The organism is Polaribacter sp. Hel1_33_96 (assembly GCF_002846595.1).
Classification (GTDB): domain Bacteria; phylum Bacteroidota; class Bacteroidia; order Flavobacteriales; family Flavobacteriaceae; genus Polaribacter.
Map to the genome: position 1 here is coordinate 1,895,587 of NZ_PJMV01000001.1, position 57,671 is coordinate 1,953,257.

45 protein-coding genes, 6 tRNA genes and 1 pseudogene (2 of these 52 only partly in view) are annotated in these 57,671 nt (G+C 30.7%); 19 read left to right on the forward strand and 33 right to left on the reverse strand.

Going from position 1 to position 57,671, the window contains the following annotated elements:
- The 5 genes and pseudogenes from ATE90_RS08280 to ATE90_RS08300 all read right to left on the reverse strand — a co-directional run.
- On the reverse strand, positions 1–9 hold the start of the coding sequence (locus tag ATE90_RS08280) for a glycoside hydrolase family 71/99-like protein (protein WP_052107519.1). 1,290 nt of this gene lie to the left of the window's left edge; only the first 9 of its 1,299 coding nucleotides appear in the window; the start codon lies at positions 7–9; its stop codon lies beyond the left edge, outside the window.
- 116 nt (positions 10–125) lie between these two features.
- Positions 126–2,717 carry a hypothetical protein gene (locus tag ATE90_RS08285; protein WP_180335190.1) on the reverse strand — a complete coding sequence of 864 codons (2,592 nt, stop codon included), beginning with the start codon at positions 2,715–2,717 and terminating at the stop codon, positions 126–128.
- Between the two features lie 209 nt (positions 2,718–2,926).
- A pseudogene (locus ATE90_RS13680) lies at positions 2,927–3,034 on the reverse strand (ATPase); the annotation flags it as partial.
- Positions 2,995–3,243 carry a hypothetical protein gene (locus tag ATE90_RS13870; protein WP_036785208.1) on the reverse strand — a complete coding sequence of 83 codons (249 nt, stop codon included), beginning with the start codon at positions 3,241–3,243 and terminating at the stop codon, positions 2,995–2,997. The pseudogene ATE90_RS13680 and the gene ATE90_RS13870, both read right to left, overlap by 40 nt.
- 264 nt (positions 3,244–3,507) lie before the next feature.
- Positions 3,508–3,592 (reverse strand) — tRNA-Ser (locus tag ATE90_RS08300).
- A 242-nt stretch (positions 3,593–3,834) separates the two neighbouring features.
- Here ATE90_RS08300 and aroC point away from each other — a divergent pair.
- The 3 genes from aroC to ATE90_RS08315 all read left to right on the forward strand — a co-directional run bounded on the left by aroC (position 3,835) and on the right by ATE90_RS08315 (position 7,120).
- On the forward strand, positions 3,835–4,899 hold the full coding sequence (aroC, locus tag ATE90_RS08305) for a chorismate synthase (RefSeq protein ID WP_036785206.1): 1,065 nt from the start codon (positions 3,835–3,837) through the stop codon (positions 4,897–4,899).
- Between the two features lie 217 nt (positions 4,900–5,116).
- Positions 5,117–6,205, forward strand: coding sequence for a heparan-alpha-glucosaminide N-acetyltransferase domain-containing protein (locus ATE90_RS08310; RefSeq protein WP_081958146.1), 1,089 nt, complete (start codon positions 5,117–5,119; stop codon positions 6,203–6,205).
- A gap of 27 nt (positions 6,206–6,232) precedes the next feature.
- A complete protein-coding gene (locus ATE90_RS08315; protein WP_036785202.1) occupies positions 6,233–7,120 on the forward strand; it encodes an alpha/beta hydrolase in 888 nt (295 codons plus the stop codon).
- Positions 7,121–7,194: 74 nt separating this feature from the next.
- On the opposite strand, the gene ATE90_RS08320 is transcribed toward ATE90_RS08315, so the two are convergent.
- The 23 genes from ATE90_RS08320 to ATE90_RS08430 all read right to left on the reverse strand — a co-directional run bounded on the left by ATE90_RS08320 (position 7,195) and on the right by ATE90_RS08430 (position 28,055).
- On the reverse strand, positions 7,195–7,506 hold the full coding sequence (locus ATE90_RS08320) for a DUF3467 domain-containing protein (protein WP_036785199.1): 312 nt from the start codon (positions 7,504–7,506) through the stop codon (positions 7,195–7,197).
- A 130-nt stretch (positions 7,507–7,636) separates the two neighbouring features.
- A complete protein-coding gene (rpoC, locus tag ATE90_RS08325) occupies positions 7,637–11,911 on the reverse strand; it encodes a DNA-directed RNA polymerase subunit beta' (protein WP_036785197.1) in 4,275 nt (1,424 codons plus the stop codon).
- Positions 11,912–12,014: 103 nt separating this feature from the next.
- Positions 12,015–15,824 (reverse strand): DNA-directed RNA polymerase subunit beta, encoded by a 3,810-nt coding sequence (rpoB, locus tag ATE90_RS08330; protein WP_091953434.1) that lies wholly within the window; start codon positions 15,822–15,824, stop codon positions 12,015–12,017.
- A gap of 147 nt (positions 15,825–15,971) precedes the next feature.
- On the reverse strand, positions 15,972–16,343 hold the full coding sequence (gene rplL, locus ATE90_RS08335) for a 50S ribosomal protein L7/L12 (protein ID WP_101451237.1): 372 nt from the start codon (positions 16,341–16,343) through the stop codon (positions 15,972–15,974).
- Between the two features lie 49 nt (positions 16,344–16,392).
- The gene (rplJ, locus tag ATE90_RS08340; RefSeq protein WP_036785190.1) at positions 16,393–16,911 is read right to left on the reverse strand and encodes a 50S ribosomal protein L10; all 519 of its coding nucleotides are present in this window, start codon (positions 16,909–16,911) and stop codon (positions 16,393–16,395) included.
- A 19-nt stretch (positions 16,912–16,930) separates the two neighbouring features.
- Positions 16,931–17,620 (reverse strand): 50S ribosomal protein L1, encoded by a 690-nt coding sequence (gene rplA, locus ATE90_RS08345; RefSeq protein ID WP_036785187.1) that lies wholly within the window; start codon positions 17,618–17,620, stop codon positions 16,931–16,933.
- Positions 17,621–17,640: 20 nt separating this feature from the next.
- Positions 17,641–18,078, reverse strand: a complete 438-nt coding sequence (gene rplK / locus ATE90_RS08350; RefSeq protein WP_036785185.1) for a 50S ribosomal protein L11 — start codon at positions 18,076–18,078, stop codon at positions 17,641–17,643.
- A 77-nt stretch (positions 18,079–18,155) separates the two neighbouring features.
- Positions 18,156–18,707, reverse strand: a complete 552-nt coding sequence (nusG, locus tag ATE90_RS08355; protein ID WP_036785183.1) for a transcription termination/antitermination protein NusG — start codon at positions 18,705–18,707, stop codon at positions 18,156–18,158.
- A gap of 2 nt (positions 18,708–18,709) precedes the next feature.
- On the reverse strand, positions 18,710–18,907 hold the full coding sequence (gene secE, locus ATE90_RS08360) for a preprotein translocase subunit SecE (RefSeq protein WP_036788111.1): 198 nt from the start codon (positions 18,905–18,907) through the stop codon (positions 18,710–18,712).
- Between the two features lie 20 nt (positions 18,908–18,927).
- Positions 18,928–18,999, reverse strand: a tRNA-Trp gene (locus ATE90_RS08365).
- Between the two features lie 78 nt (positions 19,000–19,077).
- Positions 19,078–20,265, reverse strand: coding sequence for an elongation factor Tu (tuf, locus tag ATE90_RS08370; RefSeq protein ID WP_036785181.1), 1,188 nt, complete (start codon positions 20,263–20,265; stop codon positions 19,078–19,080).
- A gap of 60 nt (positions 20,266–20,325) precedes the next feature.
- Positions 20,326–20,398 (reverse strand) — tRNA-Thr (locus ATE90_RS08375).
- Between the two features lie 18 nt (positions 20,399–20,416).
- Positions 20,417–20,489: transfer RNA gene (locus ATE90_RS08380), tRNA-Gly, on the reverse strand.
- Positions 20,490–20,503: 14 nt separating this feature from the next.
- Positions 20,504–20,585: transfer RNA gene (locus tag ATE90_RS08385), tRNA-Tyr, on the reverse strand.
- Positions 20,586–20,627: 42 nt separating this feature from the next.
- A tRNA-Thr gene (locus tag ATE90_RS08390) sits at positions 20,628–20,701 on the reverse strand.
- Positions 20,702–20,807: 106 nt separating this feature from the next.
- Positions 20,808–21,116: a ribosome hibernation-promoting factor, HPF/YfiA family gene (hpf, locus tag ATE90_RS08395; protein ID WP_036785180.1), complete on the reverse strand. Its 309-nt coding sequence runs from the start codon at positions 21,114–21,116 to the stop codon at positions 20,808–20,810.
- A gap of 3 nt (positions 21,117–21,119) precedes the next feature.
- Positions 21,120–22,007 carry a tyrosine-type recombinase/integrase gene (locus ATE90_RS08400; protein WP_036785176.1) on the reverse strand — a complete coding sequence of 296 codons (888 nt, stop codon included), beginning with the start codon at positions 22,005–22,007 and terminating at the stop codon, positions 21,120–21,122.
- Positions 22,008–22,110: 103 nt separating this feature from the next.
- Positions 22,111–22,308, reverse strand: coding sequence for a 30S ribosomal protein S21 (gene rpsU, locus ATE90_RS08405; protein WP_036785174.1), 198 nt, complete (start codon positions 22,306–22,308; stop codon positions 22,111–22,113).
- Positions 22,309–22,643: 335 nt separating this feature from the next.
- Positions 22,644–23,810: an acyl-CoA dehydrogenase family protein gene (locus ATE90_RS08410; protein ID WP_101451239.1), complete on the reverse strand. Its 1,167-nt coding sequence runs from the start codon at positions 23,808–23,810 to the stop codon at positions 22,644–22,646.
- Between the two features lie 20 nt (positions 23,811–23,830).
- Positions 23,831–24,724, reverse strand: a complete 894-nt coding sequence (locus ATE90_RS08415) for a helix-hairpin-helix domain-containing protein (RefSeq protein WP_036785172.1) — start codon at positions 24,722–24,724, stop codon at positions 23,831–23,833.
- Positions 24,725–24,731: 7 nt separating this feature from the next.
- The gene (locus tag ATE90_RS08420) at positions 24,732–26,324 is read right to left on the reverse strand and encodes an alanine/glycine:cation symporter family protein (RefSeq protein ID WP_101451241.1); all 1,593 of its coding nucleotides are present in this window, start codon (positions 26,322–26,324) and stop codon (positions 24,732–24,734) included.
- Positions 26,325–26,825: 501 nt separating this feature from the next.
- Entirely contained in the window at positions 26,826–27,824 is a 999-nt protein-coding gene (locus ATE90_RS08425; RefSeq protein WP_036785166.1) for a potassium channel family protein, read from the reverse strand.
- Positions 27,825–27,827: 3 nt separating this feature from the next.
- Entirely contained in the window at positions 27,828–28,055 is a 228-nt protein-coding gene (locus ATE90_RS08430; protein WP_036785163.1) for a PspC family transcriptional regulator, read from the reverse strand.
- 111 nt (positions 28,056–28,166) lie between these two features.
- Between ATE90_RS08430 and uvrA the strand changes: the two genes are divergently transcribed.
- From uvrA to ATE90_RS08455, 5 genes are all read left to right on the forward strand, one after another.
- On the forward strand, positions 28,167–30,989 hold the full coding sequence (uvrA, locus tag ATE90_RS08435; RefSeq protein WP_101451529.1) for an excinuclease ABC subunit UvrA: 2,823 nt from the start codon (positions 28,167–28,169) through the stop codon (positions 30,987–30,989).
- Positions 30,990–31,039: 50 nt separating this feature from the next.
- A complete protein-coding gene (locus ATE90_RS08440) occupies positions 31,040–31,747 on the forward strand; it encodes a TIGR00730 family Rossman fold protein (protein ID WP_036785162.1) in 708 nt (235 codons plus the stop codon).
- Positions 31,748–31,986: 239 nt separating this feature from the next.
- Complete coding sequence (locus ATE90_RS08445) at positions 31,987–34,752, forward strand: aminopeptidase (protein WP_235317713.1); 2,766 nt, start codon at positions 31,987–31,989, stop codon at positions 34,750–34,752.
- A 384-nt stretch (positions 34,753–35,136) separates the two neighbouring features.
- Positions 35,137–37,590: an alpha-ketoacid dehydrogenase subunit alpha/beta gene (locus ATE90_RS08450; protein WP_036788109.1), complete on the forward strand. Its 2,454-nt coding sequence runs from the start codon at positions 35,137–35,139 to the stop codon at positions 37,588–37,590.
- Between the two features lie 126 nt (positions 37,591–37,716).
- The gene (locus ATE90_RS08455) at positions 37,717–40,143 is read left to right on the forward strand and encodes a zinc-dependent metalloprotease (protein WP_101451243.1); all 2,427 of its coding nucleotides are present in this window, start codon (positions 37,717–37,719) and stop codon (positions 40,141–40,143) included.
- 67 nt (positions 40,144–40,210) lie between these two features.
- Here the strand turns inward: ATE90_RS08455 and ATE90_RS08460 are convergent, their stop codons facing one another.
- Complete coding sequence (locus ATE90_RS08460; protein WP_036785155.1) at positions 40,211–41,485, reverse strand: DUF2851 family protein; 1,275 nt, start codon at positions 41,483–41,485, stop codon at positions 40,211–40,213.
- Positions 41,486–41,595: 110 nt separating this feature from the next.
- On the opposite strand from ATE90_RS08460, the gene ATE90_RS08465 reads away from it, so the two are divergent.
- From ATE90_RS08465 to ATE90_RS13685, 10 genes are all read left to right on the forward strand, one after another.
- Positions 41,596–42,228: an NAD(P)H-dependent oxidoreductase gene (locus tag ATE90_RS08465; protein ID WP_036785153.1), complete on the forward strand. Its 633-nt coding sequence runs from the start codon at positions 41,596–41,598 to the stop codon at positions 42,226–42,228.
- Between the two features lie 98 nt (positions 42,229–42,326).
- Positions 42,327–43,793 carry an aminoacyl-histidine dipeptidase gene (locus tag ATE90_RS08470; RefSeq protein WP_101451245.1) on the forward strand — a complete coding sequence of 489 codons (1,467 nt, stop codon included), beginning with the start codon at positions 42,327–42,329 and terminating at the stop codon, positions 43,791–43,793.
- A gap of 186 nt (positions 43,794–43,979) precedes the next feature.
- Complete coding sequence (locus ATE90_RS08475; RefSeq protein ID WP_101451247.1) at positions 43,980–44,744, forward strand: ParA family protein; 765 nt, start codon at positions 43,980–43,982, stop codon at positions 44,742–44,744.
- Positions 44,745–45,629, forward strand: a complete 885-nt coding sequence (locus ATE90_RS08480) for a ParB/RepB/Spo0J family partition protein (protein WP_036785145.1) — start codon at positions 44,745–44,747, stop codon at positions 45,627–45,629.
- On the forward strand, positions 45,630–46,211 hold the full coding sequence (locus ATE90_RS08485; RefSeq protein WP_036785143.1) for a DUF5683 domain-containing protein: 582 nt from the start codon (positions 45,630–45,632) through the stop codon (positions 46,209–46,211). It abuts the gene before it with no gap.
- Between the two features lies 1 nt (position 46,212).
- Complete coding sequence (gene dapB, locus ATE90_RS08490; RefSeq protein WP_036785140.1) at positions 46,213–46,914, forward strand: 4-hydroxy-tetrahydrodipicolinate reductase; 702 nt, start codon at positions 46,213–46,215, stop codon at positions 46,912–46,914.
- An 80-nt stretch (positions 46,915–46,994) separates the two neighbouring features.
- Positions 46,995–48,698 carry a signal peptidase I gene (lepB, locus tag ATE90_RS08495; RefSeq protein WP_036785137.1) on the forward strand — a complete coding sequence of 568 codons (1,704 nt, stop codon included), beginning with the start codon at positions 46,995–46,997 and terminating at the stop codon, positions 48,696–48,698.
- Between the two features lie 5 nt (positions 48,699–48,703).
- Entirely contained in the window at positions 48,704–49,300 is a 597-nt protein-coding gene (locus ATE90_RS08500; RefSeq protein WP_101451249.1) for a WbqC family protein, read from the forward strand.
- 34 nt (positions 49,301–49,334) lie between these two features.
- On the forward strand, positions 49,335–49,916 hold the full coding sequence (locus ATE90_RS08505; protein ID WP_101451251.1) for a Crp/Fnr family transcriptional regulator: 582 nt from the start codon (positions 49,335–49,337) through the stop codon (positions 49,914–49,916).
- Positions 49,917–50,039: 123 nt separating this feature from the next.
- Positions 50,040–50,345 carry a DUF6122 family protein gene (locus tag ATE90_RS13685; protein ID WP_036785134.1) on the forward strand — a complete coding sequence of 102 codons (306 nt, stop codon included), beginning with the start codon at positions 50,040–50,042 and terminating at the stop codon, positions 50,343–50,345.
- On the opposite strand, the gene ATE90_RS08515 is transcribed toward ATE90_RS13685, so the two are convergent.
- Genes ATE90_RS08515 through ATE90_RS08525 form a run of 3 tightly spaced genes read right to left on the reverse strand, consistent with a single transcriptional unit; the run spans position 50,340 to position 54,287 of the window.
- Positions 50,340–51,833: a lipopolysaccharide biosynthesis protein gene (locus ATE90_RS08515; protein ID WP_036785133.1), complete on the reverse strand. Its 1,494-nt coding sequence runs from the start codon at positions 51,831–51,833 to the stop codon at positions 50,340–50,342. The genes ATE90_RS13685 and ATE90_RS08515 overlap by 6 nt on opposite strands.
- Positions 51,834–51,840: 7 nt before the next feature.
- Positions 51,841–53,100 (reverse strand): glycosyltransferase family 4 protein, encoded by a 1,260-nt coding sequence (locus tag ATE90_RS08520; RefSeq protein WP_036785132.1) that lies wholly within the window; start codon positions 53,098–53,100, stop codon positions 51,841–51,843.
- Positions 53,097–54,287, reverse strand: a complete 1,191-nt coding sequence (locus ATE90_RS08525) for a glycosyltransferase family 4 protein (RefSeq protein WP_036785130.1) — start codon at positions 54,285–54,287, stop codon at positions 53,097–53,099. The genes ATE90_RS08520 and ATE90_RS08525 overlap by 4 nt, the downstream gene beginning before the upstream one ends.
- A 610-nt stretch (positions 54,288–54,897) precedes the next feature.
- Between ATE90_RS08525 and ATE90_RS08530 the strand changes: the two genes are divergently transcribed.
- Complete coding sequence (locus tag ATE90_RS08530; protein WP_180335191.1) at positions 54,898–56,388, forward strand: helix-turn-helix domain-containing protein; 1,491 nt, start codon at positions 54,898–54,900, stop codon at positions 56,386–56,388.
- Here ATE90_RS08530 and ATE90_RS08535 read toward each other — a convergent pair.
- Positions 56,380–57,671 carry the 3' portion of a YfhO family protein gene (locus ATE90_RS08535; protein ID WP_036785127.1) on the reverse strand. 1,147 nt of this gene lie beyond the right edge of the window, so the window shows 1,292 of its 2,439 coding nt (coding positions 1,148–2,439); its start codon lies off the right edge, out of view; it ends in the stop codon at positions 56,380–56,382. The genes ATE90_RS08530 and ATE90_RS08535 overlap by 9 nt on opposite strands.

Consider the following 57,671-nt stretch of genomic DNA (forward strand, 5'->3'; position numbering starts at 1 on the left):
GGTCTTCATAAGAAATGTTTATGTAGACAATATATATTACGCTGTTTAATTTTGGATTAATAAAAGCTTAATCGCAAAAACAAGATTGTAGTAATTATGTATTCTTAAAACCTAAAGAATTGAAGTTACTGATTTTTATTCTCTAAGATTTCTTGAAAAGAATATTCATAATCTTGTGCATATAATAATTTATATTCTTTTTGAAACTTCTTAAAGGTGCTTTCTGCTAAACTATGATTGCCTTTGTAGTTATACGCTTTACATTTAAAAACAACAGCTTCTTCGTTAATAGAATCAAAATTAAAAATACAATCACATAAATGAAGTATAAAATCTGGATCGGTTTTAAAGTCAAAACTTTCAGCAAAATTAATTAAGGTTTCGATTATAGCATCGGCAACATCTTGTTTAAATGAGTCTAGCCATTCGTAATTTAAATTCGATAAAAATGGTCCTTTTTGAGTAATTTTAATCAAATGGTCTATTCGATCTCTATTTATAGTCTTTTTGTTTTTGGTTATCTGAATAACCTCGTAATAATCTGTTTTTAACGCTTTGTAATTATGATTTATTTTCCAATACCCAGTTTCTTTATCTATTGTACAATCTCCAAGTTCTTTTATTAAGTTTTTTAGCTTAGTAATGTTCACAGACCTATTGTTTTGCGCACTTCTTGTAGGCTTATCATACCATAAAATTTCTATTAACTTTGATGATGATATACCTTTGTTATTCTTAAAAGTATACATCCATATTAATAAAAATAATTCTTTTAATAAGGGCGAAAATTTACCTGTAATGTCCTCTCGGTTTTTGTTAATTACCTGAAAACCCCCGAAAAATATGATTTGATATTTATATTCTCTTTCTATTGGTTTAAAATCGAGATCTTTTTCCTCAATATCAATATTTTCTATCTCTTTTCTCCCGGCATCAAGAACAACAACTTTTTTCTCTTTAATTACTCCTACTGACTGTTTTCTCTTTTTACGCTTTACAACATATAAAACAATTAGTCCTATAATGGTTACTCCCCCAAATATCCAGTACCAATAATTAGTACTTTTAGCGGTTTTAATTGGCATTTTAATTGCTGGAAAATCTATTGAATTTATGCTAAACTCGTTTTTATTCTCTTTATTTAAAAAGGAATTATACGCTACTAATTTTTTCTGATTAGGCATATAATACAAATTAGCCACAGATTTAATATCTAAAAATTTAAAAGGGATAGAATCGCCCACTATTGTAGTGCTATTATTGTCTAAATTTCCTTTTAAAAGTTTTAAATATCCTTCATATTTAATTTTATCTGAAACAAGTGCAAAATAATCTCTATTGTCAGGATTAATCCACATCTTGTTGGCAACAATCATATCATTACTAAAAGGATTAATAATATTAAATTTATGTTTAAACCTTTTGCTTTTAATGGAAAACGCAATTAAACTTGAATAGCTACGAGGATTTGTTACCTGACTTCCTGATGCACTTCCATAACCTCCTAAAATATAAATAGAGTCCTTAAAGATGGCGCTTCCTGCTAAATATCTTGGTTTAAAAATACTATCATTGGTAGGTAAATTAGTCCAAGTGCTGTCTGTTAAGTTTAGTTTTCTTACAATATTATTGTATTTGTATTGTCCGTAACCTCCCAACATATAAATTGAATTATCTGACGGGTTAAACACATTATTGTGTTTTTGAAAAATTAATTTACCTGTTTTTTTTGAAAAAGTTTCTAGATTATTCCACTTTCCTGTTTCTAAATTTAAATAGGAATAAAGCTCTTTATCTGCAGCGTAAATGTAAATTTGATTATCGTTTGTATTATAAATTGCTCTATGGGCTAATGTTAAATCTATTTTACCGTTTTTGTACGGCGTTCTTTTAATAGTATTGTCTTGGGTACTATAAGTTAAGACAGAGGTTTCGTTTAAGAGATAAATGATTCCTTTTTCTTCATTTGAAGCTACCAATTGCACTCCTTCTGTTATAGAAGAAAAATTCAAATTCCAATTTTGATGTCTGCATAAAATCCAATTTGGATTTTTTAAAATGGCTTGTGTGTGTTTTAAAACATCAGAAGTGGTATTACCTCCACATTGATTTAATGGAAAATGAGAAAATAAACTGCCGTTTTTAGTTAATTTAAGATCTCTAATATTCATTTCTGGAACATCTGAACTCGAAAATTCTTTGTAGTTATTTGCTCCAAAAAAGAGTTTAAAGGATTCTTGCTTATTCAACGCCACCGTTTTAAAAACAGGCTTACTATTAGATGCTGAAAATTGAATTTCGTTTTTATTTAAAAAGAATTTGATTTTAATGTCAAACCAATCGTTTTTATTAATAACAGATAAATCAATAGGTAAAGTGGTTTGGGTATCTCCGACCACTAAAATTAAACTTTTAGTTTGGAAACCTGAAAGGAGTAAGTCTATATTCTTATTTTCTTTACTTATAATTCTAAAAACATATCCAAACCCATTTCCTTTTTGTTTAAAATCTAATTTTAAACCAAAGGAAACTTCAAATTCATTTTTAACTTTTATATACTCATTTGGAGAAATTTCTAAACCTGTTCTTTCATCTAAAAGGTAACTTTGACCTTTAAAATTAAGACCATATTCTTGCGATGAAACTTCAAGAGAGGAGATTAAACAACCTAAAAGAAGTATCTGAAAAATAAGTGAAAATTCAATTTTTTTTAACAACATACTTTTTTTGAAATCATTAATTAAGCGACTGTTTTTTTAAGAAAGCTAAACTATCTTTAAGCTTTAGTTAAAATCAATTTGTAAAACATATCTACGCTAATAAACTATTACCAATAATTTAATCATTATAACAAAAATAAATGAAAAGTTGCTTACTAAAAAATATATAAGAGGTTATCTTATTTGTGAGGGCAATAAATTGTTTGTCATACTCTTTTATCTCTAAAATTTTTATCCAACATAATTAAATTAAATAGTTCTCTCATTCTTGATCTTACTCGATTTCCATACCTTTCTTCCAATTTATCAGCGTTGAATTTTTAGTGCTATTTGTTACTATTGGCTTTCCAATTTTTGCCGCTGGTTTTTTTCTATAAGATCCTGCAACGTTTTCTTTTCCTATTAATTCCTCAATTCTTTTATGATGATTTTCGAATATTGGAAGTAACATTCTACGGTTTATATCTTCCCGCAACACTTTGCTTTTAAAAATTTTTGCTGAGATGGGAACTTTTGCGTGCATAAATTCCTTTTGAAAGTCAATGATCTTGGTTTTTAGGATGTCTATTTATTGAACTAATTTTAGTTTGTTTTTGCTTCCTTGTATCCTCTGATAACGGAAGGCTAGCGAAAAATTTGGTGTCACTTATTTTAGCAAATTGCAAGTGACACCAAATAGGACACCTTTTTTATACAATTTAATGAATTTTATGAGTTTTGTAGAAAAGCAAAAACCCTTTAAAACATAAGTTTTAAAGGGTTTTGTTGTTGATTAAAAATCAATTTGCGGAGAAAGAGGGATTCGAACCCCCGGACCTGTTACAGTCAATAGTTTTCAAGACTACCGCATTCGACCGCTCTGCCATTTCTCCAGAAGTCTCATCAGATATTCTCTGAATGCGGATGCAAATATAGAAAGCTTTTTCATTTTCTGAAACAAAAAACAGATTATTTTTCAACTTTTTTGAATATCGTTCATTACAATTCATAGACAACTAATAATCAAGCATTCTAATTAAAATATAGTTTTTAGGAATCATTACAAAACAGTATAAATCTAAATTACTTCTCTCTTAGTTTGCTATATTTGCTATCATAATTTTAATTTTTAACGATGTCGTTTAATTCTTTTGGAAATTTATTAAAAGTAACTACGTATGGAGAATCTCATGGAACTGCTATTGGTGGTATCATAGATGGTTTCCCTGCTGGACTAAAACTTGACTTTGATGCAATTCAAAACGAGTTAAATAGACGTAAGCCAGGCCAATCTAAAATCGTTACGCAACGTAAAGAACCTGATTCCGTTGAATTTCTTTCTGGAATCTTTGAAGGTAAAACAACCGGAACCTCTATTGGTTTTATAATAAAAAATACAAATCAAAAATCAAAAGATTACAATCACAATACCAATATTTATAGACCTTCTCATGCAGATTACACATACGACAAAAAGTTTGGTAACAGAGATTATAGAGGCGGTGGAAGAAGCTCTGCTCGTGAAACTGCCAATTGGGTGGTTGCTGGTGCTTTAGCGAAACAATTAATTGCTAGCATGCATATTAATGCCTTTACCTCTTCTGTAGGTGATATTTTTCTAGACAAACCTTATCAGGATTTAGATTTTTCGAAAACTGAAAGCAATATAGTACGCTGTCCTGATGAAGCTTCTGCTGAGAAAATGATTAACAGAATTAAAGAAATTAGAAAGGCAGGAGACACCATTGGAGGCACAATTACCTGTGTTGCTCAAAATGTACCTGTCGGTTTAGGAGAGCCTATTTTTCAGAAACTACATGCGCAATTAGGTAGCGCTATGTTATCTATAAATGCTGTAAAAGGGTTTGAATTTGGTAGCGGATTTTGTGGTGCAAAAATGAAAGGTTCTGAACATAATGATATATTTAATGCTGATGGTTCAACGCAATCTAATTTATCCGGTGGAATACAAGGTGGAATTAGCAATGGAATGGATATTTACTTTAGGGTAGCCTTTAAACCTGTTGCTACTATTATGAGTTCTCAGCAAACGATTAACTCGGAAAATGAAATTGCAGAGATTACCGGCAAAGGAAGACATGATCCTTGTGTAGTACCAAGAGCTGTTCCCATTATAGAAGCTATGACAGCTTTGGTTTTAGCTGATTTTTGGTTGCTAAATAAAACAAGGAAGATTTAAATTTTAATTTTAAAATTTCTATTTTTTTCTAATACTGCTGCAACAAATCTTTAGGATAACGACGATTAACATCATAAAAACAAGTACGATTTTCTATATCCACTGTTAGGCGAAATCATCGAACAAGAATTGAATAGGAAGCAAATAAATTTATATTAAAAAAATATTTAAATTAAGATTTGTATATTTTAATATTTCCTCTTAAAATAAAGTTGTTATGACCACTAATCGGCTATATTTTATTGATATTATTCGTGCTTTTGCAATTTTAATGATGTTGCAAGGTCACTTTATAGATACCCTTTTATCTGAATCTTATAGAAACTTAAACTCAAATACTTTTTCTATCTGGTTGTATTTTAGAGGGATCACAGCTCCTACTTTTTTTACTATTTCAGGCTTAATTTTTACCTACTTATTATTAAAGGCCAAAGAAAAAGGAATAGAAAAGTTAAGGATTAAAAAAGGTATTATCAGAGGTTTTTTTCTAATTGGTATTGGTTATTTATTAAGAATTCCTTTTCTATCTTGGATGCACGGTCATTTTAACACCTACTTTTTGGTTGTAGATGTTTTACAATGTATTGGTTTAAGTCTAATTTTAATTATCCTTATCTACCTTTTATGCGCTAGAAAAATAATCGTATTTTCGATAGTATCGTTCATTTTAGGTTTCCTTATTTTTCTTTCGGAACCCTTATATCGTGGCTTAAGTTTTGATCATATCCCTATTCTTTTTAATAATTACGTTTCAAAAAGTAACGGCTCTGTATTTACGATTATACCTTGGCTTGGTTATGTGCTATTTGGTGCTTTTTTAGCCACTTTATTTCATAAGAATTTAAACAAACCTCATTTTAAAAAAATAATAATTGCTTCTTTTTTTACTGTTGGTGCTGTACTAATTTTATATTCATCTTATTTATTAAGTATACTATATAAAATAACAAACATTCAATTATTCCTTGACTCAGCAAGCTATAATTACTTATTTACAAGATTTGGAAATGTGCTGATTTACTTTTCTTTTTTCTATGGATTTGAAAAATTCTTGAAATTTCCATTAATTTTAAAAATCGGACAAAAAACATTATCTATTTACATTATCCATTTTATTATTATTTACGGAAGTTTTACGGGTATTGGGTTAAATACATTAATTGGTAAAACACTAACACCTTGGCAAGCTATTTTTGGTGCACTTCTATTCCTAATTACTGTTTGTTTTATTTCTTTCTATTATGTGAGGTCAAATAAATTTTTGTACGCCCATCTAAGACGTTTATTTTATAAAATGAAAGGTTAATAGTAACTTTTATGACATGTTTAGTATATGAAATTTTTTATTTCTTTTTTGTTTTTAGCCATTACAACCCTAAGTTTTTCACAAACGCTATATTTAGATAAAGTGTCTGCTGTTTCTAAAAGAACGTATACCTACCAGAAAAATAAAGGTGAAAAAAAATTGAAACTAGATTTTTACAAACCAAAAAAAGTAAAAGGAGCACTTCCTTTGCTACTTTATGTTCATGGAGGAGGTTTTTCTGGAGGAAAAAGAAATGATAAAAATACTGTGAATTTTGCAAATAATATGGCTGCACGTGGTTATGCTGTTGCCTCTATATCTTATCGCTTAACCCGGAAAAACCTTGGTTTTAATTGCGATACAAAGTCTGAAGATAAAATAAAAGCTTTTAATGCTACCTCTGAAGACATAAGCTATGCTATAAAATACATACTCAGCAAAAAGAGAAGATTTAAGATTGATATAAATAAAATAATTCTGATTGGAACAAGCGCCGGTGCAGAAGCTGTGTTAAACCTAGCATATGTTTATGGAACAAAAATACTTCCAGAAGACTTTAAGTTTGCAGGATTAATAAGTATGGCGGGTGCAATTATCTCTCTAGATACTATCACTAAAGAAAAGGCCATACCCACACAACTATTTCATGGAACTGATGATCAATTAGTTCCTTATGACATTGATTCTCATCATTATTGTAAAAATAATAATGCCGGATATCTCATTCTTTATGGGTCCAAAGCCATCGCACATAAATTAAAAATATTAGGACAATCTTTTTACTTATACACCATTCAGAAAGGCGATCATAGTTGGTCTGGTAAACCAATGTATGAATGTACTCCTGAAATTTTAGATTTTTTATATTACGATGTTTTAAAAAATAAGAAAAGACAAATACAGAGATCAATATAGTTCATAAAAAAAGTAGTTAGGATAAAATTTTTACCCTAACTACTCTCTAAATTGTAGATTAATTTTAATTTTATTTAAGCCTGCCCTGATGGTCCAAAATTCATTGGAATTGGAGGTTTCTCATAATCTTTAATTTCTCCGTGAGCTTGTTCAAACTTTCTAACGTTGTCTGCAAGCGCCTTCGTTAACCTTTTTGCATGCTGAGGAGTTAGTATGATCCTCGATTTAACTTTTGCCTTTGGAACACCTGGCATTATATTGATGAAATCAACAATAAATTCTGACATCGAATGATTTATGATTGCAAGGTTAGAATAGGTTCCTTCCGCAATTTCTTGATCTAATTCAATATTAATTTGTCCGTCTTTGTTTTTATTTTCTTCCATACTTTATATTGTTTAATTATTGAAATGTGTGCTTTGCTTGTCCAAAAAAAAAAGTTGAATTGAATATTGCAATTTTAATTACAGTAAACAATTCAACTTTATAACTCTTAAACGCCTACACGTTGTTTATCTAGAAACTTTGTTCTATTTCGTCTTTAGGACCCACAAGAACTTTGTCATAAGCTCTCATACCTGTACCTGCTGGAATTTTCTTACCAACAATTACATTTTCCTTCAAGCCTTCTAAAGTATCGATCTTACCACTTACAGCAGCCTCGTTTAATACTTTTGTAGTTTCCTGGAAGGAAGCTGCAGAAATAAACGATTTAGTTTGAAGTGATGCTCTTGTTATACCTTGTAAAACTTGTTCTGCCGTTGCCGGTTTAGCATCTCTTGCAGATACTAAGTTGTGATCATTTCTTCTTAATAAAGAATTTTCATCTCTTAATTGACGAGCAGAAATAATTTGCCCTGCAGTTAAGTTTGTAGAATCTCCAGCATCTTCAACAACTTTCATTCCGTAAATTGCGTCATTATCTTTGATAAAGTCAATTTTATGAATTAATTGATTCTCTAAGAATAAAGTATCTCCAGAATCAATAATTTTAACTTTACGCATCATTTGACGTACAACAACTTCGAAATGTTTGTCGTTAATTTTTACACCTTGTAAACGATATACTTCTTGTATTTCATTTACTAAGTATTCTTGCACTGCCGATGGTCCTTTAATTCTTAAAATATCTGAAGGAGTCGTTGCCCCATCTGATAAAGGCATACCTGCTTTAATAAAGTCATTCTCTTGAACTAAAATTTGATTAGAAAGTTTTACTAAATACTTACTAATATCTCCCGTTTTAGATTCAACAATAATTTCTCTATTTCCACGCTTAATTTTCCCGAAAGAAACAACACCATCAATCTCTGAAACCACAGAAGGATTAGAAGGGTTACGTGCTTCAAATAATTCTGTTACACGTGGTAAACCTCCTGTAATATCACCTGCTTTTCCTGATTTTCTAGGAATTTTCACTAATGTATGACCAGATTCAACTTTATCTCCATCATTTACCATTAAATGAGCTCCTACAGGTAAACTATAAGATCTTAAAGCGTTTCCATCTTCATCTTCTATAATTAAAGAAGCAATGATTTTTTTATTCTTAGAATCTGTAATTACTTTTTCTTGGAAACCTGTTTGTTCATCAACTTCTACAGAGAAATTAATTCCTTGCTCTAAATTGTCAAACTTCACTTTTCCTCCAAATTCAGAAACAATCACACCATTAAATGGATCCCATTGAACAATAACATCTCCTTTTTTAATAGACTTACGCTCTTTATCATAAATGATCGAACCGTAAGGAAGAATATTTGTGCTTTGCGTAATTCCTGATTTCTTATCAATAATTTTAATCTCAGCAGTTCTTGATATTACTATATCAACTTCTTTACCCTCATTGTCTTTACCAACAACTGTGCGTAAATCATCAATAGAAACTTTACCTTCAAACTTAGCAATTAATTTATTTTCTTCAGAAATATTCCCTGCAACTCCACCAACGTGGAATGTACGTAATGTTAACTGTGTACCTGGTTCACCAATTGATTGTGCTGCAATTACACCAACTGCCTCACCAATTTGTACTTTATTACGAGTCGATAAACTCTGACCATAACATTTTGCACAAATACCTTTCGTAGATTCACAGGTTAAAGCAGATCTTACTAGCACCTTATCAATACCTGTTGCTTGGATTTTATCAGCAATTGCAATAGAAATAGATTCTCCTGCTCCTATTAATAATTCTTCAGAACCTGGCACGAATACATCTTGTAATGATATACGTCCTTCAATCCTATCTGATAAAGATTCTACAATTTCATCATTTTTCTTTAATGGACTAACTTCTAAGCCTCTTAATGTTCCACAATCCTCTTCATTAATGATAACATCTTGAGAAACATCCACCAATCTACGTGTTAAGTAACCAGCATCTGCCGTCTTTAAAGCTGTATCTGCTAAACCTTTACGCGCACCGTGTGTAGAAATAAAGTATTCAAGAATTGATAACCCTTCCTTAAAGTTAGAAAGAATTGGATTCTCAATAATTTCTCCACCACCAGCTGTAGATTTTTTAGGTTTTGCCATTAAACCACGCATACCTGTTAACTGACGAATTTGTTCTTTAGAACCCCTTGCACCAGAATCAAGCATCATGTATACTGAGTTGAAACCTTGTTGATCTTCACGTAAATTTTTCATGGATAATTCAGTTAATCTATTGTTGGTAGAACCCCAAACATCAATTACCTGATTATAACGCTCTTTCTGCGTTAGCATACCCATATTATAATTACCTACAATCATCTCTACTTCTTTATTAGCAGTGTCAATCATAGATTGTTTTTCTTTCGGAATAATAATATCCCCTAATGAGAATGATAAACCACCTTGAAAAGCGAATTTATATCCCATGTTCTTTATTTCATCTAAGAACTCACCTGTGGTAGGAATATCTGTAGCTTTTAAAATACCACCAATAATACCACGCAAATTTTTCTTAGTTAAAACCTCATTAATATAACCAGCTGCCGCAGGAACTTTTTCATTAAATAAAACTCTACCAACTGTAGTTTTTATAATTTTTCTAACTTGTTCACCATTTTCGTCAACATCATAAGTTCTTACTTTAATACCAGCATTTAAGTCTACCATTTCTTCGTTAAAAGCAATCATAACTTCTTCTGGTGAATAGAAAGTTAAACCTTCTCCTTTAATTTTAACTTCTGGAGTAGAAATTCTTTCTTTGGTCATATAATACAAACCAAGTACCATATCCTGAGAAGGTACAGTAACTGGTGCACCATTTGCAGGGTTTAAGATATTATGAGAGGCTAACATTAATATTTGTGCCTCTAAAATAGCCTCTGGTCCTAGTGGTAAGTGAACAGCCATTTGATCCCCATCAAAATCCGCATTAAATGCAGAACATGCAAGCGGATGCAGCTGTATAGCTTTTCCTTCAATTAATTTTGGTTGAAAAGCTTGTATACCTAGTCTGTGTAATGTCGGAGCCCTATTTAATAAAACTGGATGTCCTTTAATTACATTTTCTAAGATATCCCAAACAACTGGTTCCTTTCTATCTATTATTTTCTTTGCAGATTTTACTGTTTTTACAATTCCTCTTTCAATTAATTTTCTAATTACAAAAGGCTTGTAAAGTTCAGCTGCCATATCTTTTGGGATACCACATTCAGAAAGTCTTAATTCTGGTCCTACAACAATTACAGAACGAGCAGAATAATCAACACGTTTTCCTAATAAATTCTGACGGAAACGTCCTTGTTTACCTTTTAATGAATCTGAAAGTGATTTTAAAGGTCTATTAGATTCTGTTTTTACTGCTGATGATTTTCGTGTGTTATCAAATAATGAATCCACAGATTCTTGTAACATACGTTTTTCATTACGTAAAATAACTTCTGGAGCTTTTATTTCAACTAATCTTTTTAAACGATTGTTTCTAATAATAACTCTTCTATATAAATCATTTAAATCTGAAGTTGCAAAACGACCTCCATCTAATGGAACTAAAGGACGTAATTCTGGTGGAATTACAGGAACAGCCTTCATAATCATCCATTCTGGCTTATTCTCTCTATTTTTTTGAGAATCTCTAAATGCTTCTACAACATTTAGACGTTTTAGTGCTTCTGTTTTACGTTGTTTAGAAGTTTCTGTGTTTGCTTTGTGTCTTAACTCAAAAGACAACCCATCTAAATCGATACGTGCTAATAAATCAATTAAACACTCTGCTCCCATTTTAGCGATAAACTTGTTAGGGTCTGTATCGTCTAAATATTGGTTTTCTTGCGGTAACTCGTCAGCGATATCTAAATATTCCTCTTCCGTTAAGAAATCCATTTTTTGTAATGGCTCTCCTTCGATATTTTTTGCAATACCTGGCTGAATAACTACGTATCTCTCGTAGTAAATAATCATATCTAACTTTTTAGATGGCAAACCTAAAAGGTATCCCATTTTGTTAGGTAATGATCTAAAGTACCAAATATGAGCTACCGGTACCACTAAATTAATGTGACCAACTCTATCTCTACGTACTTTCTTTTCAGTAACTTCTACACCACATCTATCACAAACGATACCTTTGTAGCGTATTCTTTTGTACTTTCCACAAGCACATTCATAATCCTTTACAGGACCAAAAATACGCTCGCAAAATAAACCATCTCTTTCTGGTTTGTGCGTACGGTAATTTATTGTTTCTGGTTTTAAAACTTCACCTTTAGAAATTTCTAAAATAGCTTCTGGTGATGATAAACCAATTGAGATTTTATTAAACTTTTTTACAGTGTACTTCTCTTGTTTTCTTGCCATGTTGATGGATTCGAATTAAAATTGTAAAAATGGCCTCAATGAGACTTATAAATAAATGATTGTTAGAAGCAGATTCAAAACCTACTTCTAACATCAATCTTTGTTATTCTTCTAATCTAACGTCTAAGCCTAAACCTTTCAGTTCATGCATTAAAACATTGAAAGATTCAGGTAAACCTGGTTCTGGCATTGTTTCACCTTTTACGATTGCTTCATACGTTTTAGCTCTCCCCATAACATCATCAGATTTTACAGTTAAAATTTCTCTTAAGATACTTGATGCACCATATGCTTCAAGTGCCCAAACTTCCATCTCTCCGAAACGCTGACCTCCAAATTGTGCTTTACCACCTAATGGCTGTTGAGTTATTAATGAATAAGGTCCTATTGAACGTGCATGCATTTTATCCTCAATCATGTGTCCTAACTTAATCATATAAATGATACCAACTGTTGCCGGTTGATCGAAACGTTTTCCAGTTCCTCCATCATATAAATAAGTATGTCCAAATCTTGGAACATCTGCCTCATCCGTAATCTCATTGATTTGATCTAAAGATGCTCCATCAAAAATTGGTGTTGCATATTTAGTTCCTAATTTTTGACCTGCCCAACCAAGAACAGTTTCATAAATCTGACCAATATTCATACGAGAAGGTACACCTAACGGATTTAAAACGATATCTACTGGAGTTCCGTCCTCTAAGAAAGGCATATCTTCTGCTCTAACAATACGCGCAATAATACCCTTATTACCATGACGCCCTGCCATCTTATCACCTACTTTTAACTTACGTTTTTTAGCGATATAAATCTTAGCAAGCTTTAAAATACCTGCTGGCAATTCATCACCCACAGAAATTGTAAACTTTTGACGACGTAAAGAACCTTGTAAATCATTTACTTTAATTTTGTAGTTGTGAACTAACTCACCTACTAAAGCATTTAATTCTTTATCTGTTGTCCAAGAGCCTGTTAAATGAAGATAATCATCTACAGAATTTAACATTTTAAGAGTGTATTTTTTACCTTTTGGTAAAACTTCTTCTCCTAAATCGTTGTAAACTCCTTGTGATGTTTTTCCACTAATTAAAGTGAATAATTTTTCAATTAACTCGTCTTTTAAACTTTCAAATTTAGAAACAAAAGAAGATTCTAAAGTAGCCACAGCTTCTTTATCTCTTAATCTCTTATTTTTATCTTTTACGGCTCTTTTAAATAATTTTTTATCAATTACTACACCTCTTAATGATGGTGAAGCTTTTAATGAGGCATCTTTTACATCCCCTGCTTTATCGCCAAAAATAGCACGTAATAATTTTTCTTCTGGAGTTGGATCAGATTCTCCTTTTGGTGTAATCTTACCTATTAAGATATCGCCAGGATTTACTTCTGCTCCAATTCTAATCATTCCATTTTCATCCAAATCTTTTGTAGCTTCTTCAGAAACGTTAGGAATATCATTAGTTAACTCTTCAGTTCCTAATTTTGTATCTCTAACATCCAAAGAATACTCATCAATATGTATAGATGTAAATATATCTTCACGAACAACTTTTTCAGAAATTACAATTGCATCCTCAAAATTATACCCTTTCCAAGGCATAAAGGCTACTTTCATATTTACTCCTAAAGCTAATTCCCCTTTTTGTGTAGCATAACCTTCACAAAGAACTTCACCTTCTGAAACTCTATCACCTTTTTCTACAATAGGCTTTAGGTTAATCGAAGTTCCTTGATTCGTTTTCCTGAATTTAATTAAGTTGTAAGAAACTTCGTCAGAGTCAAAACTTACTAGTCTTTCTTCATCTGTTCTATCATACTTAATCGTAATTCTGTTTGCATCAACATATTCAACAACTCCTGCTCTTTCAGCATTAATTAAAATACGTGAATCTTTAGCAACTCTGCGCTCTAGTCCTGTACCAACAATTGGTGCTTGAGGACGCAATAACGGAACTGCTTGACGCATCATGTTAGACCCCATCAGTGCACGGTTTGCATCATCATGTTCCAAGAACGGAATTAACGATGCAGAAATAGATGCAATCTGATTTGGAGCAACATCCATATAATTTATATCACCTGGATTTACAACCGGAAAATCTCCTTCTTCACGAGCAATAACTCGATCTAAAACGATCGTTCCATCTTCTTTTAAATCTAAATTCGATTGGGCAATTTTCATACCTTCTTCTTCTTCAGCACTTAAATAGATTGGTTCTTCTCCTTTTACTGATCCATTCTCAACTTTTCTATATGGAGTTTCAATGAATCCTAAATTATTCACTTTTGCAAAAACAGCAAGTGAAGAAATTAAACCAATATTCGGTCCCTCAGGAGTTTCAATTGGACATAAACGACCATAGTGTGTATAATGAACATCACGCACCTCAAAACCTGCTCGCTCTCTTGATAAACCTCCAGGTCCAAGTGCAGACAATCTACGCTTGTGCGTAATCTCTGCCAATGGATTTGTTTGGTCCATAAATTGAGATAACTGGTTCGTACCAAAGAATGAGTTAATTACTGAGGATAATGTTTTTGCATTAATCAAATCGATAGGTGTAAACACCTCGTTATCACGCACATTCATACGCTCACGAATAGTTCTAGCCATACGAGCTAAACCAACTCCAAATTGACCTGCTAACTGCTCTCCAACAGTTCTTACACGTCTGTTAGATAAGTGATCAATATCATCAACTTCTGCTTTGGAGTTGATCAATTCAATTAGATACTTAATAATCGTAATAATATCTAATTTCGTTAAAACCTTTTGATCTATTGGCTCATTTAACTGAAGTTTCGTGTTCATTCTAAAACGACCAACTTCACCTAAATTATATCGTTGTTCAGAAAAGAATAATTTATCTATAATACCTCTTGCAGTCTCCTCATCTGGCGGTTCTGCGTTACGTAATTGTCTGTAAATATGCTCTACTGCTTCTTTTTCTGAATTTGTAGGATCTTTTTGTAATGTATTGTGAATAATAGCGTAGTCTGCCATATCGTTGTCTTCTTTATGAAGTAAAACGGTTTTAGCACCAGCTTCTATTATTTCATCAATATGTTCTTTTTCTAAAATTGTATCACGATCAAAAATGATTTCATTTCTTTCGATAGACACAACTTCTCCAGTATCTTCATCTACAAAATCTTCATGCCAAGTTTTTAAAACTCTAGCAGCTAATTTGCGACCTAATACTTTTTTTAATCCAGCTTTAGAAACTTTGATTTCCTCTGCAAGGTCAAAAATCTCTAAAATATCTTTATCTCTTTCAAAACCTATGGCTCTGAATAATGTTGTTACTGGTAATTTTTTCTTTCTATCAATATAAGCATACATTACTTGATTGATATCGGTAGCAAATTCTATCCAAGATCCTTTAAAAGGTATTACCCTTGCTGAATATAATTTTGTACCGTTCGCATGGAAAGATTGCCCAAAGAATACACCAGGAGACCTGTGTAATTGAGAAACTACCACACGCTCTGCACCATTAATTACAAAGGTACCAGAATTTGTCATGTACGGAATTGTACCGAGGTACACATCCTGAACAATAGTTTCGAAATCTTCATGTTCCGGATCTGTACAATATAATTTTAGACGCGCTTTTAAAGGCACACTGTGTGTAAGTCCTCTTTCAATACATTCTTGGATTGAATATCTTGGCGGATCTACAAAGTAGTCTAAAAATTCTAATACAAATTGGTTTCTTGTATCTGTAATTGGAAAGTTATCCATGAAGGTTTTGTACAAACCTTCTTCACCTCTTTCTTCTGCCTTAGTTTGAAGTTGGAAAAAATCTTGGAAAGATTTTACCTGAATATCCAAGAAATCTGGATATTCTTTAATCATTTGAGAAGTAGCGAAATTGATTCTTTCAGTTGTGTTTTTCGTTGCCAAAAGAGAGTATTTTTTTGATTAAAATCTAAATTAAAATAAAAAACGAATATATACACAAAATGGTTTAGGCCTAAAAACCATTGTTTTTAGTACCTAAACCTAAATTTGTTTTCCCGTTTCGAAAATCTCGAAATCGGGAGTATAAGCTTACTTAAGCTCTACCTCAGCTCCAGCTTCTTCTAAAGATTTCTTAAGACCTTCAGCCTCATCTTTAGTTACACCTTCTTTTACTGCTGCTGGAGCACTATCTACGATACCTTTAGCTTCTTTCAAGCCTAAACCAGTTAATTCCTTAACTAATTTTACTACTGCTAATTTAGAACCACCTGCTGCTGTTAAGATAACATTAAATTCAGTTTGCTCTTCTTCAGCTTCACCTGCTGCTGCTGGACCTGCTACTGCTACTGCTGCTGCTGCTGGCTCAATACCATACTCATCTTTTAAGATAGTAGCTAATTCATTAACCTCTTTTACTGATAAGTTAACTAATTGCTCTGCGAAATCTTTTAAATCTGCCATTTTAATTGTTTTAAAAATTTTGTTTATTATAGTTTATTTGTGCGCGTAATTATTTTTCAGATAATGTCTTAATAAGACCTGAAAGTGTTTGACCACCTGATTGTAATGCTGAAATAACATTTTTAGCTGGTGATTGTAATAATCCAATGATGTCTCCAATTAATTCTTCTCTAGATTTAATATCTACTAAAGCATCTAATTGATCATCACCAATATAAACAGATTCTTCTGCAAATGCACCCTTTAAAATAGGTCTATCTTTAGTTTTCTTTCTGAATTCTTTGATTAATTTTGCTGGAGCATTTGCTGCTTCAGAAATCATCATTGATGTATTACCTTTTAATACTGATGGTAAATCCCCAAATTCCTTATCTGAAGCTTCCATTGCTTTTGCAAGTAATGTATTTTTAACGACTGATAATTGAACATTTGCCTTAAAACAAGCTCTACGTAAATTAGAGGTTGCTTGTGCATCTAACCCCGATATATCTGCTAGATATAACGTATTTGTGTCTGCTAATACTGCTGTTAAATCCTGTATTACTTGTGATTTCTCTTCTCTCGTCATGATTATAAGTTTTAACGTATTAAACAGCTTTCACCTCAACCGCGATACTAGGACTCATAGTACTAGACATAAAAACGCTTTTTACATACGTTCCTTTTGCTGTTGTTGGTTTCAATTTAATAATTGTTTGTATTAACTCGTTTGCATTTTCCTCAATTTTCTTAGCATCAAAAGATACTTTTCCAATTGCTGCATGTACAATACCAGTTTTATCAACTTTAAAGTCTATTTTACCAGCTTTAACATCTTGAACAGCTTTTGCTACATCCATCGTTACTGTACCTGTCTTAGGATTTGGCATTAAACCTCTTGGACCTAATACTCTTCCTAAAGGGCCTAATTTACCCATTACACTTGGCATCGTAATGATAACGTCCACATCTGTCCATCCTCCTTTTATCTTTTGAAGGTATTCATCTAATCCAACATAATCTGCACCTGCTGCTGTAGCCTCTGCTTCCTTATCTGGAGTTACCAATGCTAATACTTTTACATCTTTACCAGTTCCATGAGGTAATGTTACAACTCCACGAACCATTTGATTTGCTTTACGAGGATCTACTCCTAATCGTATCGCTAAATCTACTGATGCATCAAACTTTACATTCGTAATGTCTTTGACTAGCGCTGAAGCTGCTGCTAAATCATAAGATTTAGAGCTATCTACCTTTGCGTAAGCTTCTTTTTGCTTTTTTGTTAATTTTGCCATTTTACTACTTTTTATAAAGCTTATGCTGGTGCATCACCTTTTACTGTTAATCCCATAGAACGTGCTGTACCTGCAATCATACGCATTGCTGAAGAAGCTTCAAAGGCATTTAAATCTACCATTTTGTCTTCTGCAATTACTCTAATCTGATCCCAAGTAACCGATGCTACTTTCTTTCTGTTTGGTTCTCCTGAACCCTTTTTAATTTTGGCCGCTTCTAGTAACTGAACTGCTGCAGGTGGAGTCTTTACAAGAAAATCAAATGATTTATCTTTGAAAACAGTAATAACAACAGGTAATACTTTACCTTGTTTGTCTTGCGTTCTTGCATTAAACTGTTTACAAAACTCCATTATGTTAACACCAGCAGCTCCTAAAGCGGGTCCAACCGGCGGCGATGGATTCGCTGCGCCTCCCCTTACTTGTAACTTAACTACTTTACTAACTTCTTTTGCCATTTTAAAAATGTTTAATGATTTGCTTTAATTTGGAAGCTAAAAACAAATCGGAATAAATATATATACTTGTGTAACAATTATATCTTTTCTACTTGCATATAACTTAATTCTAATGGTGTTTTTCTTCCAAAGATTTTTACCATTACTTCAAGTTTACGCTTTTCTTCATTTACTTTCTCTATAGTTCCATCAAATCCATTAAAAGGACCATCCACAACTTTTACTGTTTCTCCGATATTAAAAGGAATTGCAATATTTTCATCTTGAACAGAAAGCTCATCAACTTTGCCTAACATTCTATTTACTTCAGATTTTCTCATTGGAACAGGTTCACCACCTTTTGTTTCTCCCAAGAAACCAATAACTCCAGTAATTCCTTTTATTACGTGTGGAACTTCTCCTGAAAGATTCGCTTCAACCATAATATAACCCGGAAAGTAAACTCTTTCTCTGTTAACTTTTTTTCCGTTTCGAATCTGAACAACCTTTTCAGTTGGCACAATTACTTGGCTTACATAGTCTGATAAACCGACTCTGGATATTTCTGTTTCTATGTATGCTTTTACTTTATTTTCTTGTCCCCCAATGGCTCTTACAACATACCATTTCATTACTGAATCAGCTGCCATAATTAATTAGATTTAAACATTCCAAAAAAGTTATCTAATCCGGTTTGAAAAACATAATCTATACCCGCGACTGCTAATGCGAATACAATTGTAAAAACAGCTACAGTTACCGTTGTTTTTTGAGCATCCTCTTTAGATATCCACGTCATGTGGTTATTTAATTCGTCAAAAGAATCTTTGATATATTGTATAAACTTCATTTTACTTTTATGTTTTATTGCACGGGCGGAGAGATTCGAACTCCCGACAGCTGGTTTTGGAGACCAGTGCTCTACCGCTGAACTACGCCCGTTTCTTATTCATTGATAAAGGCGTCCCGTTAAAAACGGAACACCCTTATTATTTATTGATTAATAAACTAACAATAATATTAGTCTAATAATTCAGTTACCTGACCAGCTCCAACTGTTCTACCACCTTCACGAATCGCAAAACGTAAACCAACATTTAATGCAATTGCTTGGATTAAATCTACAGTAATTGTTAAGTTATCTCCTGGCATTACCATTTCAACTCCTGAAGGTAAATTAATAGTACCTGTTACATCGGTTGTTCTTACATAGAACTGTGGACGATAGTTGTTATGGAATGGAGTATGACGTCCACCTTCTTCTTTCTTAAGAACATAAACCTCCGCTTTAAACTTAGCATGTGGCGTTACAGAACCTGGCTTACAGATTACCATACCTCTTTTAATATCTTCTTTTGCAATACCTCTTAACAAAATACCTGCATTATCTCCTGCCTCACCTCTATCCAAGATTTGACGGAACATTTCAATACCAGTAATAGTAGAAGTCATCTTCTCAGCTCCCATACCGATGATATCTACAACATCACCTGTGTTCGCAATACCAGTTTCGATACGACCTGTAGCAACAGTTCCACGACCAGTAATAGAGAATACATCTTCAACTGGCATTAAGAAATCTTTATCAATTTCTCTTAAAGGCTCTTCGATCCAAGTATCAACAGCTTCCATTAATTCCAATACAGAATCAACCCATTTTTGCTCACCATTCAATGCACCTAATGCAGATCCAGCGATTACAGGTCCGTTGTCACCATCGTACTCGTAAAAAGAAAGTAATTCTCTTACTTCCATATCTACCAATTCGATTAATTCTTCATCATCAACCATATCCACTTTATTCATGAATACAACCATACGAGGAATACCAACCTGACGTCCTAATAAGATGTGCTCACGAGTTTGTGGCATTGGACCATCTGTAGCAGCAACAACTAATATTGCACCGTCCATTTGAGCAGCACCAGTAACCATATTCTTCACATAATCCGCGTGACCTGGACAGTCAACGTGTGCATAGTGACGATTTGCTGTTTGATACTCTACATGAGATGTGTTGATTGTAATACCTCTTTCTTTTTCTTCTGGAGCATTATCAATCTGATCAAAAGATCTAGCCTCAGAGAATCCTGCATCAGCTAATACCTTAGTGATAGCCGCAGTTAATGTAGTCTTACCGTGATCTACGTGTCCGATTGTACCAATGTTTAAGTGTGGCTTCGAACGGTCAAAATTTGCTTTTGCCATGATTATTAATTTTAATTCTTAGTTTAATTATATTTAGTACCTAATAATACATATTAAATGAGCCAATGATGGGATTTGAACCCATGACCTCATCCCTACCAAGGATGCGCTCTACCAACTGAGCTACACCGGCTTTGTTGGATTTAATTCGAGCGAAAGACCGGGTTCGAACCGGCGACATTCAGCTTGGAAGGCTGACGCTCTACCAACTGAGCTACTTTCGCAATATGTAAATTTGTGGGGAGAGCAGGATTCGAACCTGCGAAGACGTAGTCAACGGAGTTACAGTCCGTCCTCGTTGGCCGCTTGAGTATCTCCCCTTTAAATTTACTATTTTAATGAACTTTATTTTTACTACTATGAGCCGATGGAGGGACTCGAACCCACGACCTGCTGATTACAAATCAGCTGCTCTAGCCAGCTGAGCTACATCGGCTTTTTGTTGTAAAAAAACAACCCGCTATTTCTAACGGATTGCAAATGTATAAAGTTTTTTTATATTCTAAAACTTTTTGTAATTATTTTTTCTTTTTTTTTCTGTTTTAAGAAATCAAAGAATCTCTGTGTTTTTCTTTAGACCGTTTTAATTGTCTTTTCAAATTATCAACAGCAGCATTGACGCCTTCTTCAAAGGTTTTTGTTTCTCTTTTTACTATTAATTCGTTCCCTGGAATATTTATTTTCACTTCTGTTATCTTATTTTCTTTATCACTTTTATTTTGAACTTTTAAAAAAACTTCTGCATCTACTATCTTATCATGGAATTTTACCAACGATTCTACCTTCTTTTGCACAAACTTAATTAATTCACTGTCTGCATTAAAGTTAACTGATTGTGTGAATACTTTCATAAATCATTCTTTTTTATTGCCCCTAGGGTGAGCTTGGTTATAAACTTTTTTTATTTCGTCTAAACTATTATGAGTGTAGACTTGAGTTGAAGCTAAAGAGGAATGCCCTAACAATTCTTTAACCGAATTTAAATCTGCACCTTCGTTTAATAAATGAGTAGCAAAAGAATGCCTAAGAATATGAGGGCTTTTTTTTACTTTAGAAGACACTTTACTAAAGTATGAATTTATAACTCTGTAGACAAGAGTTTCATAAATTTTATTTCCTTTCTTTGTAATAAAAAGAAATTCTAATTCCTTAGAAATATCTTTTTTTAATTCTAAATATTTTCTTAGTGTTTCTATAACGGATTGCAAAAGAGGCACAAAACGTTCCTTGTTTCTTTTCCCTAAAACTTTAATAACCCCGTCAGAAAAGTTAATATCTTTTTCTTTTATATGGATTAGTTCTGCCCTTCTTATTCCTGTGGAATAAAATAACTCTACAATTAATTTATTTCTTACCGCTGTAAAATCATGTTCTTCATCAATGGCATTTATTACTAAATTGATTTCCTTTGAAGAAAAAGGAACTTGTACTTTTTTCGCAACTTTTAAAGCTCTGTGCTTAGCTAACGGATTAACTTCTAGCTGTTTCGTTTTCTGTAGAAATCTATAAAATGATTTTAAAGAGCTTACCTTTCTGTTAATAGTTCTATTTGATATTTTATCATCAACCAAGAAAACAATCCAACTCCTTACTTGGTTGTAATGGACTGCTAATAATTCTTCTTGATGATATTCTGAAACTAAAAAATCTCTAAAAGAAATTAAATCATTTTTGTAAGCAGTTACAGTATGTTTAGAATACTTTTTTTCTAGCAATACGTAATCTAAAAATGAATCTATCAATTTTACGTTTTTAAATTGATAGTAAAGCTACAAAAAATAGCACAAAAAAAATCTCGTATTGAAAAATCAATACGAGATTTGTTTTCTTTAAAATAAGTTACTTCTAACCTACTTCTTCTTGCGTTCTTAAACGCTGAACGTAAGAGGCTTTAATTCTTTGAGCTCTATTCGCTACAGATGGCTTCGTAAAGTTTTTTCTGTTACGCAAGTTCTTCATTGTCTTGGTTCTATCGAATTTTCTCTTATAGCGTTTTAAAGCTCTATCGATATTCTCTCCTTCTTTTATTGGTATAATTAACATATGTTGGCACCTCCCTTCATCGTATCTTTATATTTTATATAGTTTTTTTTATAAAAAAACTATTATTTTATTTTTTGGACTGCAAATGTAATTACAAATTATGAATTGACAATTAGTAAACGTCAATTATTTTATAAGTAGTCATTCGTAATAACGATTGCAATGAGATACTTTTTTTATATTTTTACTAAAAAAAGGGCAATGTGTATTGAGGCCTTAAAAAATCTACTTGAAAAAATATTTAAAAAAACCAAAGCCAGATAGTTCTACTTGTTTCTCAGTAATTATCTTTTCACCGATTCAAAAAATTATTTTTTTAAAAAAAACTTCGAAATCTATGTAACTGGCTTATATTCTTTCTTATCAATAATCATTTTCGCAATAATCTCTTTTAAGATTTCTGAGGTTCCTCCTCCTATTGGTCCTAACCTACTATCTCTTAATAAACGTGCCATTGGATAATCTTCCATATACCCATAACCTCCTAGTAATTGAAGGGCATCATAGATTACTTCATCCGCCATTTTTGTAGATAGCAACTTCGACATACTTGCCTCTTTTACAACATATTGCCCGTTATTTAAACGTTTTGCAATTGAATAATTATACTCTCTACACATGTCGACTTTACTTGCCATTTCTGCAATTTTGTGTCTTAAAACCTGAAATTTGTCTAAGGATTTACCAAAAGCGATTCTTTCTTGCATGTACTTTATAGCATAATCGACAGCAAATTCTGCTCTTGCATGTGCATTTACACCCATTATTAAACGCTCTAAAGCAAAGTGCTGCATTATATAAGGAAAACCTTTCCCTTCTTCTCCCATTAAATTTTCTACAGGAATCTCTACATTATCAAAAGCAATTTCTCCAGTGTCTGATGCATGCCAACCTAATTTATTTAACTTGGTAGCAGAGATACCCTTCGTATTTCTATCCACAACAAAAATGCTAATTCCTTTGTATTTATCTGAAGGATCTGTTTTCGCTGCAACAATTAAATAATCTGAATACACACCATTTGTAATAAACGTTTTTGATCCGTTTAGTATATATTTATCCCCTTGCTTGATTACCGAAGAACGCATGCCCGCAACATCAGAACCCCCAAAAGGCTCGGTGATACACAAACAACCAATCATATCTCCTTCAACACTGGGTACTAAATACTTTTTTTTAATAAAATCGTCACCCTCTTTATTAAGGTGGGTCATAGCCAAATATTCGTGTGCCCAAATTGCTGCGGCAAATCCACCAGAATTTATTTTCTGTAATTCTTCTAAAAAGATTACGGTGTAAAAAAGATCTAGATCCATTCCTCCATACTCCTCAGGAGTTGACAAACCAAAATAACCCATTTCACCAAATTTCTTCCAAATGAAACGCTCTATAGAACCATTTTTTTCCCATTTATCTATATGAGGAACCACTTCTTTTTGTAGAAAATCTTTAAAGCTTACACGAAAAGCTTCGTGTTCTTCAGTAAAATACATACTGTTCATTTAGTCAATGTTTGAGTTGTTTATTTAGCCATCAAATATAAGACTATTCTATCATACTTATCCAAAGGAAAATCTTTGATATTTTTTAATTCTGAAATGTCTTGAAGCTCTGCAACTTCATCTCTATAACTAAATATTTTTTTACATAACTCGAAATCTACGTAGGGATTTCTCAGCAATTCCTTGAAAGTGACCGCATTTACATTTACTTTTTTGATAATTGGCTTTTCTATAATTTTGAAAATTGACACGACTTTCGCCGCAACCTCTTTATCTAAACCCCAAACTTCATCAATTTGACTTTCAAAAGAAAATCCTTGTAATTTAGAACGATACTTAATAATACGCTCTGAAAACACCGATCCAATTCCGCTAATAGTTTTAAAATCTTCGGCTGTTGCTTTGTTTATATCTATAGTTGATAAAACTTTCTTTATATCAGAATTTTTTACTTCGTCTGAAATGAAACTACCGTTCGAGCTTTGACGTCCTCCTTTTAAAACCCAATTAGGAAATTTGAAATATGGTGAAATTTTATTTAATAAAGAATCAGAGACTTCAGTTACTTGTTGAAATTCTTTTTCTGAGTTGATAAATTTATTTGTTTTTCTAAACGCCAGCAATCTATCGATCTGTTGCAAAGACATTCCCAATTTAGCTCCTTTATAATCTGTTATATAATTCGGATTAAAAGGATAAATTTTAGGTTTTCTCTTTTCAATTTCAATAGCTTTTAAACTATCTATTTGAATTTGAAAAGCTAGTAATTCTGGTTGATTTATATCCGTAATTTCATCTGAAGAAAAAGCATCCACATAAATAAACAGTTGAAGCAGCAATATTAACAATACCAAAAGAAAAATCCCATTTCTTTGGTTTTTGTTATACCAGAAATGGGATTTAAATATCTTCATAAAAAATTTATGCTTTGCTCGCTTTTATAGCATCCATATACCTTACTAATTCTACTTTTACTTTTGGAGCAAGAATAATTAGACCTATCATGTTTGGAACCATCATTGCAAAAACCATTGCATCTGAGAATCCAATAACAGAACCTAAACTTGCTGCGGCACCAATTACCACGAATATACAGAAAATTACTTTATATGTGTATTCCATTTTTTTAGATCTACCAAATAGGTACACCCAACCTTGAAAACCATAATAAGACCAAGAAATCATAGAACTAAAAGCGAATAAGACCACGGCAACTGTTAACACGTAAGGAAACCAAGATATTGCAGATTCAAATGCACCAGAAGTTAATAAAATTGCTTGCACATCATTTAATGAAGCGTTTTCAGCATTCACATTACCTGTAATAATCAATACCAACGCTGTCATTGTACAGACTACAACCGTATCTATAAAAGGCTCTAATAAAGCAACCATACCTTCACTCGCCGCATATTTTGTTTTTACAGCTGAATGCGCTATCGATGCAGAACCAATACCTGCTTCATTTGAAAAAGCTGCTCTTCTAAATCCTTGAACTAGAACTCCAACTGCACCACCAGCAATTCCTTCCGGACTAAACGCCCCATTAAATATTTGAGAGAACGCATCCCCTATCATATCATAATTTGCGAAAATCACAAAAAGTGAGGCTGCTACATAAATTGCCACCATAAAAGGAACAATTTTGTCAGTTACTTTTGCTATTTTTTTTATTCCTCCAATAATAACAATACCCACTAGAACAGCCATTATTAGACCAAACAACCATCCTTTACCATGCAAAAATGATACACCTCCAGCCGGAGTTGTGATATTCTCAACTAATTGAAAGGCTTGATTTACTTGAAACATGTTTCCACCTCCAAAAGAACCACCAATTACGAAGATTGCAAATAAAGCCGCTAATATTTTTCCTAATGTTTTATTTTTCAATCCTTTTGTTAAATAGTACATTGGACCACCATAAACAGTTCCATCAGAATCAATATCTCTATATTTTACACCTAAAGTACATTCTACAAACTTTGAAGCCATACCTAAAAAACCAGCAACAATCATCCAAAAAGTAGCACCTGCACCACCAATGGACACGGTAATTGCAACACCCGCAATATTACCTAAACCTACAGTGGCAGATAATGCTGCCGTTAATGCTTGAAAGTGAGAAACCTCACCCACATGACCTTCAATTCTTATGGTATCTGGATTATCTTCTTCGTCTGTAAATTTAGATTTTTCTATTTCTACGTTATGATCTTCTCTTCCTTCTAAATCATCATGTTTCCCTCTAACAATATTAATGGAAGTTATAAAACCTTTAAAATTGATAAAATTAAAATAAAATGTAAAATAAGTAGCTCCTAAAATTAAAGGGAACAAAACCCAATATATACTAACTGTATCCGTAAAGGGAATTTGATAAAAAATAATATCTACAAACCATCCTGTTGCATTTCCAAAGGCTTCATCAATCTTTTGATCTAATCCCTTTTCTTGTGAGAATGTTAAAAAAGGTGTTGCTAGAAATAACAACGAAAGAAGTTTTTTATTCATAATATATTTTGATTAGTTTTTATTTATTTAGGCGCAATATCTTAAAAAAATGCTCTTTCAACAACTTTTGAGCGTTAAAAGTATTTTATAACAAGGTTTCTTTGAATTTTTCTAAAACTTCTTTAAATGACTTTGGATAAAATTATTACTCTTTATTCGTTTTGAATAAATCAAAACCATTTTCCACAAGTACCATTTCAATTTCTTTTAAACAAAGCACTGAAATTGATTTAATCAAGTTTTTGATATAAATGAAAGCCTTCTGAAACTTATTATATAATTTCAAAAAAACCTTAACTTTTCATTACATGAAATATAAAAAATATCTTTTTTCTTTTTATCCATTGAAGGTAAACAATCCATAGACTAAAACATCTATAGAAATTCTAAATTGATGATCAACTATTCTAATTTTTTGTAACCAAAGAACAATGCTTTATTCTTTTTTAGAGTAGATTACTCTAATGTAGGAATACTTGTGAAGTATCCAATGAACAATTATTAAAAAAATTCTCTTAGTTTAATAATCTGTTCTGGCCTCCCTAAAACAATTAAACTCGAACCTGATATTAGTTCTGTTTCTGCTTCTGGATTAATGATATAATCTTTATCCGGATTCCTTATTCCAATTACTGTGCAGCCTGTTTCCTTTCTTAAATCCAAATCTAAGATCGTTTTATTCAAATACTTTTTCGGTAAATCATCTACCGCTATTTCCTCTAAATTAGCAGTAGTTTCACCCTCAATCGTCAGCCGATCTACAAACTCTATAACATCTGGGGTCACCACTAAAGATGCCATATGATCACCACCTAATTTATCTGGCATAATTACATTACTTGCGCCCGCAATTTTTAATTTGCTATATGAAGATTCATTAGAAGCTCTGCTAATTATTTTACAGTTCTTATTTAATTGATTTGCTGTGAGAACAACGAATAAATTATCAGCATCAGAGGGCAAAGCTGTAATTAAGTTCGCAGCAGTGTTGATACCTGCTTTTAATAAAGTTTCATCTAAAGTTGCGTCTCCCTGAATATATAAAACACCTTCATTATCTAACTCAGATATCATTTCTCTATCTCTTTCTACAACCACCAATTTCTTGTTATAGTTATTTAACTTCAAAATTGCTTGTTTTCCATTTCTTCCAAAACCACAAACGATGGTTTGTCCCCTTAAACTTTTAATTTGTTTTTCCACTTTTCTGTGTTTAAATTGTTTAAAAAATCTCCCACTCACTAAATATTCCGAGAACGTAGAAACCGCGTAACCAAAAACTGTAATACTTGTTAAAATCAAAAAAATTGTAAAGACTTTCTCCTCTGGAGAAAATGGTTTTAACTCGCCAAAACCAACAGTTGTCACAGTAATCACTGTCATATATATTGCATCTATAAATGAGTAATTAGAAAGCAACATATAACCCATTGTTCCAATTGTCATAATTGACGCAACCAAAACTAGTATTTTATGTATTTTGGAATCTAATACCTTCATAAACTACAAATCAAAAACCGAACTTCTTTTTGTATAAATCATATCTTTTAAGCGAAATAAAAAAGCCAAAGTTAAATACAAGCCAAAAGACAGACCAACCGTAACAAAAGAGATATAAATGAAAAATATGCGAACATTTTTTGCACGCATACCTAGTTTATCCGCAAATCTTGAGAAAACTCCAAAACCATGTCTTTCAAAAAAATGACGCACAGCATGTATAAAATTCATGTATAAAATCTTTTAGTTGCAAGATACTATAAACTATTTATTTGTTGTATACTTTTCAATCAAAAGTGATTACTAATGATTAACTTTGCGTTTTTGCAAAAACATTTTTTTTTGAAAAACCAAGAATACATAGAAGTTTATGGTGCGCGAGTTCATAATCTTAAAAATATTGATGTAAAAATCCCTCGTGAAAAACTAGTAGTCATTACTGGTTTAAGTGGAAGCGGAAAATCTTCTTTAGCTTTTGACACGATATATGCGGAAGGACAAAGACGCTATATTGAGACTTTTTCTGCTTATGCACGTCAGTTTTTAGGAGGATTAGAAAGACCCGATGTTGACAAAATTGATGGTCTTTCTCCAGTAATTTCAATAGAACAAAAAACAACTAACAAAAGTCCGCGATCAACGGTTGGTACTATCACAGAAATTTATGACTTTTTAAGATTGCTATTTGCGAGGGCTTCAGATGCTTACTCCTACAATAGTGGACAAAAGATGGTGAGTTATTCTGATGAACAAATTAGAAAACTTATTTTAAAAGATTTTGATAATAAAAAAATTGCTGTTTTAGCGCCTTTAATTAAATCTAGAAAAGGGCATTATCGTGAACTTTTTGAGCAGATTTCTAAACAAGGATTTTTACGAGTTCGAGTAGATGGAGAAATCAAAGAAATAGAAAAAGGAATGCGTTTAGACCGATATAAAACGCATGATATTGAAGTTGTCATTGATAGAATTTTAATTAATAAATCTTCAGAAAAACGCTTAGAAGAAACTATTAAAACAGCCCTTTATTCGGGGAATAACATAATGATGGTTATTGATATTGATGACAATAATCGACGTTATTTTAGTAGAGAGTTAATGTGCCCAACAACAGGAATTGCGTATCCAAATCCTGAACCAAACACATTTTCTTTCAACTCTCCAAAAGGGGCATGCAACACTTGTAATGGTTTAGGAATTACAAATGAAATTAACCTTAAGAAAGTGATTCCTGATACTGCTGTTTCCATACAAAATGGTGGAATTATTCCTTTAGGAGAACAAAAAAGTAGTTGGATTTTTAAACAACTTCAAAACATTGCTGAACGTTATAAATTTAAGCTATCAGATGCCATAAAAGACATTCCAAAAGAAGCATTGGATGTTATTTTAAATGGTGGAAATGAATCTTTTGAAATTGAATCTAAAACCGTTGGAGTTACTAGAAACTACAAAATCGATTTTGAAGGGATTATTGCCTTCATTACCTCTCAATATAAAAATGCAGAAAGCACTTCTATAAAACGCTGGGCAAAAGGCTTTATGGATGAGGTTTCTTGTTCTACTTGTCAAGGAAAAAGATTAAAAAAAGAAGCACTTCATTTTAAAATTACAAATAAAAACATTAGTGATTTAGCACAAATGGATGTAAAAGAATTGGCTTCTTGGTTTGCAACTATAAACAACGATTTATCTAAAAAACAACTTGCAATTGCATCAGAGATTATAAAAGAAATAAAAACTAGAATTCAATTTTTATTAGATGTTGGTTTAGATTACTTAACATTAGATAGAACTTCAAAATCCCTTTCTGGTGGAGAAGCTCAAAGAATACGTTTAGCAACTCAAATTGGATCGCAATTGGTCGGAGTGCTCTATATTTTAGATGAACCAAGTATTGGTCTGCACCAACGTGATAATCAAAAATTAATCGATTCTTTGTTGAAACTGCGTGATATTGGTAATTCTGTTTTGGTTGTAGAGCATGATAAGGACATGATTGAACACGCAGACTTTGTTTTTGATATTGGTCCTGGAGCCGGGAGACATGGAGGAGAAATCGTAAGCGAAGGAACTTTTGAAGATTTAAAAAAACAAAACACACTAACTGCAGATTATTTAACTGGAAGAAAAGTGATTGCTGTTCCTCAAAAACGTAGAGAAGGAAATGGAAAATCTATCAAGCTAAGAGGAGCAACTGGAAACAATTTAAAAAATGTTTCCGTAGAATTTCCTTTAGGAAAAATGGTTTGTGTTACAGGTGTTTCTGGAAGTGGAAAATCTACTTTAATAAATGAAACCTTATACCCTATTTTAAACGCCCACATTTATAGAGGCGTAAAAAAACCAATGCCTTATAAGAAGATTGAAGGATTGGAACATGTGGATAAAGTTATTGACATCGATCAATCTCCAATAGGTAGAACTCCAAGATCAAACCCTGCCACCTATACGGGAACTTTTAGTGAAGTTAGAAGTTTATTTGCAAAAACTCCTGAAGCGGCAATTCGCGGTTATAAACCAGGAAGGTTCTCTTTTAATGTAAAAGGCGGAAGATGCGAAACGTGCCAAGGAGGAGGCGTTAGAGTTATAGAAATGAACTTTCTGCCAGACGTTCAAGTAGAGTGCGAAACCTGTCAAGGAAAACGCTTTAACAGAGAAACTTTAGAGATTCGTTATAAAGGAAAATCTATTTCTGATGTATTAAATATGACTATTGAAGAAGCCACAGACTTTTTTGAAAACATACCTAAAATCCACAGGAAAGTAAAGACTATTAAAGATGTTGGACTAGGATATATTACCCTAGGTCAACAATCTACAACCCTATCTGGAGGTGAAGCCCAAAGAATAAAACTAGCCTCAGAATTATCTAAAAGAGATACTGGAAATACGTTCTATATTTTAGATGAACCTACGACTGGTCTGCATTTTGAAGACATTAGAGTATTAATGGAAGTACTAAACAAGCTCGCGAACAAAGGAAATACTATCTTAATCATTGAACACAATTTAGATGTTATAAAATTAGCAGATTTTATTATAGACGTTGGTTTAGAAGGAGGTAAAAATGGTGGTACAATTCTATGCACAGGAACTCCGGAACAAGTTGCAAAACATAAAAAAAGTTATACCGCTCAATTTCTTAAAAAAGAACTATTTTAGCTAACTGCTTTTTTTACAGCAAAGAAACTGAATTTAAAAACATACTGATTATGACAAATGACGAAAGAAAAATAAAAGAAAAACTACAACACAAAACTTGGAACGAAATAAAAACAAAAGACGCTTGGGGTATCTTTAAAGTTATGGCTGAATTTGTAGATGGTTATGAAAAATTAAGTAAAATTGGGCCTTGCGTTTCTGTTTTTGGATCAGCAAGAACTCAAGAAGATCATGAATATTATAAACTGGCAGAAGAAATTGCTTTTCAACTTACTCAAAATGGCTATGGTGTAATTACTGGAGGTGGACCAGGAATTATGGAGGCAGGAAACAAAGGAGCTCATAGAGGTAAAGGTGTTTCCGTTGGATTAAATATTGAATTACCCTTTGAACAACATGATAACCCTTGGATTGATCGGGATAAAAACTTAGAATTTGATTATTTCTTTGTTCGTAAAGTTATGTTTGTAAAATACTCACAAGGTTTTATTGTAATGCCTGGAGGTTTTGGTACTTTAGACGAACTTTTTGAAGCAATTACTTTGATTCAAACTAAAAAAATTGGTAGGTTTCCAATTGTTTTAGTAGGCACAGAATTTTGGAGTGGTTTATTAGAATGGATAAAAAAAACATTAATAGCTCAAGGAAATATTAGCGAAGAAGATTTAAAATTATTTAGAATTGTAGATACTGCAGAAGAAGCTGTAGCTCATTTAAATAAATTCTATTCAAAATATTTATTAAAACCAAACTTCTAATCTATTTTTTCAAGAAATTTATTTCTCTTTTTTAATTTGTTCAAAAGAAAAAAATTGAACAAACTAAAATTAAAAAATCGAATTGAAACCCCTTAAATTAAAATTCTGAGTAAACGGTAAATGAAAACAAATACGAATAAGTTTTAAAAAAGGAACTTATTACTTATACCCTAACTCTTATTATCAATTGAAATTTGAAAAATTCTGTAAACATATTTGTTTTTTGTTTTTTCATAACTGTGTTTTGCTTTGCACAACAAAATTCTATTGCTTTAAAAGCAACTTTAGATTCAGATAAAGATGAATTAATGATACAACAAGAAATTGTTTTCTTTAATATATCCGACTCTACTTTAACGAATATTTATCTTCATAATTGGGCCAATAGTTTTAGAGATAGAAAAACACCTTTATCAAAACGTTTTATTAAAGACTTTAAGAAGAACTTATATTTTTCTGCTGAAAAAAATTTAGGAAAAACCACTATAAAGAACCTTACTGTAAACTACGGAAATAATGATTTTATAGAAATTAAAGATAAAGCAGACATCTTAAAAGTTCCTCTTATAAAACCTCTAAAACCTAATGGAAAAGTAAAAATATCTATTACTTATATTGTAAAAATACCAAATGCAAAATTCACAAATTATGGAAAAACCAAAGAAGGTTATCATTTGCGTTTCTGGTATATAACTCCTGCTGTTTACAAAAATGGTTGGCAATTAATGAGTAATTTAAACATTGATGATTTATATGAAAATGGAACAGATTTTACGATGGAAATTAACATTCCAAAAGAATATGTTTTAGAAAGTAATTTATATCAATATAAATCGGAAAAAAATAATTTTAAAAATTACTATTTAGTCGGAAAAAATAAAACTGACATCATATTAGGAATTAATAAATCCAAGCAGTTAAAAACTTTCAAAACTTCCAAAACTACAGTATATACAGATGTTTCTAATGATGATATTGACTACAACACAACTACAGACATATTAGATAGAGAATTACGTTTTATTGAAAAATATTTAGGAAAATATCCTCATAAAGAAATTTATGTAGATAAAATTACACAAAGTAAAGATCCTGTTTATGGCTTAAGTCAATTGCCAAATTTTTTACGTCCATTTTCGGATACTTTTAAATGGGATGTCACCATGTTTAAAGCGTTAACTAAAAAATATATAGAAAACACATTACTTTTAAACAAGAGAAAAGATTATTGGTTTTTAGATGGTTTACAAAACTATTTAATGCTAGAATATATTCAAGAATTTTACCCTGACACAAAATTATTGGGTAATTTGTCTAACAGATGGTTTCTAAAAAGTTTTCATATTTCAAAACAAGATTTTAATGATAAATATCCTTTAGTTTATCAGTTTATATCAAGAAGGTTTTTAGATCAAGCATTGGTAACATCAGCAGACTCTTTATCCAATTTTAATAGGAAGATAGCGAATAAGTACAAAGCTGGATTGGGTTTTAGATATTTAAAAGGGTTTTTAGGTGATAGTATTTTAAACAGCAGCATTAAAGAGTTTTATCAAAAAAATCAAACAAAAATAATATCTAGTTCAGATTTTCGAAAAATAATATCTTCAAAAACAAATAAAAAAATTGATTGGTTTTTTAATGATTATATTAAAACGAATAAAAAAATTGATCACACTATTGATCATATAATAGTAAGCGAAGACAGCATAGAAATAACCATAAAAAATAAAAGAAACATAACTACTCCTGTTTTATTATATGGTCTAAAAGACAAAGAAATTAAATATAAAAAATGGTTTACAAATATTAAAAATTCTAAAACTGTTAAGATACCTAAAGAAGATTTTAACAGGATTTCTTTAAATTATGAAAATATTTATCCTGAGTTAAATACACTCGACAATTGGGAAAGTTTAGAAAATAAAATTTTTAATAAACCTTTGAAATTTACTTTTATAAAAGATATACAAGACCCTTATTATAGTCAACTATTTTATCAACCAGAAATTAGTTACAACTTTTATAATGGCCTTATATTAGGCACTAAACTTCACAATAAACCTTTAATAAAAAGAAATCTTGAGTTTAAATTTGCACCTTCTTACGCCACCAAAAGTAATTCTGTAATTGGTGAATTTTCTGTTTTATTTAACCAATATATAGAAGAAACTAAAATCTACAAAATCATGTATGGGGTATTTGGACAAACCTTAGATTATGCCCCAAACTTATCTTATTCATCTCTTGTCCCTTTTGCGAATATTATTTTTAAAAGAAAATCTTTAAGAGATGCAACTACACAATCTATAAGTGCCAAGTTAGTTCATATTAATAAAGAAATAGCTGCCACAGACGTTAGAACAGATCAAGATAATTATGGTGTTTTTAGCCTTAGTTATAATTACATAAATCCCGATATTATAAAAGAATTCAGGTATAATTTTAGTTTAGAAGTGGCTGAGAAATTTTCTAAAGCTGCAGTTGATTTAAGGTTTAGATCTCTATCTACCTCAGACACACAATTAGATTTTCGGTTTTTTGCAGGTGCTTTTTTAAGTAATAAAACAGCAGGAAATTATTTTAGTTTTGGATTGGACAGAGCTAATGATTATTTATTTCAGCTCAATTATTTTGGACGATCAGAAGACTCCGGTTTCTTCAGTCAGCAATATATTATTGCTGAAGGTGGATTCAAATCTGTATTACCTACAAGATTCGCAAATCAATATATGTTTGCTTTCAATTCTAGTTTTGGTTTATGGCGATGGATTGAACTTTACAATGATGTTGCTTTTTTAAAAAATAAAAATAATCCTCTTTATTTTGGATACAATAATGGAATTCGCTTTAATTTTATTCACAACATATTGGAAGTATATTTTCCTTTATACTCAAATAACGGATGGGAAATGTCTCAAAAAAGATATCCTCAAAAAATTAGATTTACATTAACTGCAGATATAAATTCTATTTACAATTTCTTTAGAAGAGGACTTTTGTAATCTTCAAAAAAAAATGCCTTTACCCATTTTTCTAACTCCTACTCTTACATCTTAAATTATTCACCTACAAACTAATTTATTATAAAATACCCATTGAAATTTTTTAGAAAATTAAATTATTTTCTCAAAGTTCGAAATTTCATAGGACAAAACAGAGAAATGACAACCATAAAATCCCAATAGAACAATCTAATCTATTTATCAAAAAAAAGTAAAGTTTAATCAAAAACAGATGTTGTGAAAACAATATCTCTTTTTTATTAAATTATAATCATAAATATCTGTTGAAAATACAACTTATTTACCATATTCGTAAAATATTATTAATTTATTAAATATCAACTAAAAAAAACTACCTTTGCACGAAGTTAAAAATCGATGAAAATGCTGCAAGAAACACAAATACAAAATAAACAAAAACTTTCTTTTGAGGATTTTAAAACAGAAGTTTTAAATGATTACAGAATTGCTAAAATTAGCAGAGAGTGCAGTTTATTAGGTAGAAGAGAAGTGTTAACTGGTAAAGCAAAATTCGGAATTTTTGGCGATGGAAAAGAAGTTCCGCAGTTAGCGATGGCAAAAGCTTTTAAACTTGGCGATTTTCGATCTGGCTACTATAGAGATCAAACTTTTATGATGGCCATTGGTAAGTTAACTGCCCAACAATTTTTCGCAGGCTTGTATGCACATCCAGATATTAAAGCAGATCCTATGTCTGCTGGAAGACAAATGGGAGGCCATTTTACTACCCATAGTTTGCATGAAAATGGAAGTTGGAAGGACTTAACGAAACAATATAACTCTAGTTCAGACATTTCTCCTACTGCCGGGCAAATGCCTCGATTATTAGGTTTAGCACAAGCTTCAAAAATTTATAGAAACGAAAAAAGCATACAACATAAAAATAATTTTTCTATTCACGGAAATGAAGTTGCTTGGGGCACCATAGGAAACGCAAGTACGAGTGAAGGCTTATTCTTTGAAAGCATAAATGCCGCAGGAGTTTTACAGGTCCCGATGGTAATGAGTGTTTGGGATGATGAATATGGAATCTCTGTGCACGCTAAATACCAAACAACAAAAGAAAGTATTTCTGAAATACTAAAAGGTTTTCAGAGAGAACATGATAAAGATGGTTTCGAGATTTTTGTTCTTAACGGTTGGGACTACGTTCAATTAGTTGACACCTACCAAAAAGCAGGAAAAATTGCAAGAGAAGAACATGTTCCAGTTCTAATTCATGTAAAAGAATTAACTCAGCCACAAGGTCATTCTACATCTGGGTCTCATGAACGCTATAAAAGTAAGGAGAGATTAGAATGGGAAATAGAGCATGATTGTATTACAAAAATGCGAAAATGGATTTTAGAATTTGAATTGGAAACAGAAACTGGTGAAATTTTACGCTTTGTAGATTCCGAAGAAGAATTAATTATCATTGAAAAAGAAGCAAAAAAGGAGGTTACAAGTGCAAAAAGAAATGCTTGGAATGCATATCAAAGTGAGATAAAAGCAGAACTTTCTGATGCTGCCGAAATATTAGAAAATACTGCCAATAAGAGTAAAAATAGTGCTTTTATAAACAAATATAAAAATGACTTACTAACGGTTTTAGAACCTACTAGAAAAGATATTTTATCAACTTTAAGAAAATGTTTGCGCTATTTAAAAGATGAACATTTTGCAGAAAAAATTGTATTACAAAATTTCATAAAATCCTCTTTTGAAAATGCGCATCAAAAATACTCTACCCATTTAACAAGTGAAACTGAATTAGGCACCTCGAATATTGAAGAAAAAAAACCAATATATTCCCCAGAAAAAAACCTGGTAGATGCAAGAATTATTATGAGAGATAATTTTGATGCTATTCTGCGAAAACATGATGATGTTGTAATTTTTGGTGAAGACGCGGGTTTTATTGGTGACGTAAATCAAGGCTTAGAAGGGCTTCAGGAAAAGTATGGAGAAATCAGAATTTCTGATACTGGCATTAGAGAAGCTACAATTATTGGCCAAGGAATAGGGCTAGCTATGAGAGGCTTAAGACCTATTGCCGAAATTCAGTATTTAGATTACTTGTTGTATGCTCTTCAAATTATGAGTGATGATTTAGCCACATTACGTTATAGAACTTTCGGCAGACAAAAAGCACCCTTGATAATTAGAACTAGAGGACATAGATTAGAAGGAATTTGGCATGCAGGTTCGCCTATGGGTGGCATAATACATAACTTAAGAGGTATTCATATTTTAGTTCCTAGAAATATGACAAAAGCTGCTGGATTTTATAATACTTTGCTAGAAGGTGATGACCCAGCTTTGGTCATAGAGTGTTTAAATGGTTATCGTTTAAAAGAAGAATTACCATTAAATTTAGGAGATTTTAAAACTGCTATTGGAGTTGTAGAAACGGTAAAAGAAGGAACCGATATGACAATAGTTTCTTATGGATCTACCTTAAGAATTGTGTTAGAAGCTGCCAAAGATTTAAATCAGGTGGGTATTGATATCGAAGTTATTGATGCGCAAAGTTTATTGCCTTTTGATTTAGCACACGATTGTGTAAAAAGTGTTGCTAAAACGAATAAATTATTAGTAATTGATGAGGACGTTCCCGGAGGAGCTTCTGCTTATATCTTGCAAGAAATTTTAGAAAACCAAAATGGTTATCAATATTTAGATAGCAAACCTGCAACATTAACAGCCAAAGAGCATAGAACGGCTTACGGTACAGATGGCGATTATTTCTCGAAACCATCTGCTGAAGATGTTTTTGAAAAGATTTATGATATTATGCATGAAGAAAACCCTAATAAATTCAAGAGTTTGTATTAAAAAATCTTTTTTATTAAAATACAAAAAGCTCAAACAAATTGTTTGAGCTTTTATTTTTTAACACAATCCATAAGCTTAATAGGATTCCTTTTTCTTATTTTAGAAGTTGAAAACAAATTCCGACAAATGAAAAAAATCATACTGCACTTTTTATTGATTTTAGCTTTCATGTTACCAAATCAAATTGAAGCACAAAGAAAAAAATCAAAAGATAAAAAAATAGAACAAACAGCACCAGTTCCTAAAAAAAATAAAGTTCCAAAATATTCAGATTTTGTAACGTCCAAAACAAAAAGTGATGAAGGACTTTTTAAAGTTCACGAAACCTCAAATAAATTTATCTATGAAATTCCTAAATCATTTTTAGGAAAAGAAATGTTATTAGTTACAAGAATCAAAGAACTTCCTTCGGGATTAGGAGGTGGATATGTGAATGCAGGATCAAAAATTAATACTCAAGTTATCGTTTGGGAACAATTTAAAAACAAAGTGCTTTTAAAAGTAAAATCATACAATGCCGTTGCAAATGATTCATTACCAATATACAAATCGGTCATCGCTAACAATTTAGAACCTATAATTTATGCATTTGATGTTAAAACTCAAAATATAGATTCTACCGCAATTTTAGTGGATGTCACAAAATTATTTTCAACGGATGTAAAAGCAATTACAGCACTCCCTGCTAGTTACAGAAAACGATACAAAGTAAAAAGACTAGATGCTTCTAGGAGTTTTATAAATACTATAAAAAGTTATCCAAAGAATATAGAAGTAGTTCAAGATTTTACATTTGATGCAGATGCACCGCCAAGTAATGTCAAAACAAATACAATTACTTTACGTGTAAATCAATCTATGATTTTATTACCAAAAAATAAAATGATGGGAAGAGTTTACGACAAGAGAGTTGGTTATTTTTCTATTGAAAACGTAGATTATAGTTCTGAAGCTTTAAAGGCAGATAGCAAAAGATATATAAAACGATGGCGACTGGAGCCTAAAGATATCAATGCATACAATCGCGGAGAATTAGTTGAACCTAAAAAACCGATTGTATATTATTTAGATCCTGCAACTCCAGATAAGTTAAAAAAATATATCAAACAAGGTGTAGATGATTGGCAAAAGGTTTTTGAAACAGCTGGTTTTAAAAATGCGATTATGGCAAAATACCCTCCTACAATAGAGGAAGACCCAGAATTTAGCATGGAAGATATTCGCTATTCATCAATAAGATATGTAGCCAGTACGACAAGAAATGCAACAGGACCAAGTGTATCTGACCCAAGAACAGGAGAAATAATTGAGAGCGATATTATTTGGTATCACAATCATTTACGTTCATACAGAAACAGATATTTATTAGAAACTGGAGCTGCAAATCCTTCCGCAAGAACGCTAGAAACACCTGCAGAAAAAATTGGAGAAATGATGCGAATGGTAATTTCTCACGAAGTTGGACATGCCTTAGGTTTACCGCACAACATGGCTGCAAGTTATGCGTATCCCATAGATTCTTTACGCTCTGGAAAATTTACCCAGGAATTCGGAATTGCAGCATCTATCATGGATTACGCAAGATTCAATTATATTGCACAACCGGGCGATGAAAATATCAGGTTCATTCGTCAATTAGGCCCTTATGACCACTACTCTATTAATTGGGGGTATCGAAAAATTCCGAATATAAAATCTTCAGAACAAGAAATTAAAACTCTTGATAAATGGATTGATAGCAAAGCAAATAATCCAATATACAGATTTGGTAATCAACGCTTTGATCCTTCTTCTCAAACTGAAGGTATCGGAAATAATCAAGTGCAAGCATCTACTTATGGAATAAAAAACCTAAAAATTGTTGCTAAAAATTTAGAAAACTGGACTTCAAACCAAACAAATAATTATGAAGACTTATCAGAGCTATATGGAGAACTTTTAAGTGTTTGGAGCAGATATGTAGGTCATGTAGCAGGAAATATTGGAGGTGTTTATGAATATAATAAAAAACCTGCTCAGAATGGTACAATTTACAATTCTGTAACTAAAGAAAAGCAAAAAAAATCTATGGTTTGGCTGCAAGAAAATGCTTTTAAAACACAAAATTGGTTACTTGACAAAACGATATTATCCAATATTGATGAAAGCGGTTATTCCGCTAGAATGCTTCGTTTGCAAAAAAGAGAATTGTATTCTCTTTTAAGTTCGTCCAGATTAGAAAGAATGATTGATACTGAAATTATACATCCTGATACTTACAGTGCCTTAGAAATGGTTCGAGATTTAAGAACAGGTATTTTCTCAGAAGCAAATTACATCAAAAATGTAGCTATTTTTAGACGAAATTTACAAAAATCATTGATTGCTAGATTGGCTATGTTATTGAATTCAAAAGAAGGAAAAAATTCTGACATTAGCTCTATAATTAGAGGTGAATTTCAGGCTTTATATTTTCAACTAACAATTGCACAGAACAGACGAATTAACAGAATTACAAAATATCACTATAGAGATTGTTTGGCTGAAATTAAAAATATTTTAAATCCAAAATAATATTTGTTGTCATTTCAACATGAATATTTCTAAGCTCATTAGTAATCAATAGAATGGAAATTTGAACCTATTTTTTCTTCATCAAACTACTTCCTATTGCACATTGTAAACAACGTTTCTTTGTGCAATAGTTGTTTTTAAGTTCTATGAGAGCCTGACTTTCTAAAGCATTTTTTGATTTCACTTTAAGCTCTGAAAATTTAGAAATAATACTATTTTTTTCTGATGAAACTTGTTGTATTAATTGTATAATTGATTCTTCAATAACTTCTCCTCTACTCTGTGAATAAACAAATTTTAACGGGATAATGGTATTTATTAAAATCAGATCTACAAATGATTTAGATACTTTTTTTTGTGATTTTTTTGATACACTTTCAAAAGTGAAATGAGTTTTCCAAAACTCCTGAATTGAAAAAGAAAACAGCTTATAAAACTCCTCTTTCTGAGTAATGCTCATCAATTTAGAAAATAAATTTTGATGCGTAAAAAACAATGATGCTAATTGTGCAATTCTAATAGTTGGAAAATTATGAGGGCGCATTCTAAAAAACTGAAACTGCTTATTAAAAAGTGGTTGTAGATTGTATTTATATTTTAAATATTCATATTCTTTTTTTAATTCCTGATGATAACTATCTTCTACTTCTTTTTCTAAAAAACCTGCTTGCCCAAAAAACAGAGCAGTTAATTTTTGTTCATCAAAACTAACTTTTCTAAGTATAGAAAAATCAATAGATTTCGCCAATTGTAAAAAAGAATCTCCATTAACTTTTAATCCAAAATTTTTAGCAATTAATTGAAATAAAACTGCTTCAAAATCATCATTTGTTTGCTGCAATAATTCTTTAATAAAAATTGATTTTTGCTCTAAGCGCTCAAAATACAAACGCTCTAACCAATTATCAATTAAAAATTTATCTACATTTTCAATTTGATTTTCACATAAAATCCAACTCTGTTGGCGACAAATAAGGCTTTTATAGTTTAACAATAAATTGTTGCCAACGAAACTCTTTAACTCTAAAGTTGGTAAAGGTTTATTGTCTCTCATAAAAACAACAGCATCATGCTCCCATACAACATGTAAAATTACTCCATCAAAATTAACATCTTCTTCATGTTTATGTAAATACCAATCTGAAGATTTTACGTGCATTTCAACATTACCAGCCCAAAGCTGATTATCAATCTTTAATTGGGAATTTAAAAAATCAGGTCCAGCGTTTTTGTTCTGAATTCCTGACTTTACAATAGTTATTTGTTGATTTTCTGTTGTACATAAATCTTTTTTAGAAAATAGTTTATACTGCCAGATATAGTACAAAAATTCTTCTTTCATTTTTTTTTGCTTCAATTTACAAAAAAATTTATTCCCTTATAAATTTTACTAATGGAATGAGAGAAAATAGTTTTAATTATTAAACTATTTTTGCAATCTAAAATAAGAAAATGAATGCAATAGAGAGTTTAAAATGGCGTTATGCCGTTAAAAAATTTGATGATAAAAAATCACTTACAAAAAAACAAATAAATACCTTAAAAGACGCTTTTAATTTGACAGCAACCTCCTATGGTTTGCAGCCTTTAAAATTAGTTATTATTGATAATAAGACGATACAAAAAGAATTGGTTGCACATTCTTGGAACCAATCTCAAGTTGTAGATGCTTCTCATCTTTTAGTAATTTGTATTCCTGAAAAATATACTTCTGAAGAAGTTAAAAAGTATTTTAATTTAGTTAAGGAAATAAGAAATTCTCCAGATGCAGTTATCAATCCTTTTCAAGAGTTTTTAACTGCAGAAATTGAGAAAAAGACGCAAGAAGAATTATTTCTTTGGAATAAAAATCAAGCTTATATTGCTTTAGGAAATTTACTAACAGTTTGTGCTTTAGAAAAAATAGACTCTTGCCCTATGGAAGGTTTTCTTCCTGAAAAATATAATGAAATTCTAAAATTAGATAAACATAATTTAACGTCTACTTTAGTTTTACCTGTTGGTTTTAGAGCTCAAGATGATTATATGAAAGACTTGAAAAAAGTGCGTAAAAACGTTACTGATGTTGTTATAGAAATCAATTAATCCTTCATTAAAATTTAAAAAGCCTTCTTTTATAAGAAGGTTTTTTTTTGGTCTATAAAAACTGTACTTTTGAACACAAATTTTTAAGATATTTCATCATGAATCAAGATATAAGAAACCAAGAGCCAAAGTCAGTTTGGAATCATTTTGCAGATTTAAACGCTGTCCCTCGTCCTTCAAAAAAAGAAGAAAGAGTCATCCAATTTATGGTCGATTTTGGTAACAACTTAAATCTTGAAACGTTTGTTGATAAAGTAGGGAATGTCATCATTAAAAAGCCTGCAACTTCTGGAATGGAAAAAAGGAAAACAGTGGTAATGCAAGGTCATATAGACATGGTGCATCAAAAAAACTCAGATACTGTTTTCGATTTTGATAAAGAGGGAATTAAGATGTTTGTTGATGGTGACTGGATAAAAGCAAAAGGCACCACTTTAGGTGCAGATAACGGTCTAGGAGTTGCTGCAATTATGGCAGTTTTATCATCATCAGAAATTTCTCATCCAACCATAGAAGCTCTATTTACAATTGATGAAGAAACTGGAATGACTGGAGCAATGGGTCTAGAAGGGGGCGTTTTAAAAGGAGAGATCTTGTTAAATTTAGATACTGAAGAAGATGATGAAATTGGAATAGGTTGTGCTGGTGGAGTTGACGTTACTGCAACCAGAAGGTATGCAGAAGAGGATATTCCAGAAAACACAACAGCTTTTTCTATTACTGTAAAGGGTTTAAATGGAGGCCATTCAGGAATGGACATAATTAAAGGTTTAGGAAATGCCAACAAAATTATGAATCGTATTTTATTTGATGGTTTTTCAAATTTTGGTTTACGTATTTCTGAAATTAATGGCGGGAGTTTACGAAATGCAATTCCTAGAGAAAGTTTTGCAACTGTGGTTGTAGACACAATCTCTAAAGAACCTTTTTTGTTCGAAACTGAGCAACTCATTAATAATATAAAAGAGGAGTTTTCAACACTAGAAAAAAACTTATTAATTGATATACAAGAAATTACATTAACTAAAAAAGTAATGGAATTAGGCGTTCAAGAAGGTTTTACGAAAGCGGTTTATGCAGGTTTAAATGGTGTGTACAGAATGAGCCCTGATGTTGTTGGCTTAGTAGAAACGTCGAATAATATTGCACGAATAATAGTAAAAGATGGTGCTATTAAAATTGGCTGTTTAACGCGCTCTTCGTCAGAAACAAATAAATGGGACTTATCAAATTCTTTAAGAGCTTGTTTTGAATTGGCAGGTTTTGATGTTGATTTTTCTGGCACTTATCCTGGTTGGTTGCCGAACATAAATTCAGAAATATTAAAAACAGTTACTACTATTTATAAAGACCTATTTAATGAAAATCCAAATGTTGCAGCTTGCCATGCAGGCTTAGAATGCGGGATTTTAGGACAGAATTATCCTAATATGGATATGGTCTCTTTTGGTCCAAATATCAAAGGAGCGCATTCTCCAGATGAAAGAGCTCAAATTTCATCAACTCAAAAATTTTGGAAATTTCTAATAGAAATTCTTAAAAAAATACCTGAAAAAACATCTTAAACCACCACTAAGAGATCCCAAAAAAAGAGGATAGTTTTATCAATTAAAATTGTTTAAAAAAAACAACAAAAACAAACTAAAAAACTGTAAATCAACATTTTAAACAATTATCTTTTTGTTAACATCTTTAACTTTAATAACAGAGAATAAATTGTAATTTTACTATTTAGAAATATACATTTTTAAATGGGAAAAATAATTGCTATAGCAAATCAAAAAGGTGGTGTAGGTAAAACTACGACTAGTATAAATTTAGCTGCTTCTTTAAGTGTTTTAGAAAAAAAAGTACTGTTAATTGATGCCGATCCTCAAGCAAATGCATCTTCTGGATTAGGTATTGATGTGGATTCTGTAGAATTTGGCACCTATCAAGTTTTAGAACATACAATTTCTGCAAAAGAAGCAATTGTAAAAACAACTTCTCCCAATTTAGATATTATTCCTGCACATATAGATTTAGTAGCCATAGAAATTGAATTGGTAGACAAGCTAGAACGGGAATACATGTTGAAAAAATCATTGGCTGAAATTAAAAATGATTACGATTACATTATAATAGATTGTGCTCCATCGTTAGGTTTAATAACATTAAATTCTTTAGTTGCTGCAGACTCTGTAATCATTCCTATTCAATGTGAATATTTTGCATTAGAAGGTTTGGGTAAATTATTAAACACAATAAAAAGTATACAGAACATTCATAATCCTGATTTAGATATTGAGGGATTACTTTTAACGATGTTTGATTCCCGTTTACGCTTATCTAATCAAGTTGTAGATGAAGTTAGAAAACATTTTTCTAGCATGGTTTTTGATACAATTATTAGAAGAAACACGCGTTTAGGTGAAGCACCAAGTTATGGAGAAAGCATAATTGCTTATGATGCAACTAGTAAAGGAGCAGTAAACTATCTAAATTTAGCACAGGAATTAATAAAAAAGCATTCTTAAATGGCAAAAGCAACCAAGAAACAAGCTTTAGGAAGAGGTTTATCTGCCTTATTACAAGAAACACCAAATATGAATTCTGCATCAGATAAAAATGCAGAAAAAGTTGTAGGTAGTATTATAGAAATTGAACTTGATTTAATAGATGTAAATCCTTTTCAACCAAGAACTTATTTTGATGAAGAAGCGTTGCTTGAATTAGCAAATTCTATTAAAGAATTAGGTGTAATTCAACCAATTACAGTAAGAAAATTAGCAGGAAACAAATTTCAATTGGTCTCTGGAGAACGAAGATATAGGGCATCAAAACTAATCGGCAGTAAAACAATTCCGGCATACATAAGGCTTGCCAACGACCAGGAAATGCTAGAAATGGCTTTGGTTGAAAACATTCAGCGTAAAAATTTAGATCCAATTGAAGTAGCACTTTCTTATCAACGTTTAATTGATGAGATTCAATTAACACAAGAAGAATTAAGTACAAGAGTTGGTAAAAAACGTTCTACTGTAGCAAACTACTTAAGGTTATTAAAATTAGACCCTATTTTACAAACAGGAATGAGAGACGGTTTTATTTCTATGGGGCATGGAAGAGCAATGATTAATGTTGAAAATACGGAAGATCAATTGGCTATTTATGAAAAAATTTTACGAGAAAAATTATCTGTAAGACAAACAGAAGATTTAGTAAAAAGCTTAAAATCTGTTAAAACTACAAAACAAAAGACGAAGCCAACTCCCAATTATATAAAAAATAGTGTGAAAGATATTAGTGCATATTTTGGGCATAAAATAGACATTATTGTGAGTAATAATGGTAAAGGAAAAATTTCAATTCCTTTTCATTCAGAAGAAGATTTCAACCGCATAAAAAACTTATTAAAATAAGTGTTTTTTAAAAAAATCATATGTATTCTTTTCGTCGCATTGTTTTCTGCGACTCTTTTTGCGCAAAAAGATTCTACTAACGTAAAAATCAAGAATAAACTTAATACATCACAGGGAATTTATAATCCTTTATCTCCTTCGAAAGCAGCTTTTTATTCTGCAATTTTTCCAGGTATGGGACAAATTTATAATAGAAAATATTGGAAAGCTCCTATTGTTTGGGGTGCTTTAGCGATACCCACATATTATTATCAATTAAATAATAGCGAATACAAACGCTATAGAAGGGCCTATAAATTAAGAAAAAATGGTTTACAAGATGAGTTTACTTTGGATGATGGCTCTACACCAGTATCTTTGGAAACTATAGAGACTGCTCAAAAACAACTTAGAGAAAATAGAGATATGTCTTTATTAACTGGGGTTATTTTATATGTACTACAAATTGTTGAAGCTAGTGTAAATGCGCATTTGATTCAATTTAATACAGATGATAATTTATCATTTAAACCTGCACTTATAATGGATCCAATCAATATAGAAACACCAACAGTTGGATTAACAATTAAATATAATTTTTAAAATGAAAATTGCACTTTTAGGTTATGGAAGAATGGGTAAAGAGATTGAAAAAATAGCAGTCTCAAGAGGTCATGAAATAGTAATTAGAAAGGATGTTGATGATAAAATTGATATTACTTTAGCTGATGTTGCTATCGATTTTAGTGTTCCTACTTCAGCTTTTAATAATATTACAAACTGTTTAAACAACAATGTACCTGTCATTTCTGGTACTACAGGATGGTTAGAAAAATATGATGAGGCAATTACATTGTGTAAAGAAAAAAATGGTGCATTTATTTATGCTTCTAACTATAGTTTAGGTGTGAACATATTTTTTGAACTAAATAAACAACTGGCAAAAATGATGAAAACTATAGAAGGCTATAGTATTTCTATGGAAGAAATTCATCATACAAAAAAATTAGACGCTCCAAGTGGTACGGCAATTACTTTGGCTGAGGGAATTATACAAAATACTTCTAAAAATAATTGGGAATTAGGAGAAAAGACATCCGAAGAAAACATTGCAATTGTAGCTAAGAGAACCCCGAAAGTTCCGGGAACACACACTGTATGGTATAATTCTGAAGTTGATACTATCGAAATTAAACACACAGCCCATAGTAGAAAAGGGTTTGCTCTAGGCGCTGTTATTGCAGCTGAATGGATTTCTAACAAAACCGGAGTCTTTTCGATGAAAGATGTGTTAAACATCCGTTAAAAACTGTAACATTTTAGCTATTTTGCGCCTTATAAAACATTAGAATTTCATCCTTTCCGAAGGAATTTAAAAATAACATTATGACATTTACACAGTGGTTTATCTTTTTTTTAGTTGTTCAAGTAATTCATTTTTTAGGGACTTGGAAACTCTATATGAAAGCAGGCAGAAAGGCTTGGAAAGCCGCCGTTCCTGTTTATAATGGAATTGTTTTAATGCAAATTATCAATCGTCCAAAATGGTGGGTTATTTTACTATTTGTTCCTGTTGTAAATTTGTTAATGTTTCCAGTTATTTGGATAGAAACCATTAGAACTTTCGGCTTCTACAAAAAATTAGATTCATTTTTAGTAATTGCAACTTTAGGCTTGTATATTTTTTACATTAATTATAACACAGATGCCGAATACAATGCTGAAAGAAGTATAAAACCACGCTCTGAATTGGGTGAATGGGTTAGCTCTATTGCCTTTGCAATTATTGCTGCCACATTGGTACACACCTATTTTATGCAGCCGTTTACGATACCAACATCCTCTTTAGAAAAATCTTTATTAGTTGGTGATTATCTTTTTGTAAGTAAGTTTCATTATGGTGCTCGAGTTCCATCAACTGTAATTGCCGCACCCATGGTTCATGATTCTTTACCTTTTACAGGCACAGCATCCTATCTTAAGAAACCACAATTACCTTATACCCGTTTACCTGGTTTACAAAAAATTAAAAATAATGATATTGTTTGTTTTAATTGGCCTGCAGATTCTTTGGCAACAATGTGGGGAGATACTTCTGGTAAATTCACATATAAACCAGTTGATAAAAAAACGAACTATGTAAAACGCTCAGTGGGTATTGCCGGTGATTCTCTAGAAATGAGAAATGGTTATTTCTTCATCAATGGTAAAAAGAACGAATTACCTTACAGAGCTAAACTACAGTTTTATTACACGTTTGAGTGTAAACAACCTATCAGTCAAAGCACTTATCCCAAATTTTTATTGAACAAAGAAAGAACAGGAGTTTATAAAATTTTATCAGAATATTGGAATAATGATAAAGTTCAGGAAGCTATTAAAAAGAACGGAAACTTATCAAAAATTGGCGAAGACTCTTTATACACTGAAGTAGCTGGAGGTGTAAATCCGCAATTTGCTCAAAGGTTAAAAATGATTAATGTTGATCATAAAATAAACATTAATTTAACTGAAGAAGAAGTTATTAGACTCGAAAAATACCCTCTTACTGTTTCTGTAAAAAAGATAAACCATTCTCCTGACAATGCTATTTTTCCTCATGTAAAAAAATTAGGCTGGAGTCAAGATAATTTTGGGCCCATTTACATTCCTAAAAAGGGAGCAACTGTAAAACTAGACTCAGAATCAATTCCTTTTTACAAACAAATTATCAAAAATTATGAATCCAATGATTTAGTTATTAATGGTGAGGATATTTTTATCAACGGAGAAAAAACAGATTCTTATACGTTTAAACAAGATTATTTTTATTTGATTGGAGATAATCGACACAATTCTTTAGATGCGCGCTACTGGGGTTATGTACCTTTTGATCATGTTTTGGGAAAACCAGTTATGATTTGGTTTAGTTGGGACGCTAATGCGCCAAGTTTTACTGCTAAATTAAAATCTATAAGATGGAATAGAATGTTTACTACCGTTGGTGGAGATGGAGAACCTATTTCTTATCGATATTTTGTTTTTGCTTTAATTGCACTTTATATTGGTTATAGTTTTTATAAAGGAAAGAAAAAAACGTCTAAAAAATAAGTAGCATGTCTTTGTTTATTCCTACGTACTTCTCTCCTATTTCTCAATATTCAGAAGTTATAAAATCTGAAAATATTGTTTTCGAAATGGATGATAATTTTCAAAAACAAAGCTACAGAAACCGCTGTTACATTCATAATTCTAATGGAAAACAATTATTAAGTATTCCAGTAAAACATCAAATTAAAGACGGAAGAAAAAAAACAAAAGACACTTTAATTGAAAACGATTTTCCTTGGCAAGACCATCATTTTAAGTCTTTAAAAATAGCGTATCGAAGCTCTCCTTTTTTTGAGTTTTTTGAAGATGACATTGCTCCTATATTTGAAAAAAAATATAAATATCTTCAAGATGTAAATATTGACACCTTTCTATTTATTGATGACGCTTTGCAACTAGAGACTAGTTTTTCTAAAAGTGAAGAATACAGAGTTGAAGAGACCGAAAGAGATTTTAGATATCTTGCAGAAAAAAAAAATCATTTGAAAAACATGAAAGATAATTACATTCAAATGTTTGATGAGAAACATGGATTTATTCCCAATCTCTCTATTTTAGACCTATTATTTATGGAAGGACCTAATACCTGTAGTTATTTATGATAAAATTTATTAAAACATATAAAAATAATAGATTATGGAATTTTTAAAAAATTTCTTTTCAAATCCTAATTTCACTCCAATTCCAGAGAGTAGTTTTGAAGCATTTTCTAAACTAATAAATATTGTAAGCTATGAGAAAAAAGATACTATAGCAAAAGCTGGAAAAATTGCAACTGATAGTTATATTATAAAATCTGGTATAGTAAAGTCTTATTTTGTTGATGACAACGGTAAAGAACATATAAGAAGTATATTCACTCCATATAGATCAACAGGCCCTTTAGCATCCTTAATATCTAACAAACCAAGTGAACTTTCGTATGACTGCTTAACTGATTGTGTGTTTTATCAATTTAATTATAAAAGCTTTAAAGAGCTTGCAAGAAAAGATATGGCTATAGCTGGCCTGTATAGTGAAGTCTTGGAATTTATTTTTCTAAAAATGGCGTCTAAAATTTATGATCTTTCAGTGTTAAACGCTACAGAGAGATATTTAAAACTTAAAAGAGAAATACCAAATATTGAAGAAATTATCACTCAATATAACATAGCTTCTTACCTAAACATTACAGCCGTTCAACTAAGTAGAATTAGAAAAAGTATTTATTCTATATAAAATCGCTTAACATATGTAAACGTTATTTTGTCTTTTAATCATTAATTTTGATTAAGAAAAAGATTCTCCCCCATTTCTTTTATCATAATAAAAAAGGTTTATTTTGCGATAAACCTTTTTTTTATGTCAAAATTCATAGTCCATTATTCGCTTCATTTCTTAGTACCACTGCTCATATCTTTTTTATTTTTTAAACAAAACTGGAAAATAATTTATTTAATTTTCTTGTCATCTATGCTCGTAGATTTAGATCACTTAATAGCAAATCCTATTTTTCAAGAAAACAGATGCAGCATTAATTTTCATCCATTACATACCTATTTTGCTTGTGGAATATATTTTACTGGACTTTTTTTTAAGAAAACAAGAGTTATTGCGTTGGCATTACTATTTCATATGCTGACAGATTTTATAGATTGTTATCTATAATTTAATATATCTTCTTACAATACTATTAATTTGATTAGAGATAGAAAACTTAATCACAATAAACAAATACAAAACTGTAATTAAAATACTTTTCAAAATGAGATTAAATATGGGAGAAATATCTCTATTAAAAATTTCTACTATTGGTACGGAAAAATTCCAAAAATAAAAAGAACAAAATAGAACTAAAATTATAACAAACATCTTCCAAGACTTATCTGTAAAAGGAGTAATTAAGAACTTACTTTTTACAAAAAACAATTTTACAGTATTAAAAAACAAAATGGTTATTAAAGTCGCCAATGCTAGACCATCAGTCCCGAAATCTAATTTAAAGTAAAAAAGTTTATTCATAAAATAAACAGACAATGCCATACCAATACCCAAGGGTAAAGTAATTCTATAAAATTTTGAATTCCCAATTATTGCACCATTATTGCCTAAAAACATAGTGTATAATTTTGCTATAGAAATCATTAACACAACTAACTCCCCACCTGCGTATCCTTTTTCTGGCATTAATTTAAATAATTCATGTACTCCACAATTTACTAGTAAAAAAAACAATCCTCCAACTAAAAATAAATTAATAGAACTTTTTTTGTATAAATTTTCTACTTCACCAATATCAGAATCATTTAAAGATTTAGAGGTTAAAGGTTGTAAAATTTGTGTCATTGCTCTGCTTGGAGCCTCAATAAAAGAACCCATAAAAACAGCAACTGTGTAATATGCTACTTTTTCTATAGTATCTTTATTAGGTATCATATTTTTATCTATATCTAATAAAATAGCACCTGCACTTCCAGCTAAAATTATGTAAGCAGAGTATTTAATGATCTCAGAAAAATTATCAGGTAACTTCAAATGAAATTTAGGCATATACACTTTAAATGCATAAAACATCATTACAATTGTTCTTAGAATGTAAGCGTAAGTTAAATAATAAATAAATTCAATTTTTGTTATCCATTCTAAAAAGACAAAAAGTAATAAAATCATCACTACCACTCTATTCCAAAGTTCTTTTAAAACATTGCCAAAAACAGTATTTAGTTGCACTTTTGTCCAAGAATAAAAAAACTCAAAATATGCGCAACACACACTTATGATATATATAGAAAAAGTATAACTTTCTATATTTTTATTTCCTTCTGTAACTCTGTTCATTATTAATTGGTGGAAATAATCCCAAAGAAAACCAAGAGGTAATGCTATTAGTAGTGGTAAGAATATTAATGATGATAAAAACCTATCTTTTTGTTCTTTTGTTTCATAAGATGAAAAAAACTTTACCATCGTAAAATGGACTCCAAAAGCTAAAAAAGGCATAATGATATTTGAAGTAGATAATAAATAAACAACTAAACCATAAAATTTTGATCCTAAAAACTCAGGATAAAATATAATTGTATTTACACCTCCAATTAAAAAAGCTAAATATATAATTATTGTATTTTTAAAAGATTGTTTTAAAACAATTCCCATTATTTATTTATATTTTTTTTATAATTTCTGATAATTTTTTAGTCAATACTTTTCTATGAAATTGTTCAATATTTTTAGAATTCACTTTTAACTTTCCTTCTTTGTATTGATGATACAATTTACTAATTTCTAATTTTAATTTTACTTCATTATTAAAATCTACAACAACCCCTGCATTTGTGCTTCTTAATATTTCGGATAAATCTCCATTTTCTGGACCAATTGCTAAAATAGGTCTTTTCGCCGTCAGATATTCAAATAATTTACCCGTTAAAATTCCTTTAGAATTCTCAATATTAGGAATTAACAATAACAAAACTTGTGATGTTTTTTGATATTCAATTGCCTTTTGATGAGAAACATACCCAATAAATTGCGTATTCTTCGATAAATTATGAATCCCTATTTCAATTTTAACAGCATCAGCAATATCACCAATAAAATTAATTTGTAAATCCTTTTTAAAATCTGAATTTTCTAGACTTAAAATTTCCAATACTTTAAATAGTATTTTAGGATTGCTCTGTTTTGGTAACAAACCAATATAAGAAATTGTGAATTTAGTGTTTAATGATATTAAATTTTCAGTTAAAACTTCATCATCAAAACCATTCGTAATTACTTCCACTCTTTTTGCTTTTTTAGAAAACTGTTTTTTTAAAGAATTACTCACGGTTAAAATACAATCCGCATTTTCTAAAACAGAAGTTTCTAGCTTTATATTTTTGTTTTTTGCAAATGGTAATTGATTAAAATCTTTGTTATAATACAAATCACTCCAAGGGTCTCTAAAATCTGCAATCCATTTTATATTATTTTTTTGATGTATTTTTTTTGCAATTAAATGCATGCTATGAGGCGGACCTGTAGAAATTACAACATCAATTTTATTTGATTTCAAAAATTCGTGTAAATATTTAACCGAAGAATTTACCCAGAATACTTTAGGATCTGGAATAAAGAAGTTACCTCTAACAAATGATAAAAAACCATTCTTTACAGCATTAGATACATCTTTTTTTTGAGTCTCTTTTTTCTTCCAAAACAACAAATCCGTTGGCTCCCAAATTGGTTGTTTCAGAACTTTTATATTTTTTGGAATCTCATGAATTAAAGAAATATCTTCTTTTGGATAATTTGCATTATCAACTGTGTATATAATTGGTTCAATATCAAATTTTTGTAAATACTTTACAAACTTTAACCAACGCTGAACGCCAGAACCACCTGCAGGAGGCCAATAATATGTAATTATTAATACTTTCAATTTAAAAGATTATCATATAAATGTATGAGTTTTTTTGATGTTTGCTCCCAAGAAAATTCATTTTCAATAAAAAATTTTCCATTTTCTCCCAACTCATTTCTTAAAGTCTCATCGTCAAATAATTTCAAAACTTTATCTGTAAAATCTTCTGCATTTTTTTCTTGATGCACTAAGCCTGATTTCGTTTTTTCGACTAATCGTTTTTGTGCAATGGCATCACTAACTAATAATGGTTTTGCAAAGCTCATGTACTGAAAAATTTTGTTCGCATAAGCTACATCATGTTGCAAATTTCTGTGTAAAGGAGAAATACAAATGGCACTAGAAAGAATGTAAGACTGAAATAAACTAACATTTTTCCAGCCTTCAAAATCAACAAACTCGGCTATTTCTAAATCTTTGACTTGTTGCTTCAAAATTGTATCGGTTGTGTTCTTTCCAACAATTACCAATTTTAAATTCGGTATCTTATACTTTAATTTTTCTACAGAACTTATCGCCGTCTCCAAGCCTCTTCTTATGTTCGTATCTCCCAAATACAAAATAACAAACTTATTTTTATATCTTTTAGTAATATTTAAATCCACTTTATAATCTTCAAAAAAAGCTTTTCGAATAGTATTTGGCACTAAAACAAATTTATCTTTTTTTAAAGGTAATCTAGCGATTAGAGTTTCCAAAAATTCTGGTGAAACTGCAATTACTTTATTCGCTTTTAAAATAAATTCTTCTTCTTTCTGTTTCCACTTTTTAGGCGAAATAATGTATTTACCAGGAAATTTTTGAAGATGAGGATATAATTTCATTACTTCAGGCATATTATCGTGTAGATCTAAAATAATGGGTAAATTGTATTTTTTATTGATATTAAAAACTGCTTGTGCAATTCTAATGTCATGAATATGCAAGGCTTCAACCTTAGTGTCTTTTATAAATTGCTCAATTTTCCAAGACATCAACGAAGTATAAAAAGGAACTGTATATGCCAGCGCCGAAAGTTTGTATTCTAATTTATTAGAATTGTATCTTTTAATCTGAATTTTATTGATTACTTCTGAAGATTTTTCATTATTGTATTTTAAACAAAAAAGAAAAACTTGATGACCAGCTTTTATTAATGAAACTGCTTCATTTTCGACTCTTGGATCTGGAGGAAAAGGAGCGTCTAAAATCATTCCAATTCTCATATTTCTTCTTTCTGTATTAAAAAAAAAGGGGAACTTTTAAAACTATTTTGAAGTAGTAATTGTTTTTTTCTAAAGACTGTATTTGAACTATTTATTTGCAAGAATCTGATTTAAATAAAAAGTAAATTTAAGGAAATCGAAGAGAAATAAAGATATATCCACAAAATTAAAACGCAAAAAAGAAGAGACAAACTAATATCTCTTCTTCTATGCTTCAAGCAATGATCCCTAATTCAAACAAATATATTGTTATTTGAGGTTAACAGCTAAGATAATATGGGGCTTTTTATAAAAAGCACACTTTTTAAAGGGTTAAAAAAAAACGAATATTGAATATAAGCACTCATTTCTTTTCGATTTCAAGTGAAGTTCCCTATCATTGTATATACAGTATTTAATATTTAAATTTTTCATGATAAAAAAGAAGGTTTTTTTAAAACTTGTAGTTTTTTTATTTACCGGTCTTATTTCCGCACAGAACTCGGAGAAAGACAGCTTCTACCTAAAAAAAATTGTAGAGTTTACGGATACTAATAGTGATAGTTTAATTTATTATTCAAAAAAATTAAAAAAATCTAAAAACTTATGTAATTTTTACAGTGCTTTTAACATGGAAGCGAAAGCTCTTTATCAAAAGAGTAAGTTAAAATTAGCAAAGGAGAAAACATTATATGTTTTAGAAAATTCAAATAATAGGAATGAACTTTGTTTCAAAAAAAATAAAATTACAGCTTTAAATAGACTTTTTTGGATTTATAAAAACCAGAACAAATTTCAAGATGCTTTTGAAGTTTTAGTAAAAAGAGAGAAGATTGTTAAAAGCTTAGCGAAAAAAGACTATTATTATACAACTAATTTGCTTTCAACCGAATATAATTTAGCAATTATTAAATCAATTTTAGGTCTTTACGAAGAAGCCAGGCAGATATTAAAAGAAATAGTTCCGAAGCACATAAGTATTTATTCAGATTTAAATGAGAGAGATTACTATTTAAAACTAAATCTTTCATCAATATTAAATACCATTGGAGAATCTTATTTAAAGTCTAGTAAACACGAAACAAGTAGTGATTTAGATTCTGCAAGCGTCTATTTTAAAAGAGCTTTTGAAGTCGTTAAAAAATTTAATCCACCACATAAAGATTCAGAAACCTTATATCAATTAAGAGAAGTTGAAGTTTTAATTTCTAAAAAAAGGTTTAAAGATGCTTTAAATTTAATTCAAAAATATACTGCAAATAGTGCTCTATTTAAAACAACGCAAACTATCAATTCATTAAAAGCAATTTGTTTTTATCAACTTAAAAATAACGACTCTACACTTTATTATAGTAAACAGTTTTTAAAAAATTACACAAAAAAACCAAAAATTAAAAAAAGAGCGATTTCTATCCATGATATTTTAGCAAACCAATATTATAACAACAAAGAAATAGATAGTGCCTATAAATATTCTGAAATAACCATAGCAGAATTAAAAATTTTAAATAAAAACAAAAACGAGGCTAATAACTCTTGTTATTTATATGACTATCAGAATGCCCAAGAGTTAAATAAATTAATTCTAAAAAAGCAAAAAAGCAAGACAAAAAACCTATCAATAATTACATTTTTAGTTATTTTATTGGTCATATTAATAGTCTATTTATTATTTAAAAGAAATATAAAAATATCACAAACATTAATAGATGTTAAAACTGAACTTCAAAGTAAACTATACGTTCAAAAAAAAGAATATAACATTAATCAAAAATTAGAGAGCACCCTTTTAAAAGGGATAAATGAACTTAAAAAAACCACAGATTTTTTAGACCCGGATTTCAGTATAAACGTTCTGGCCAAAAATTTAAATACTAATACTTCTTATTTATCCTACATCATTAACAAAGAATTTGATCAATCTTTTAAACGATATATTACTGAATTAAGAATAGAATATATTATTAAAAAATTGACTACAAATCGTAAATATAGAAACTATACCATTAAGTCCCTTGCCGCAGAAATTGGTTATACGAATGCCTCGGCATTTGCAAGAGCTTTTAAAAAGTATAAAGGAAATACACCATCTGAGTTTATAAAAGGTCTTAACCTAGATTAATTCACCCCTTGTTTTTTTTCCGTAAAAAAACCAAACTACAAAAACTAAAATTATAGAGATATAGGAAAATAACGAAATCATGCCTCCTTGTTGTATTACTTTTGGCTCGAATTTATATTCTATCTCGTGTTCTCCAGCAGGAATTTTCATTCCACGTAAAACATAATTTACTCTAAAATGGTTTGTCAATTTCCCATCAATATAGGCGTTCCAGCCATCCTTATAATAAATTTCAGAAAAAACCACAAACTGCTCTTTTTCAGTTTTGGTTCGGTAGGTTAATTCTGTAACATCATAATTTATCAATTTAATCGTCGCAGTTGAATCTTTTTCAAAATTAAAATTAACATTGTCTAATAGTTTACTTTTATCTATAACAGCAATCATTTTAGTATTTAAAGAATCTAAAATTTGTAGTTCACTATTTGCAGAATTTACAACCTTTACATTTTCTACAAACCATGCATTTCCGTTTGCATCCGGATTTTGCTGTGCTTGTTTCTCACCTTTATCATTATCTACAATAAAATACTTCGTATTTAACATGTTTAATACCTGCATATTATTTTTTGCAATTTGATATTCAAACAATTCTTGATAACGCATCATTTTTGCCGCATGATAGCCCCCAATAGATTGATGAAAATAAGAGGTGCTTCCGTCATTCATTGGGTTTACTGAAAAGTTACCTACTCTAAAATGAGTTTTATCTTGCAATATTAATTTATCAGCATTTGAAGCAATAAAAGGTTTTTCTATTTTTCTTGATAATTTAAAATCATCTTTATTTACATATTTTTTGTCGACAGAAACTAAATCAAACAAAACAAAAACAGCAATTATTAAAATAGCAATTCCTTGTTTTAATTTACTTTTTAGAAACATCCATAAAACACCAGCGGTTAACAGCATTAAAAATAAAGAACGTAAAACATCAATTAATAACATCGCTTTTCTATCCGCAATTACGGCATCTAAAACCCCAATAATATTATATTCTTTTTCAATATTTAAGTACGTAGTATCTCTAATTCCTTCAAAAGTTGAAAAACTATGTGCTAATAAAAAACCAATGAAAATTAATCCTCCAAAAGCGTAAAGTGATTTTTTTAGTGCTTTAATTTTTTCTTCGGATGAAATTTTTAAAGAGAAAAATTCTTTTAAAGCTAGAACACCTAAAATTGGCACACACAATTCTGCAATAACTTGTATTGAAGAAACCGCTCTAAACTTATTATACAAAGGCACGTAGTCTATAAAAAAATTAGTTAATCCTTCAAAAT

Bases quoted from the DNA above. Each gene is read 5' to 3' on its own strand.
- ATE90_RS13870 (WP_036785208.1), bottom strand. From the start codon at position 3,243: ATGCACGCAAAAGTTCCCATCTCAGCAAAAATTTTTAAAAGCAAAGTG.
- aroC (WP_036785206.1), top strand. From the start codon at position 3,835: ATGTCGTTTAATTCTTTTGGAAATTTATTAAAAGTAACTACGTATGGA.
- ATE90_RS08310 (WP_081958146.1), top strand. From the start codon at position 5,117: ATGACCACTAATCGGCTATATTTTATTGATATTATTCGTGCTTTTGCA.
- ATE90_RS08315 (WP_036785202.1), top strand. From the start codon at position 6,233: ATGAAATTTTTTATTTCTTTTTTGTTTTTAGCCATTACAACCCTAAGT.
- ATE90_RS08320 (WP_036785199.1), bottom strand. From the start codon at position 7,506: ATGGAAGAAAATAAAAACAAAGACGGACAAATTAATATTGAATTAGAT.
- rpoC (WP_036785197.1), bottom strand. From the start codon at position 11,911: ATGGCAAGAAAACAAGAGAAGTACACTGTAAAAAAGTTTAATAAAATC.
- rplL (WP_101451237.1), bottom strand. From the start codon at position 16,343: ATGGCAGATTTAAAAGATTTCGCAGAGCAATTAGTTAACTTATCAGTA.
- rplJ (WP_036785190.1), bottom strand. From the start codon at position 16,911: ATGACGAGAGAAGAGAAATCACAAGTAATACAGGATTTAACAGCAGTA.
- rplA (WP_036785187.1), bottom strand. From the start codon at position 17,620: ATGGCAAAATTAACAAAAAAGCAAAAAGAAGCTTACGCAAAGGTAGAT.
- rplK (WP_036785185.1), bottom strand. From the start codon at position 18,078: ATGGCAAAAGAAGTTAGTAAAGTAGTTAAGTTACAAGTAAGGGGAGGC.
- nusG (WP_036785183.1), bottom strand. From the start codon at position 18,707: ATGGCAGCTGATTCAGTAATGAAATGGTATGTTGTAAGAGCCATTGGG.
- secE (WP_036788111.1), bottom strand. From the start codon at position 18,907: ATGAAGTTTATACAATATATCAAAGATTCTTTTGACGAATTAAATAAC.
- tuf (WP_036785181.1), bottom strand. From the start codon at position 20,265: ATGGCAAAAGCAAATTTTGACCGTTCGAAGCCACACTTAAACATTGGT.
- hpf (WP_036785180.1), bottom strand. From the start codon at position 21,116: ATGAAAGTATTCACACAATCAGTTAACTTTAATGCAGACAGTGAATTA.
- rpsU (WP_036785174.1), bottom strand. From the start codon at position 22,308: ATGTTAATTATACCAATAAAAGAAGGAGAGAATATCGATAGAGCTTTA.
- ATE90_RS08410 (WP_101451239.1), bottom strand. From the start codon at position 23,810: ATGAACAGTATGTATTTTACTGAAGAACACGAAGCTTTTCGTGTAAGC.
- ATE90_RS08415 (WP_036785172.1), bottom strand. From the start codon at position 24,724: ATGAAGATATTTAAATCCCATTTCTGGTATAACAAAAACCAAAGAAAT.
- ATE90_RS08420 (WP_101451241.1), bottom strand. From the start codon at position 26,324: ATGAATAAAAAACTTCTTTCGTTGTTATTTCTAGCAACACCTTTTTTA.
- ATE90_RS08425 (WP_036785166.1), bottom strand. From the start codon at position 27,824: ATGAAGGTATTAGATTCCAAAATACATAAAATACTAGTTTTGGTTGCG.
- ATE90_RS08430 (WP_036785163.1), bottom strand. From the start codon at position 28,055: ATGAATTTTATACATGCTGTGCGTCATTTTTTTGAAAGACATGGTTTT.
- ATE90_RS08440 (WP_036785162.1), top strand. From the start codon at position 31,040: ATGACAAATGACGAAAGAAAAATAAAAGAAAAACTACAACACAAAACT.
- ATE90_RS08450 (WP_036788109.1), top strand. From the start codon at position 35,137: ATGCTGCAAGAAACACAAATACAAAATAAACAAAAACTTTCTTTTGAG.
- ATE90_RS08455 (WP_101451243.1), top strand. From the start codon at position 37,717: ATGAAAAAAATCATACTGCACTTTTTATTGATTTTAGCTTTCATGTTA.
- ATE90_RS08460 (WP_036785155.1), bottom strand. From the start codon at position 41,485: ATGAAAGAAGAATTTTTGTACTATATCTGGCAGTATAAACTATTTTCT.
- ATE90_RS08465 (WP_036785153.1), top strand. From the start codon at position 41,596: ATGAATGCAATAGAGAGTTTAAAATGGCGTTATGCCGTTAAAAAATTT.
- ATE90_RS08470 (WP_101451245.1), top strand. From the start codon at position 42,327: ATGAATCAAGATATAAGAAACCAAGAGCCAAAGTCAGTTTGGAATCAT.
- ATE90_RS08475 (WP_101451247.1), top strand. From the start codon at position 43,980: ATGGGAAAAATAATTGCTATAGCAAATCAAAAAGGTGGTGTAGGTAAA.
- ATE90_RS08480 (WP_036785145.1), top strand. From the start codon at position 44,745: ATGGCAAAAGCAACCAAGAAACAAGCTTTAGGAAGAGGTTTATCTGCC.
- dapB (WP_036785140.1), top strand. From the start codon at position 46,213: ATGAAAATTGCACTTTTAGGTTATGGAAGAATGGGTAAAGAGATTGAA.
- lepB (WP_036785137.1), top strand. From the start codon at position 46,995: ATGACATTTACACAGTGGTTTATCTTTTTTTTAGTTGTTCAAGTAATT.
- ATE90_RS08500 (WP_101451249.1), top strand. From the start codon at position 48,704: ATGTCTTTGTTTATTCCTACGTACTTCTCTCCTATTTCTCAATATTCA.
- ATE90_RS08505 (WP_101451251.1), top strand. From the start codon at position 49,335: ATGGAATTTTTAAAAAATTTCTTTTCAAATCCTAATTTCACTCCAATT.
- ATE90_RS13685 (WP_036785134.1), top strand. From the start codon at position 50,040: ATGTCAAAATTCATAGTCCATTATTCGCTTCATTTCTTAGTACCACTG.
- ATE90_RS08515 (WP_036785133.1), bottom strand. From the start codon at position 51,833: ATGGGAATTGTTTTAAAACAATCTTTTAAAAATACAATAATTATATAT.
- ATE90_RS08525 (WP_036785130.1), bottom strand. From the start codon at position 54,287: ATGAGAATTGGAATGATTTTAGACGCTCCTTTTCCTCCAGATCCAAGA.
- ATE90_RS08530 (WP_180335191.1), top strand. From the start codon at position 54,898: ATGGAAGCGAAAGCTCTTTATCAAAAGAGTAAGTTAAAATTAGCAAAG.